This is a genomic window from Rhodopirellula halodulae, assembly GCF_020966775.1.
GTDB classification, from domain to species: Bacteria; Planctomycetota; Planctomycetia; order Pirellulales; family Pirellulaceae; genus Rhodopirellula; species Rhodopirellula halodulae.
The window spans coordinates 1-57671 of record NZ_JAJKFV010000033.1 but is presented as its reverse complement, the minus strand read 5'-3'; the positions used below and the strand labels follow the sequence as shown (position 1 = coordinate 57671).

Below are 57671 nucleotides of genomic sequence, written 5' to 3'. Positions count from 1 at the left end.
GAGGAGACATCATCCGTCGAGATCAAGCTGGCTCGGTTGACGGACGACGCTTCTTTCGTCCGTCGAGCCTATTTGGACGTGATCGGCGTGCCACCGACGGAGTCGCAGTACAACGCATTTGTCCAGGATGACTCGCCGAACAAACGCGATCGATTGGTGGACGATTTGCTGAACCACAGCGGCTTCGCTGATCACTGGGTCAGCTTCTGGCAGGACGTGTTGGCAGAAAATCCGAACTTGCTCAAGCCATCATTGAACAACACTGGCCCTTTTCGATTCTTCTTGCATGAATCGCTCTCGGACCACAAACCTTTGGACCGGATGGCGACCGAGTTGTTGATGCTTCGTGGCAGCCGGTACGAAGGTGGCAGTGCTGGGTTTGGGATGGCGGCCGACAATGACGCTCCGGAAGCGACGCGTTGCATCGTGGCGGCATCCGCATTCATGGGCATGAACTTGCAATGCGCTCGCTGTCACGATTCGCCGTATCATGAAACGACGCAGCAAGATCTGTATTCGTTGGCAGCGCTGCTGGCCCGCAAACCACTGAAGGTTCCCGCCAGCAGCAGCGTTCCGGCGGCGTTCTTCGAAGACCATCCGGGCCGTGCTTCGTTGATCCAGGTGACCTTGCCGCCTGGCAAGCCTGTTGCTCCAACGTGGCCGTTTGCAAACTTGGTGGCGGAAGACCGATTGGATCGCTGGATGCGCGACCCGGCTGATCCTCGCGAACGATTGGCGGCGGCGATCACGATTCCTGAAAACGCGCGATTCGCCGAAGTCATCGTCAATCGAGTTTGGCAACGTTTGGTCGGAGCAGGTTTCGTTGAGCCGCTCGGTGATTGGGAGAACTCGCAACCGAGTCACCCGGAGCTCCTGCAGTGGTTGGCGAGAGACTTTGTCGGCGGAGGTTATGACTTTCGTGATTTGATTGGCTCGATCATGAAGTCACAGACCTATCAACGCGAAGCTATCGGCAACAATGCGTCGGTGGGACCGGGCGAGCGGTTGTTTGCGGCTCCGGACCGACGGCGTTTGACGGCCGAACAAATTGTGGACTCGATGGTCGTTGGGTCGGGAAAGCCGATGCAGGTCGAAGCGTTGACGTTTGACCAAGAAGCTCGTCGTCCGCCCGCGACCATGATTCATTTGGCTCCGCCCGAACGTGCGTGGCAATTCACCACGTTGTCCAACGAACGCGACCGGCCGAGTTTGGCATTCCCACGAGCGGGAGCCGTGGTCACGGTGCTCGAAACGTTTGGTTGGACCGGATCTCGCCAGTCAGCGATTGATCGCCGCGATCATGATCCGAACGTGCTGCAACCGGGGGCGATTGGCAATTCAGTGTTTGGTTCCTGGATGGTTGCCGCGTCAAATGGCAGCGAGTTGGCTGATTTGGCCGTAAGTGCTAAAACGCCAAACGGCTTGGCCACATCGCTCTACACACGATTCCTTTCGCGTTCGCCGAATCCCGATGAGTTGCACGTCATCGCGGAAGTGTTAGCGGATGGGTTTGAAGACCGCGTCGTCCCGGAAGCTCATCGAATCTCTTTGGACGCACTGCCACCGCTCGAGCACGTGTCTTGGTCGAATCATTTGGCCGACCGCGCCAACAGTATCAAATTGGAACTGGAAGAACGTGCGGTGCACGGTGACCCTCCGGATGTCCGTCTCCGATCCTCCTGGCGACAAAACTATGAAGACGTTGTTTGGTCGTTGGTCAACTCCCCCGAATTTGTGTGGATCCCATGATGAAGCCAACTCGCAGGCACTGGATGCAAACCGCCGCGGCGGGAACCGCTCTGTCGTTGTCCGGCAACGTGCGTTTTCCAAACTCGCTGTTGGCAAACGAAAGTGAGTCGACGCCGTTTGGCAAAGCCGAACACGTCATCTCCATCTGGTTAGGTGGCGGAATGGGGCAGATCGACACGTTCGATCCGAAGCGTGTCGGCGATCCGAAAGCCAAGAAGCCTGGATCGTTGTACCGATCGATCGACACCGCCGTGCCGGGGGTCTCCGTTTGTGAGTACCTGCCCATGTTGGCAGAGCGGATGGACCGAGTCACGGCAGTACGAACGGTCCATCATGATGTGATCGATGAGCACGCGGCGGCGACCAATCGCATGCACACCGGGCGAATCGTGACGGGGACGGTCACCTATCCCTCGCTCGGCAGCACAGTTGCACACGAATTGGGTGCCGCGGATGACGGTGTTCCGCCTTACGTTTTGATCGGTTATCCAAACGTGACGCGCGGTCCTGGATTTTTGGGTGCATCGGCTGGATACCTGTATTTGACGGACACGTCCAAGGGGCCCGCTGGTTTGTCGCTTCCGTACGGTGTCGACAACGCACGGCAGGAGAAACGCAAGCGTTTGCTGTCGATGACTCGCCAGTCGGCATTGCAGCGATTTGACGGTGACCCATCGGTCGCGGATTACGATTCGGCGATTCAGCAGTCCTTGAAACTGAGCGGACCTGACTTTGGCAGCGTCTTCGAGCTGAATCGTGAACCGGATTCCCTGCGGAATCAGTATGGCAGCGAGTTCGGCCAGCGTTGCTTGCTTTCGCGGCGTCTGATTCAACGCGGTGTGCGGTTTGTCGAGGTTTCGCATAACCTGAACTTCATCAACGGAACGGGTTGGGACGTTCACAACGATGGAATCGAGAAGCAACACGAGCTGATCCAGGATCTCGACACATCCATGGCGACGTTGATGGATGATTTGGACCAACATGGTCTTCTCGATAAGACACTGATCATGGTCTCGTCCGAGTTTGGTCGACCACCGGGATTTGACTCAGGTGGTGGACGTGGGCACCAAGGCAAAACGTTCACGTGTGTGTTGGCCGGTGGTGGTTTGAATCACTCGGGGGCGTTTGGTGTGACCGATGAACTGTCGCAGAACATCGTCGAGTCACCTGTTGGCGTGCCCGATCTCTTTGCGACCGTGCATGCGTCGCTGGGGATTGATCCGAACAAGTTGCTCTACGACGGCGATCGGCCGATTCCCATCACGGACAACGGCAAACCGATTCGAGAATTGTTGGTCTGAAAGTAGCCTCGTTCACGTGGAATACGTCTCAAACTGGAATTGCACAACTTTAATGAAATCACGATGTCTTGCGACCGCAGCAGCTGTGGCGATTGGTCTGTTTCCTTGCCTCTCACTCGAAGCCGAAGATCCCCGAATTTTGGTTCCTTCGGAGGCTTTGCCGGTGGAGGTGCTGATTGGTCCCGATTCGCCAAGCTTTGACTCGCAGCCTGCACCCGGTCCGCTCAATACACCCTTCGCGGTGGAGTTTGATTCCCACAACCGAATGTGGATCGTTGAGTTTGATGGCGGTCGTGTCTTGCGTTGTGCTCCCGATAACCCGACGGAACCAAAGGTGATCGCGGGTCCCGAATCAGCAAGCGACGCCAATGCGTTGGGCTATGTCGACGGTCCGGCCAAACAGGCTCGATTCAACAAGCTGCATAACTTGGCGATCGATGACCATGACGTCCTGTATTTGTCGGATCACAGCAATCATTCGGTGCGTCGTTTGCAACAAAACGCCTCGGGAGAGTGGTTTGTGGACACGTTCGCGGGGACAGGCAAAGAAGGTCCGTCGAAGGAGCGAGTCGTTCGGCACGAGGCGACGTTTCATGAGCCAATCTGTGTCACGTTGACGCCGGACCGTCGTCGGTTGCTAGTCGCGGACATCGGCAATCAAGTGGTTCGTTCGATCTATCTCGAAACGGGGATTGTGGATGTTTTGGTGGGACGAGATGCCAAGTTGAAGGACCCGCGGGCGGTCGACCTGGATCCGCAAGGGCGGTTGCTGGTACTGGAACGAAATGGGAATCGTTTGCGAAGAATGGACGAGGATCATTCCGCGACGGTGCTGGCGGGCAACGGCAAGAAAGGCAGTGTTGACGGTGAGGGTCTGGCATCCTCGTTCAACGGCCCAAAACACATGGACGTTGCATCCGATGGGCGTGTTTTTATCGCCGACGATGTGAACCATTTAGTCCGTGTCTATGACCCGCAAAACGGCACCGTCGGCACATTGAATCTTGGTGAATACCAACTGCGCAGGCCTCATGGCGTTTGCATACACGACGATCAGCTTTACATTGCTGACAGTTTTCATCATCGCATCTTGAGAGTCCCCCTACCCACCAGGTAACTCGCCATGTCAGACACCCAATCACTTCCACGAATCGGATGGATTGGAACGGGAGTGATGGGATCCAGCATGTGCGGTCACTTGCTGAAAGGTGGTTACGCCGTCGCGGTCACCACGCGAACCAAAGAAAAGGCCAGCGATTTGTTGGCGGCGGGGGCAACGTGGTGTGCAACACCGAAAGAAGTCGCGGAACAGAGCGACGTGATCTTCACCATCGTTGGTTACCCGCGAGACGTCCGGCAGGTCATTCTGGATCCTGAATCGGGAGTGCTGGCGGGTGCGAAGCCCGGTAGCGTCGTGGTGGACATGACCACCAGCGAACCATCGCTGGCCGTCGAGATCGCGGAGCATGCCGCGCAGAAACAGGTGGCATCGTTGGATGCACCGGTTTCCGGCGGCGACACGGGAGCACGCAACGGGGCACTGTCCATCATGGTCGGCGGCGATGCGGATGCGTTGCAACGCGTTCGTCCGATGCTAGAGATCATGGGCAAAACGATTGTCCATCAAGGTGGACCGGGTGCCGGTCAGCACACCAAAATGGTCAATCAAATTTTGATCGCGACGAACATGATCGGCGTTTGCGAAGCTTTGATTTATGGGCATCGTGCCGGTTTGGATCTGCCAACGGTGTTGCAGTCGGTCGGTTCGGGCGCGGCGGGAAGTTGGTCGCTCAGCAACTTGGGACCGCGAATCATCGGCAATGATTTTGACCCGGGTTTCTACGTGGAACACTTCATCAAGGACATGGGCATCGCTTTGGCTGAGTCACGCCGAATGAAGTTGTCGATGCCTGGGTTGGCCTTGGCGGAACAGCTTTATCAAGCCGTCGCCGCACAAGGGCACGAACGCGATGGCACGCAGGCACTCGCATTGGCAATCGCGAATTTGTCCGGTTTGGATTGGAAGACGCGGACGTGAATTGAGCGAAGTGCGGCGTTGCTATTTGATTCAAAACTGAAAGTAGACGAACGGACGAAAGCCGCGAGGGGCGTACAGCAACAGCGCCCACAACAAGATCGACGTCGCAACCGGCGAGAACCAATTGTCTATCGGCAGTCGCATCCACCGTCTCAGTTGCGTTCGCCAAGCCAAGTGTTCGGCGAACATGCACGCGATCGCCAAGAGCGGAAGCGGAGGCAGCCAAAGCATCGAGCCCGGTTGTTGCCACATCAGTGAACCGTCAGCGGTCAAGGGAACGTCAACTCTTAGTCCGATCAGACGTTGATAGATTACCCAAGCGTCCGCGGCGGTTTCGGCTCGGAACAGCACCCAGCCAAACAGCACGATGCCCAACGTCATCAACCAATTGGTGAACCGGGGGAAACGGAATGTTCGAACGCGACTGGCAACCAATGCGAGTCCGTGCCAAATGCCCCATAGGACAAACGTCATGGCGGCGCCGTGCCAGAGTCCGCCGAGCGTCATCGTCAGCATCAAGTTCCGGGCGGTTTGCAATTGGGATCCACGTGAACCACCAAGCGGGATGAAAAGATAGTCGCGCAGCCAGGTGGACAATGTGATGTGCCATCGGTGCCAAAACTCACCGATGGAGACGGACCAATAGGGATGTCGAAAGTTGACCGGGAACCGGTACCCCAGCATTTTCGCGATTCCAATCGCCATGTCGCTGTAGCCGGAAAAGTCGTAGTAGATCTGACCGGCGTACCCGACCACAGCGAGCCAAACCGTCAGCGAGGAATACAACTCAGGCCCAGCGAAAACGCCGTCGACCAGCGCGGCCAAGTGGTCCGCGATCAGCACTTTCTTGACCGCGCCGCGAAGCAACTGTTGAAATCCGTTGTAGAAACGCAGCTTTCTCCATCGGGGCACGGTTGATAGTTGCGGCAGCAGATGCACCGCGCGAACGATGGGGCCGGCCACCAATTGCGGGAAGAATGCCACATACAAGGCGAAGTCAAGGAACCGCGACGTGGGTGTGAGCTTTCGCCGGTAAACGTCGATCGTGTAGCTGAGCGTTTGAAACGTGAAGAAGGAAATTCCCACTGGCAACACGATTGGAAGCGTGCTGGCGTTCAGGCCGACGGCTTCGACCAATGGCTTGGCGGTATCGAGAAAGAAGTTGAAATACTTGAAAAACCCCAGCATTCCTAAGTTGACGGCCAGACTCACCCAAAGCCAGCGTCTGCGAACCGTTGCTTCGTGCGAGCGATGGATCTGCTGAGCAACGGCGAAGTCAACGATCGTCGAAAGCAACAACAATCCGCAGAATCGAAAGTCCCAATACGCATAGAAGTAGTAGCTGGCGACCAGCAACCAAACGTTGCGTGCGTTGCGTTGGCGAAGGCACCAAGTCACGGCAACGACGACCGCAAGGAAGATCAAAAACTCCAACTGAGTAAAATTCACTCGGTGGCTCCCCGAGTATCACCTTTCCACGACTGGATCAATTGTTCCGCGATGACGCGGTAGCCATCTTCGTTCAGGTGGCCGTTGCCGATCTCACCGTTGTGGAAGCCGTGTGGAAAAACGCCGCGTTGAACCATCTCGCGAAACGCTTGGCGACAATCGATGACGTCGATTCCAAGGTCTTCGCAAGTCTCGCGAATCATCGTGAAGGAAGTTGCGTCGGGATCATGCCAACGCAGGCCGCCCGCGAACACGACGGGGGATCGAGGTGCGTAGACCAAAGTTACATCGCGATCGCTGGCCTCGCGGATTCGAGTCAAGGTCTCGACAAAGTTGCTTCGTTGTTCCAACGAATCGACAGCTTCGTTCATTTGGTGCGTTAGATCGGTATCCGAGTTAACCGGTCCGACTTGAAAACGAAGACTGCGGGGACCACCGTTTCGGTCATCGATCACCAAGTTTTTCGCGGCTTGCAGCAGGAAGTCGGGAAGCTTTCCGACTGGATCGTTTGTGATGACCGGTGCTGAATACTCAGTAGTGTCGGTTGGTGGCTGAACCAACAAGTCCACCGTTTCGCACAACAAGATCACGTGGTTGGTGACGCCCAGGTTGTCTTCCACCAAAGGCATCTGCGCGATCCAGGCATTCGCGTCATCGCCGCTTTTTCCGAGTGGCAAAACGTGAACCGTGCCCGACGCCCGTTGGTCCGCAAAACGTTCGATTTGGCGAAAAAGCTTGTTCGTGTCAGCAACGCTGACGCCTTCGGCTTGAGAGTCTCCCCAAAGAGCAACCGTTGCCGGCGATGTTTCAAGTTCGCGTTCAGTTGCCGAAGGACGGGTAGGCAAACTAGTCCGCCCCATCATGCCGTGAGGCCCGATCGCGGTGGTGGCGTATCCTTCGCTTCGCCAACGATAGCTGTCACCTGGCCGGAGAATGATTTGCTGTCTGGCGTCATCCCATTGACGAGGAACGTAGCTGCGGACAAACAGCGGCGACGTGATCGCAACGATCAACGTGCCAAAGATCATCCCCACCAGCCAACGGGCGATCATCCGCTTTCGGCCGACGTTGTTGGATTCGAACCAGCGGTGCTCGCTGATTTGCCTTGCAGGAAACTACGCACGGGTGACATGAACGCGAAGTAACAAAAGACAACGGGCAGAGCGACCCAGTGCAGCAACACAACACCAACGACAGCGAACAAGGCTTGACCAATTTGGTGTGGTGCTCGTCGGCCGCGAACCAGTTGAGCGAATACGTGTGGGTACTCGTAACGCGAAACCATCAGGAACGCGAGCACCAATGCCAAGATCGGAATCACGTAGTGCGATCCGTTTAGAGCGAACTGCGCCAGTTGATGAATCCATTCGGGATAGGTTTCTTCGACGGCAAAGTCAGCCAAGTCGGGGATTGCAATGGCGAATGCCGCGATGGTTCCGGCCGCGGCGGGTGAGGGCAAGCCTTCGAAGCCTTCGTGGTCGTCGTCTTCGGGCGTTTCGACATTGAAACGCGCCAACCGGATCAACACACACAACGCGAACAGCACGCCGATACCCCACGTCAATCGTTGTAGCAGCACGTCGCTGATCCGCCACACGATGACCGCCGGAGCAACACCAAAGGTCACCGCGTCGCACAAAGAATCCAATTCAGCACCAAAGCGGCTGGCTTGTCCCGTCAAACGTGCCGCCGATCCATCCAACGCATCGAACAGCATGCCGCCAAAGATCAGCAAACCGGCAGCGAACAATTTCGATTCGGGCGTCCAATCAAGCGAGGCGGTGCTGACGGCGATCGCGATCGCGGCCAAACCACACACACCGTTGCCCAGCGTCAAAATGGTTGGCAGCACGGCCAACGTCAGACGTCGCCGATGACCACGCTTTCGTTTTCGGCGGCGGCCCAGTCGCGATCGTTGCTGTTCCGATTCGAGATCCATCTCGAGGTCGTCCTCGAGCATCTCGTCGTCGACCAGGGGGTGTCGTGGTTTGAGTTCGCTCATTTTGTTCCAACAGGCAGACGACCGGCGAACACATCGCGACGGTGTGCAATGAAAGGCCGATCGAGGTTTCTGATCACGCGGCGGCGAAAGGCGGCGACCGCGATGATCAGTCGCCAGCCGATTCGTTTTCGCGCGAATCCATTCAAAACCGACGAACGGAAACCAAAAGTTTACCCGCGCCGCGAAGGTTTGCATCCCGGTGTGAAAGGATCTGTTGATTCATTTTCACTCCCGCGTTCAGTTGTGCTCGCAAGGAGATGCCTATTCTGACCGAGACACCTCGGCGCCGGAAATTCGTCTTGTGCGGATCTGTCCACCGATTCCGCATAACACGAACGATTCGCGGGGCTTCTGTGGTGTGCGGTGGTTCCAAAACGCCTGCTGTGATCGGATTTTTTGCCGTCCGGTTATGATTCCGCTCTCGCATGGTCCGGCTCAGACAACTTGGACCCCCACATTGGTGCGTGTGTATTGGGTCAGATCACCGGCGACCACCGCGGCGAACGCGATTTTCAGGGGGCCGGTCAAGCGAGATATCACGGGTTACACTGTGAAATTGCCGAGAACGCTCGCGCTCGAATTTGTTAACACGACGGACGGACGATGATCACACCCCGGTATCTTTTGCCATTCGATTCGCGAAGAGCCCTGCATCGTTTCACCGACGTTCTGGTCATCGGCGGTGGGTTGGCTGGTTTGCGTGCGGCTAACGCGGTCGAACCCAATTTGTCCGTGTTGGTGATCACCAAGGACGAATTGCGAGAGTCCAACAGCAACTACGCCCAGGGTGGCATCGCGGGGGTGCTGGATCCCGAGGACTGCTTCGATGACCACATTCGTGACACACTGATCGCTGGCGGCAATTTGTGCGATCGCGAGGTGGTGGAACGGGTGGTTCACGAAGGCCCGCGGCGGATCGAGGAATTGATCCACTGGGGAACCCAATTCGACAAAAGCGAAGGTGAGCTTGCGTTGGGACGCGAAGGTGGTCACAGCCACGAACGCATCGTTCATGCGATGGGCGATGCCACGGGACGAGAAGTCATGCGAGCCGTGATCGCTCGTTCGCGTGAGGCGTCTAACATCGACATTTGGGAAAACGCGTTCACGGTCGATCTGCTCAGTCAAGAAGGTCGCTGTCACGGCGCGATCGTCGTTTCCAGTGATGGACGTCCAACGATGGTTTGGGCGAAGGAAACGATTCTGTGTACTGGCGGCGTGGGGCAGGTCTATCGCGAATCGACCAACCCACCGGTCGCGACGGGGGACGGAACCTCACTGGCGTATCGGGCCGGCGTGCAACTACGCGACATGGAGTTCATCCAGTTCCATCCCACGGTGCTCTACATCGCAGGGTCGTCGCGATCGCTGATCACGGAGGCCGTTCGAGGCGATGGCGCTTACTTGCGAGACGCCACCGGGCATCGATTCATGCCAGACTACGATTCACGCGGTGAACTCGCGCCGCGGGACGTGGTCAGCCAATCGATCGTCAATCAGATGAACGAGACCGCGCATCCGTGCGTGTATTTGGACTTGTCACATTTGAATGCGGAACACGTTCGAGCCCGCTTCCCCGGCATCGCGGAAACGTGTCGCAAGTTTGACTTGGACATCGCGACGGATCGAATCCCCGTCCGACCGGGGGCTCACTACATGATCGGTGGTGTCAAAGTCGACATGCAAGGACGCACGAGCTTGCCCGGTTTGTGGGCGGCGGGTGAAGCGACCAGTTCAGGGTTGCATGGTGCGAACCGTTTGGCCAGCAACAGCTTGTTGGAAGGTTTGGTGTACGGGGCTCATGCTGGTGAAGCCGCCAGTCGTTCGGCAGCCGAGGGGCCGCACAAGATGGTGGCTCGTCGTATTCAACATGCTAGTCACGCACAATCTGAATCCATCGACATTGCCGATGTTCGCGTTTCGCTCAAAAGTTTGATGGGGCGTTTGGTCGGCGTGCAGCGCGACGCGGAAGGACTGCGGCAGGCGGACGCCCAGATCCGGTCTCTGGCAGCCTACGTGATGCGATATCAGTTCGACAAAGTCGAGGGCTGGGAGCTTCAGAACCTGTTGCTCACCGCGCACTGCATGGCATCCTCCGCGCTGGCTCGAACTGAATCGCGAGGCGTCCATTTACGGAGCGATTTCCCTGAGCCGGACGACGAAAATTGGCGTTGCCATCTGAGCGTGCAAATCGATGTCGACGGAGGCATGCCACAAAAAGGCGAGTTGATGACTTCGCCGGTGGTCACCCGCGAAACCTCCCCCGCAGACGCTTCGACTGAACTATAAAGGTCGTGTCTGGCTGCTCCGTATTCTCGCAACGATACTGTCGATGCGAGAGCGACATTGGTGGTGGTCATCGACAATGCCTTTCACCGTTCCGCGAGAACGGTCCCGCCCCTTCCTGCCCACCTGACTAACGATGCATACGTTCATGCACCCGTCTCGCATTGCGCGAGAAATGTGCTCTCGACGCACTCGCATTCAATTCGCGATTGCGATTGGTTGTTTGATCGCGATGAGCGGTCTGGCTCAAACGGTGAGGGCTCAATCCCATGCGATCAATCTCCCCGTCGACTCGGCGTCCCGTCATCACTTGACGATTCAGCAGGACGGTGGCGCGTTGGTTCTGGATTCAACCGGCAACGATCCTTATATCGTCTTTGACATCCCGGCCACTCCTGTCGTCGATCGTCATTGGATGCTGGCGATGGAAGTCTTCTGTCCAGAAGGCATTCAGAACATGCAACTCTTCATCGGCCAACCGTTCAGCGAGAAGCGACGATTGGACCTTCCGTATTTGCACCGCGCCGAAGGATGGACGGTCTACAGTTGTGATCTATCGGAAGGCGAATTATTTTTGAACGATGATGGACCGACCACATTGCGATTGGACTTTGGTCGCAAAGAGGATGTCCGGTTTCGTATTCGCAAGGTGACACTGCGTCCGGAGAATGACCGCGAATGGAAGCAACGTCAGCAGCGTGCCGCCCACGTGCAACAACTTCAGCAGTTGGACGAACGCATTGCGAATTACTATCACACCGATTTTCCGATCCGTTTGACCGAGGTTCGACACTCGCCCGAGCATGTGGTGGTTTCAGGAAAGGCTGTTGGCGAAGTTGCCACGGCGAATCTGAGTTTGATCGCTCGTGATTTGGACGAGATCTCGGCGTTGCCGGCAACCATTGACTCCAAAACGCATTTCCGATCGGTCCGACTGCGAAGTGATGGGACATTCGAGGTGAAGTTCCCCGCCGCACCCGGTTCCTGGTTGAAGCGAACCGGAATGCGTTGGCAAGTGGTTTCAATCAGCAGTGCACTTCGCGACGACGGCAGCCGCACCTGCACGCCGTATTCCGCGGTCCGCTATGTCGACGTCCTCGATCAAAGCGAAGCAAAGACACTGCCGCCAACGCCGACGCTGCATGCGGCGAAGGGAGTCACCTGCGTGTCGGAATTGAACTCGGAAATGATCCGTGAACTTGGGTTGCAGCACGCCACCGTCAATATTTTGCTGAACGGTTTAATCGAGTTGCATCCCAAACCGGGCTACGTTCCCGTCACCATTCGCGGCAAGCAGGTCTTTGTCCGCCAAGGTGCGGAACAGCACTTAGACAAGCGTGTCCGTATGGGACGCGAGGCCGGATTGGTGTTGGCAGGAATTTTGTTGATCGGGAATCAGACGAACAGGTCTGCACGTGACAGCCAGCGACCGACATTGCAGCATCCGAATGCGGATCCGGCCGGCGTCTATACGATGCCGAACTTGACCGATCCGGACTCCGCCAACTTGTACGCGATCACGTTGGATTATTTGGCTGAGCGATACAGCGAAGGTGATCTGCGAATCGACCACTGGATCGTTCACAACGAGATCGATGCGGGGTGGCAGTGGACCAACATGGGTGAAACACCGCACCACGTTTACTTGGACCACTACTTTCGCTCCATGCGGATGGTCGACATCGCGACACGTCGAATCAACCCTCACGCACGCACGTTCATCTCGTTGACTCACTACTGGAACCTGCCCAACCCGGCTCATTGGCGTTGGTACCGATCCAAAGAAATCATGGAATCGTTGGTCAAGCACGGCGAGGTCGAAGGTGACTTCCCATGGGGAATGGCTCACCATCCGTACCCGGAAAGCCTTTGGGAATCCGACACCTGGAACGACAACGTGAAGTTTGACTTGGACGCCAAAATGTTCACGCTGAAGAATTGGTCGGTCTTGGATGAATACATGAAGAGCGACCGCTTGCGTGACGCCGAGGGCAACGTGCGACCTGTGTTGCTAAGCGAACAAGGGTTTCATGCTCCCGAGGACGACGAGCAATCGCTGCAGCAACAAGTCGCGGCCGTGTTGTACACGTTCCAGCAGCTACGCCAGTTCGATAGCGTGTTGGCATTTGATTACCATCGATCAGTCGATCACAGCGGCGAAGGCGGGCTGCTTCTCGGGCTTCGTGGATTGAGCAGCAAGGAACATCCACGAGGCAAACCGAAACCGGCGTGGAATGCGTTTCGCGCGATCGGAACACCACAAGAATCCGAACTGCTTTCGCGGTACAAGGACGTCTGGAGTTCGTCGAGCGAATGAACGTGGAGAGAAGCCAGCCGGTGACGCCGGGGCAGGCGTCGGGCTGATCAAACACGTGGTTGGTTCAACAGCGGGAAGGGTGAACCGAGAGCGCGGAAAACGGGAGAACGGAAAAATCGTCCGCGAAAAGAACACGAGCGAGGAGTCTTGATGGGAACGACTCGTTGCTTTGAACCGTGGCTCGTGTTGCTTGGCCGAATCGCTTCAACAAATCGGGAGCGTTAGGCGGGACAATTGACCAAGTCGCATGGCCGAATGCATGGCTGGGCGAATATTACCTTGGGCAGTCGCTACTTTGGGCAATCGCTACTTGCTGTAACCCAGTTGTCGCATCACCAACAACATTTCATCGCAGGTGATGTACCGACGGTGATGCTGCATTTTGTACTGGTCGATTGCCGCAGCCAATTCGCGGCCGTCTTCGGACAGATCAGCGTGAGAGCTGCCGAATTGGCGGCGTTCACGTGCGAATCCGTCCGACGATTCGCGATTGCGACGACGGTCACTTTGAAACGATCGACTGGCGGCGGAGGTCACGGAACTTTCTTGCGCAGGAATGTTGGCGTCCCGAGATCTCCGAGGTGGAATCACGGTCACGGGCGGCGCGGAAGAACCGGTTGTCGTCGTTGTCATCGGCATGAATTTTGTTCCTCACGGGAGGTTCGAACGTGTCTTTCTCACGAGCGGAGAGACCCTTCACCACAACCCTAGGTCAAAATCTTTCCCTCGGTGGGCAAATAGCATTTTTCACCCCCATCTTGCGAGGAGGTTTGGAACGATGATTCGCGTTAGTCAAACCGATCCGTTGGAATTCGCGACTGGTTTCGCAAAGTTCTCGAAATCGTTACCGTTTTGTCTGCTGGCGACGTACGGGATAGCACGCATTGCAGGCACATCGCCCCGCGTTGACCGGCTTCCTGATTTCGAAAACTTTCTTTAGAGCGGACCTGACCTCCGAGATGCCCGACACAGCCCCCCTGACTCCGCCCGAAGGTGATTTACGTTATCGCAGAGTGATTTTGAAACTCAGCGGCGAAAGTTTGGCTGAATCAGGCAAAGGCATCAGCGGCAACGAATTGCTGGCGATTGCCAAACAGATCAAGGCGGCTCACGAATCCGGTTGCCAAATCGCGATTGTCAACGGCGGCGGAAACATTCTTCGCGGTGCGTCGTTCTCGGGTGCCAACGCGGCGGTTCAAGAAGCCACGGCGCACTACATGGGAATGCTGGCCACGGTCATCAATTCGCTGGCGTTGCAAGACGCGTTGGATTCGATCGGTTTGCAAACGCGGGTCATGAGCGCTTTGCCGGTGGACCGAGTCGCTGAGCAGTTCATTCGACGCCGTGCAATCCGTCATCTCGAAAAAGGCCGCGTGATCATCCTTTCCGGAGGAATCGGCAGCCCGTTCGTCACGACAGACACCGCTGCGGCTCAACGAGCGCTGGAGATCGAAGCCGACGTGATCCTCAAAGCAACGCGAGTGGACGGGGTCTACAGTGACGACCCTGAAAAGAATCCCCATGCGGTCTTGTACGAGCAACTCGGTTATAACGAAGTGATCCAAAAGAAGCTGCGTGTCATGGATGCCACGGCAATCGCTTTGTGCAACGAACATCGCAAGCCAATCTTGGTGTTTAATTTCAAACAGGACGGCAACATCGTGCGTGCCGTTCGCGGCGAATCCGTGGGCACTTGGATTGGTGACCCGCAAGATTCCCAAACCAACCAACGATGATTGCAATCCGCTTTTTCCCCACTCAATCCCCAGGATGACACGATGACGAGCGACGAGATTTTGATGGATGCCGAAGAACGCATGGAGAAAGCGGTTTCGGTGCTGCAACACAATTTGTCGGGGATTCGCACCGGACGAGCCAACCCAGGCTTGGTCGATTCGATCAAGGTCGAGGTTTATGGTTCGCTGACACCACTGAAGCAATTGGCCAGTATCGGAACGCCTGAGCCACAGCAAATCTTGATTCGTCCCTACGACGCATCGACAATCAAAGAGATCGAAAAGGCGATCGTCGCTGGCGATCTGGGACTGAACCCGCAAAACGATGGCCGCGTCATTCGTTTGAACGTTCCACCTTTGTCCGGCGAAGTCCGAAAGAAGATGGTCGCGCGGATCAAGGAATTGGCCGAAGAAGCCAAGGTCTCGATCCGCAACATTCGTCGCGATGCCAACAAAGCGGCGGACTCGGCGGAAAAGGACAAAGAGATGACCGAAGACGATCGCGACAAGACCAAAGAACAGGTGCAAGAATTGACCAAGAACGCTGAAAACAGCGTCAACGATTCTGCCAAAGCTCGTGAAGCGGAAGTGATGGAGGACTGATCGTCGATGACACAATCGGTGCAATGCCCGCGATGTATGGCGGCCGTCGCGGTGAGCGATGATGCCGGAGGCACTCGCGTTCTGTGCCCGAAGTGTGAAGAGACGTTTCTAGTTCCTGGAATCTCGGCCAGCTCCACCAACGACGATGACGATTGGTTGGAGCTGAGTGATCCACCACCGCGGCCGAAGCCGACGACCACCGTCGGCTCCTCGCCGGCCGCGACGCCCAAACCCGCCGCGTCGACTCCCGCGACCACCCCGAAACCAGCAGCGACCAGTCCTCCCGTTCAGGCCAAGTCGCAACCGGCGTCGGATGAGTCGGCGTCGGAAGATTCGTCGCTTGGTGGTTCGGCACTTGGTGATTTGGGGGCGTTGTTGAACAATTCGTCTGGCTCATCGTCCTCCTCCACTGCCGATGAAGACGACATGTTTGGTGGGTTGGACCTGCCGCCCATGGACGTCGGCGATGATGACGGATCGGACCCGTTCGAATTGCAAGATCTCTCCGACGCCATTCAGAATGCGTCCCATGGCAAACCTTCAGCAGCTGCCGCGGCGAGTTCATTGGATCCCTTTGACGATCCGGACGATCCGTTCAATTTGGATGCGATGGAGGAAACATCGGCGTTCCCCGATTCGCAGTCGTCGGCGTCCGGCGATCCAACGGTGGATCCATTGTTTGAAAAAGCCAACTCGTACGCGAACAAGGCGTCTGGGGCCGGATTGTCTGGAGCCCGCGCGTCTGCTTCCGATGAGCCGGTTGCTCACAACGTGGAGTACGAAACGAACTATCGCGTTCGTTGCCCGGTTTGTTCGACCGTGATCAACGTCACCGCGAACAAGGCAGGCAAGCAGGTTCGCTGTCACGATTGCCACAAGATGGTGAAGGTGCCACCGCCGCCAAAGAAGAAAAAGAAGGTCGTGATCGACATGGATCGCGCCGAGTCGTTTCAGTTCAACGAATCAGCCGTCACTCAAAAAGATCGTCCGGCCGACCCATTCCGGCGTTCCGCTGAAGAATTGCTGGCGGAAGCGGCAAAGGTCGAGGAAGAATCACCGGCGGCCGAGTACGACGTCCCTAAGATTACGGACTGGGCGAAAGGTGTCTTTGGCATCTTCTTTCAGTTCGGCGTGGTGGTTCACTGGTTGATCCTATCGGCCATCGCTTCCACGCTCGCCGGACTCGTGCTGGCGTCTGGTTACGCCGCGGGGTTGATGTTTCTGTTCCCGGCGGGTGTTTTTTACGGCGCAATGGTGTTGGCATGCGGCTTTGTGATTTTGCAGTCCGTCAGCAACGACGAGGAATCAGTATCGGATTGGCCGCTCACGTTGGAGCCCCTGGAATGGATGGCTCCGACCATCTTCTGTTTCGCGGCAGTCGGATTGACGGGTGGCCCGGCTTGGCTGCTTGGACACATGGCTTTTGGTGAAAACTTAGCGACGGTGTGTTTGATCATGCTGTCGATTTTCTTGCTGTTCCCGTTTGTTCTGCTGTCCATGTTGGATATGCAAAACATCTTCGTGCCGTTCTCACCCGAGGTTGGACGCAGCGTGACAAGGTGCGAAGAAGCTTGGGGTGGGTTTTACCTTTCCAGTGCGTTGGTCTTCTTCGGCGTGTTCATGGTCTTTGCCGCCGCCAGTTTGGTGCCACCGATCGGCGCCGCGGTGATTTGCATCTTCACGGCCACCGCCGCCACCTTCATCTACTTCGGGATGCTGGGACGTTTGGCAAAAGCAATCGGTCAATCGGTCAACGAAAAACCGCGTCCGAATGACATCGATGAAGTGCGAGAAGCGGAGCGGGCACGTCAATCAGGACAATGAAATGCGAATCGGCTGGACGCGAATTGGAGTGACGGTGACGTCGGTGAAACGATCGAATCGCCGGGGGCAGTTCACCGTGTCGTGGTCACGTTCGTTTGGTTCTGCGCTGGCGTTGTCGGTGTTCTGTGTTGGATGCGATACGTCAGAGCCGATCAAAGTTGACTTGGTTGAATCGGACATTCGCGCGATGGACGAAGCGGCGGGGATCCACGCCAACGGCGACCCTATCGAACTTGGATCGGTGTTTCAGGCCGACGCGGATCCGATTTCAGACACTGATCCAATCTCAATCGAGAACGACGCCCCGTAGTGCAGATGCTGATTGCAGACGCCAGCCTGCACGACGTACGCTACAGCCAAGGCAGGCTCAGCCCAGATTGAACTCTTGGCAAAGTTCGTCGATGACCTGAGGCGGCATCACGGAGACTTCGCCAATGGCTTTCGCATTGATGACAGCCTCCGCGGTGGACTCCAGGACTTCCAGCCGGTCGAACGCATCCAATACCGTTGATCCAGTCACCAAAACGCCATCGTTCTCCAGAATCGCCGCCGGGTTTCGCTCGGTCACGTGATCCGCAATCGTCCCATCGTTGCCATATTGAATTCCGTATGGGACGCGAGCGACATCTCGCAGGAAGACGTAGCTCTCGGGAATCGTTCGCACGTCCAGTGAAACATCCGTCACGCTGAACGCGGTGGCGTTGACTGGATGAGCAAACACGATCGCGTTGACGTGCGGGTGCATCTCGTAGATGGCTCGGTGAGCATTCGCCGCTCGACTGGCCAATTTGCCCGCTTCGCGACGTTCGCCGTCGACCAGCACGAAGTCTTCCGCGCGAAGCTGTTCGCGGTCACGTTGAGTTGGCGTGATCAAGAACGTGTTGTCGTTCACGCGAGCGGAGAAGCTGCCTTCTGTGCTGATCAACAATCGTTGTCGGCATCCCCGTCGAATGAACTCGCAAAGTTGCCTTCGCAACTCTTGCTCTCGCGTGCAAGCGACGCCGGGTTCATAGCTGGTGAAGTCAACACTCCTCGATGCCGCCTGCTGAAGCTGCTCGTCAGTGAGTGAAAGGACTCGGCCCAACTGCTTGGCTTTGATCAGCGTTTTGCCCGCGAATTCGAAGGCTTCAAATCGTTGGAACGCGCTGGCAAAATCCACTCCGGCCACCACGACGCCGTGATTTTCCAAGATCACGCTGTCGCAACCTTGGGCGAATTGATCCGCGATGCTTTTGCCCAAGGCTTGCGAACCAGGGCAGGCGTACGGTGCAAACCCGACTTTGCCACATACGCTGTGGGCTTGGTGAAACAGGCGGGTGTCGGGAACCTGTTGACAAATGCTGAATGCCACCAACGCAACCGGGTGAGCGTGCACGATTGCGTGCACGTCGTCGCGAGCCTCATAGATCGCTTTGTGGAATGGAAATTCCGAGGACGGCGGATGGGGGCCTTCGACGGTGCCGTCGGCTCGCACGCAAATGATGTCGTTGCGAGTCAGGTTGCCTTTGTCGACGCGGGCCGGCGTGATCCAGATGTTCCCCTCCGAATCGCGAATCGACAGATTGCCTCCTGAAGTGGTCGTCATGCGGTACCGATAGATTCGGTCCATCGTCTGCATGATTCTGTCTCGAGGATGCTGCACGTCACGCGAGTCGGTCATGATGATTCCAGATGGGAGTGCAATTGGCTTGAAAACAAACTGCTACAAAAATGGGCGAACCCTTCCGATGGATCGGTAGGTCCGCCCAATGCAGTGTGGCGTTGCGGTGTCGCCGAGACGGGGACTCGGTGAACTTACAAAGGCCGCACGACGGATTGGCTGCGGTAGTAGTCCATCAGAGTCTCGATCGACAAAACTCCGCCACCCATGCCGCTCTTGTTCACGCCGCCGTAAGGTACCCCATGAGCGAACACGTTGTGAGCGTTGATCCAACTGTTTCCAGCGACCATAGCTTCCGCGACTCGATTCGCTTTGGCTTCGTCAGGTGTCCAAACGCTGTTGGCCAACCCGTAGTCCGTGTCGTTGGCCATCGCGATGGCCTCTTCTTCGTTTGAGAATGTCGCCAAGTAAGCCACGGGGCCGAAAATCTCATCACGCGCGGCGATGTTGTCGAGCGTTCCCGCCAGCAAGGTTGGTTTGACATAGTTCCCATCCATGCCGTCGACCGTGGCGGCGCCACCACCACAAACACATTTGGCTCCGCCCGCGATTCCCTTCTCTTGATAGCCCAGAACACGTTCGCGTTGTTTCGGGTTCACGACGGGGCCCATTTGACTGGATGGGTCCAACGGGTGACCAATCTTGACCTCCTCCATCAAACGTTGGCATTCGGCGACAAATTCATCGTAGATGTTCTCGTGGATCAACCACCGCGTCGCGTCGCAGCAAACTTGGCCGGTGTGGAACGTGATTGCTCCTACGAGAGCCTTGGCGGTGGCCGCGACGTCCACATCGTCGAACACGACAGCAGCGCCTTTGCCGCCCAGTTCCAACTTCACCGGAACCAAGTTGCGACCGCATGCTTCGCCGACCAATTGTCCCACTTCGGGCGAACCGGTGAATGACATGCGTTTGATTTGCTTGTTGTTGGTCAGAGCGGCTCCCGCGGTTGCACCACGCCCGGTGACCACGTTGATCACGCCATCCGGCACGCCAACTTCTTTCGCGAGCTGTGCCAGATAAAGTGCCGACAACGACGTGTCTTCCGCGGGCTTGATCACTACCGTGTTGCCCGCTGCCAAAGCCGGCGAAATTCCCCATCCGATCAACAAGAACGGAAAGTTCCATGGGAAGATAAACGCACAAGCACCCCAAGGTTGCTTGACGGTCCAAGCTTCGTGACCAGGCACGTCGAGCTTGGTGCGTTTTTCGACTTTGGACGCCAACCCAACAAAGTAGCGAAGGGTATCCACGAAATTCTGAACGTCACCCGCCGCTTGGGCCTCAATCTTTCCCGCATCCAATGCCTCGATCTGGGCAATGATCGGTTTGTGTTGTTCGACCGCATCGGCCAACTTCAGCAAGATCGATCCACGTTCGTCTTGGGACAAAGCCGCCCAGGCGGGGAATGCATCACTCGCGACTTGAACGGCCTGATCGATCTCACTGGCATCCAAATCATGAATTTCAGCCAATTGATCGCCCGATCCGGGGTCGATGGTGGCCACCAAATTCCCGTTGGCGTTGGGAAGCGGTTTGCCTCCCACGAAACTCGGCAGTGGAGACTGATCCAAGAATGATTGGACTTCGGGGAGCAAAGATTGTTGGCTAGCGACGTTCATCGATTTTCTCATTCGTGATGGGGGTGAATTGTGATGGACAGTCTACAACAGATGTCTATGGAGTTCATCGTCCCGCATTTGCGGAGCTGGAGCCGTTCGCTTCCGAACGTGTGAGGGCGAACGCAGCTTATACCGGAAACACCGCTGCAATTCCCGGATGCGGGTGCCGAGGCAATGCCTGGGCCCAATGCGCGGATAAAAGGATGCCGATGCGTTTAGATCTCGACTTCGGCTGAATCCACCTGCAGTTCTCGGCTCATCCACAACGGAGTGGACGCGAACCAAATGATGGTTCCGATCAGTGCGAGTGTCTTCACCAAAGGCAGGTCGATCGCTCCCGCAAAGAAGAGCGAGCACGGAACCACGATCAAGCAAAAAGCGATCAACGAAATCATCTTGGCAATGTTTTTCATAAGTCTTCGTTTTCTTGAATCTTCTCTCTTGTGCACTCGTTCCTGTTCACACGGTGGACTGTTGCACGCCTGGACGCTGCAGGAATTTGCTGAGCACCAGGTACAAGATTCCGCACGCGAACCAACATGGTATGACCGCATAAGCGGCAAACAGTCCTTTGGCCATGATCCAGTACAACGCAACCGCCACCGGAAGCGTCCACGCAATCAAAACCGCCGCGTTGATGCGGATGCCTGTGCTGGACGCGTATTCCGGACGAAGGCCAAACTTGTGGATCAAGTAGAAGTCAACAAAAATGACGGCCCCCATGGTGCCCAAGATGGTTCCGTACATCCCCACGAAGTCCAGCAATTGGGCAGACAAGTTCGGGAATGCACCCGCGATGGTGGCCACCAGCCCAGCGACCAGTGTCATTGCGGTGCGGGAGCTATTTGGCACCATGCCTTGGAAAGCCAACCCAGCACGGTAGATCGTGGGGTTGGCGGTCGTCCATCCGGCGATGACAACGCAAATGATTCCCGTCCACCCGACCGCTTGATAAGCCAGCAAACCGGGGTTCGCGGTGACTTTCCCGTCATCACCAACCACCAAGGAGGGCTGAAGTTTGATCAAAGCTGCCAACAACAATGCTGCGGCGATCCATGCCATGTAGTGGCCCAAGAACATTCCAATTGCTGGTGCCCAGCCGGATGATTTGTGGCGAGCAAAACGGAAGATGGTCAAATCAGACATGCCAAAGTGCATCGCACCATTGCACAACCAAGCGAACACGACGATCTGCCAAAAGCTAAATGTCGCGGGGCCGTTCTTTTCCTGCACAAACGTGATCGCGTCCGACCAAAACGTGCCCTCCGAAAGAGCCGTCGTGCTGGTGGCACCCATTTGCGCGAGCGAAACAATTCCGCAGCACGCGAACACGGCGATCATCCAAGGTGCCGCAATATTCGCGAAACGCGCCACTCGTTCGTATCCGCCCGCCGCAACCGCTGTGATGACCGCACCGACAATCACAACCAACAGCGTGAACGAAGGATTGCTGAGACCGAAAACGTTTTCGGGTACCTCGAACCGAATGTCAAACGGCACGCCAACCGCGGACGCGGAGACGGTGACCATCGCCCCTGCTAGAAAGCAAAACAACAAACCGTTGACGAGGTTGTAAAGCTTCACAAGCGAATCGCCCGCAATGCGTTCCAATTGGTAGTACAGCGTCAATCGCTTGACCATCGCAATCGGCACGACCAGAAATCGCCAGGTCAACACAGCCAAGATGTTGCCCAGCAATAGTCCCAGCAACAAATCCGAAAGGCTGGCACCGGCCGCTAAAAACAGAGGGCCGATCATGAACTCGGTGCCCGCCGCGTGCTCGCCGGCGTACATTCCCCAAAACTTACCGTTTCCGAGTCGAGCTGATTCGGGAACCGGTTCGCGTTCAAATTCGCCACTTGCGTTGTTGCTGTCTTCGCTCATCAAAGTTCTCGTGTGTACCGCTTTCGGCTTCATCCCTCCGAAAGCACTCATCCGCCATCAGTGAAGTGTCTTTCAGAAAGTCATCCAACCAAGGTTGGGTTTCGATCGCGATGTGAGAGAACATCATTCTCGTACTGCCTGACCAATCCCAACCAATCCGCACCGGCTGGAACCCCGGCTTGTTGACAGTAGTGGTTCCAAATAGCACCCAGAGGCAACGTTTTTTGTTCTTCCAACAACGCCAATCGACCGGTGTAGTCGCCTTCGAGCTCCAGTTGTTGCAACTGTTGGGTCGGCTCGAGCAAGGCCGCGAGCAACGCCTTGAGCGTATTGCGAGTGCCGATGGCCCACGCTGCCACTCGGTTGATGCTGGCGTCAAAGAAGTCCAATCCAATGTGGACACGGTTTAGATAGTCGCCGCGAACCACTTCTTGCAAAATGGATTGAAGCTCATCGGTGTAGGTCACGACATGATCGCTGTCCCAACGAACGCCACGGCTAACGTGCAAAAGGAGCTCAGGGACGTACATCATGACGGACGAAATTTTGTCCGAGATCACTTCCGTCGGATGGAAGTGCCCCGCGTCCAAACACAACACTTTGTTCCGAGAGATCGCGTAGCCCATGTAAAACTCGTGAGAACCAACCACATAGCTTTCGCTGCCGATGCCGAAGAGTTTGCATTCGACCGCGTCCAAAGTGTGCTCGGCCGGCAGATCGGTTGAGAAAATCGAATCGAGCGCTGCCGCAAGTCTTTCTCGAGGAGCTTTGCGATCCGCCGGCGTGTCCTTGTAACCGTCGGGAACCCAAAAATTATTGATGCAGGGGGTGTCTTGCGCCTCACCCATGGCAGCGGCAATCTTTCGGCTTGCGATGCCATGGTCGATCCAAAACTGACGAATTCCCGCGTCCGGATGCGACAACGTGAAACCGTCGGTCGCGTGGGGGTGCGAAAAGTAGCTGGGGTTGAAATCCAATTGGATCTGTTGGCCCCGTGCCCAGTCGATCCAGCCTCGAAAATGTTCCACGCCAATCTCATCGCGATCCACTGGCGTTGGAAAGTCACCATAGAGAGCATGCAGGTTCAACCGGTGGCGACCGGGAATCAGCGAGTAAGCGAATTCGAGGTCGCTTTGCAACTCGTCTATGTTGCGAGCACGTCCTGGATAGTTGCCTGTCACCGCCAAGCCGTTGCCGAGCGCGCCGGTGTCGCCCTCGAATCCCATCACATCATCGCCTTGCCAGCAATGAACGGAGATTTGCACGTTCCGCATTTGCTTCAGCGCTGCGTCCACATCGACGCCAATCTCTTGATAGGCCTCTTTTGCTAACTCGTAAGCCTTGTCTATTTTGCCAGGGTCCATGGTGATCCCGATGTTTGATCGAAGGGCGTCTGCATTGTCCATTCAGGCCATTGTGGTGACTGAACGGACCGTAGCGTACCATGCAGGAAAACAATGAACCTTGACATTCTTGCCGGTTGCAGCACAATCATGCCATCCAGTGCGGTTGCTGCGAGCGACCGAAACACGGCGTTTTTTGGGACTCTGCGACCATGTCTGCCTCCATTCCAAAGCTCAAAAAGGAGGATTGGTTCCACAGCGATGGGTTTCCGATCGTGGTGGAACGACGTGATCCGCAGGAGCCGTTTGGGTTGCATTGCCACGAGTTCGCAGAGGTCGTCATCATCACCGGCGGCCAAGGCGTCCACATCACGGGCGAGGACAGTTACGAGTTGGTGACCGGCGACACATTCGTCATCGGAGGCGATCGGCCGCATGACTATCTCAATATGGATCGATTGAGCTTGATCAACATCCTCTTTGATCCGGAAGAACTGCCGTTGGGATTGGGCGACTTGCAATCTCTTTCCGGCTATCACGCGTTGTTCACCTTGGAGCCCGCGTGGCGAAAACGACACCAATTCACCAGCCGGTTGCAACTCAATCCCGCTGAGCTGATTGAAACGTTGAAGTACGTCGAGTCGTTGGATCAGGAACTTAAAAACCGAGCGGCAGGATTTCAAACGATGGCGACGGTCACGATGTTGCAACTGGTGACATTCCTATCACGATGTTACAGCCGCACACGCAACCCAGAGAGCAAGAAATTGCTTCGTATCGCGGAAGCGATCTCGCACATCCAGCGTCACTTCGCGACACCCATCACGCTGGATGATTTGGTGGAGATTTCTGGCATGTCGAGGCGGAACTTCATTCGCACCTTCGAAGGAACCATGCATACCTCGCCCATCAAGTATTTGATTCAGGTGAGGATCCAAGAGGCCAGCCGCTTGTTGCGAACGACGGAACGGTCGATCACGGACATCGCTTTCGACGTCGGTTTCTCGGACAGCAACTATTTCAGCCGGCAGTTCCGAGCACACCTCGATCTATCGCCACGTGAATACCGCAAGCAAATGCGGTGAGCTGATGAAAACTGATCGACAGCCAACCACATTCGCGTCCGTCTATTTCTCCGAGACGTCCTCACCCATGCCGGTCCGGAAACGGTACCAATAGGCTCCGTCATTCAGCGGACCTGCTGGGTGTCCTCCAATGGTGATCCAGCCTGGATCCGCCAGTGCGAAGTACGTGGTGTTGGATTTCAATTCCGGCAAATCCGAAAAACAAATCGAACGAGAACCTTCCGCAGGATCGCCCGGTGCAGGGTCAGCCTCCCAGATTGGATGTTCGACTTCGGACGCCTCATACAACCGCAGCGTTTTTCCCTTCGAATTGGCGAAGCGGATTGGTTCTGCAAAGTGAAACGTTAGGTCCGTTTGCACACTGACATTTGTGGCTGCCATCGCTGGTACGGCGCGGACATAGCCCGGCATGACCATTCTGGCTCGATGAAATCCCCAACCCTCTTGATAGGGTTTGAGTGGACTTCGCCATGACGTCGGCATCGCGGTGCGTTCTTTCGCGAATTTGAACCAGGTCGCACTCATCTCCCTCAAGACATCCGGCCTTTCGCGTGCCAAATCACGCGACTCGGCGGGGTCTTTGTGAATGTCGTACAGACGCCATGGTCCATCGCTGATGCTGGAGATTTTCCAGTGCCCTCGAGTCAGTCCTTTGCCCGTTTGATTGAATGCCCAGAACATCTCGTCATGGATTCCAAGCTCATCGATCTCGGGATCGCGAAGCAACGGCAAGATCGATTGCCCATAAAGAGGCTCTAAATCTCGATCACCGTCAACGGCCGGGTAATTCGCGTGCGCTAACTCCAGAAGCGTTGGATAGAGATCGGTGACGTGCAGCCGTTGGTGCCGAATTTGACCGGATTGGCTCGCCAGTGTTTGGGGCCAGTGAATGATCAACGGCACGGACACGCCACCCTCCTGAGCACAAGATTTGTACCAACGAAACGGAGTGTTCTTCAGATAGCCCCATCCGTTGGAAACAAACGCATTCGAGCCGGCTTGCCATGGGATTTGTTGGTTGTACGTGCGAATGTCACCGTTGTTGTACGCGCCTCCGTTGTCCGCCATAAAAATCACCATGGTGTTTTCACGGAGTCCTTCATCACTCAGATGCTGCAACAGTCGACCGACGTTCCAATCCAGCCGATCCAGCATGCCTGCGTAGGCGGCCATGCGTCGAGCTTCTTGCTTCTGGATCTTCGCGGGCAGTTCCTCCCACCGCCGTACCTCTCCATCCGGTTCGGTCATTACGTAGCGATCGTCGATCATGCCCATCGTCTTCAATCGCTGGTATCGATTTTGACGAAGCGTCTGCCAACCGGCCTGATATCGCTGGTAATACTTTTCAACGTTGGCTCGCGGCGCATGCAATGGCGTGTGAGGAGCGTTGAACGCCAGGAACGCGAAGAACGGCTTGTTCGCTTGCTTAGCTCGATCGATGTCTTGGATCGTGCGGTTGGTGAATGCATCGCTGCTGTACCAACCCTGCTCGACAGGCCGAGGTTTTTCACGGTCCGTTTGAATCGCGTGGCGACTGCCTTCTTTGCCAGTCCAGCTATCGATGGCTCCGCCGAGGAATCCGTAGAAAGATTCAAATCCGGCGTCCAGCGGATTTTTGGGCTGGTGCCATTTCCCCGAAAGAGAAGTTGAGTACCCGGCGTCTTTCAACAAACTAGCCACCGGAATGGAGCGGCGATACTCGTCGGACTGACAATGCGTGTGCCCAGTCATCAGACTCGTTCGCGTGACCGTGCACATTGGATTGACGTGGAACTCGCTGAAGCGAATGCCTTCTGCCGCCAATCGGTCAAGGTTGGGCGTGTCGATTTCACCGCCGTAGCAACCCAGATCGCTGTAACCAACATCGTCCGCGACAATCAATAGAACATTGGGCCGTTCCGCGGCTCGGATGAGGCATGGCGAAACGAGCAGCGTCAGCAGACATACACTTGCGAGAAAAATTGAACGCATCATCAATTGCTGCCAACCGCCTTGCCAATCGACCATGTTGAATCCTTGAGGAACTGACCTTGCAGTTCCCACCAACGATTCGCCATTTGCTTGACGCGATCGGGATGCTGGTCAGCCAAGTCGTGCTGTTCCGCGCGGTCGTGACTCAAGTCGTACAATTTCCAATGGGCATCGCCTTTGGACTCGTTGGCGGCGGTTTCGGATCTTTGCCAGGGAAACGGACGTGCGATGTTGGAGTGAATGATTTTCCAATCTCCCTGACGGAGAGCCCAGTTGCCTTCATGATAGAACCACAGCTCGTCGTGAATGACGGCCTGCTCGTTTTCGAAGGTTGGCACCAAGCTTCGACCGCTCATCGGGGGTGCATCGCCGAACTTCGGTTGGACTTCGGCGATCTCCAGAACCGTCGGAGTGATGTCGATCGCGTGGCCGACGTTGGTTCTGCGTTCATCGGAAGAACCGATCCCCTTCGGCCAATGAACGATGAACGGCGTGGAAGTGCCACCCTCGTGGACCCACGTTTTGTGGCGGCGAAACGGTGTGTTGGCAGCGCTGCTGAATCCGGGCCCCAAACACAGATACGTTTCGGCTGATCCGGGGGAGGCTGTGGGATCGTGCCCTTCACCTCGGACCATGATTTCCGCACTGGCGCCGTTGTCAGACAAAAAGCAAATCCAAGTGTTTTCGAACTCACCCATCTCTTCCAGTTGATCGATCACTCGCCCGATCTCTCGATCCATTCGGTCGACCATCGCGGTGTGGATGGCCATCTTGGTCGCTTGAAAACGCTGTTGCTGTTCCGTCAGCGTGTCCCAGGCCACAGGGCGGTTGATCTCACCGGCACCGAGCTGTTTGATTTGATCAGGGAAGTCATAGGGCGGCCCCACCTCGGTTTCGATTGGTGACAGTTCGCCCACACCGAGGCCAAGCGTTGCCTGACGTTGTTTACGTTGCTCTCTCAGTGCGTCCCATCCCGCGAGGTATCGGTCTCGGTAACGTTCGATGTCTTCCGGCAACGCATGAAGAGGAAAGTGCGGTGCGTGAAAGGCGAGGTAGTGAAAGAACGGCTGCTCCGGATAGAGTTCCCCGTGTTCTTGCAGACATTCAATCGCGTGTTGCGCGGTCGCGGTGGTGCGATAGAACTTCGGATCACGGTTCTTTTTTCGGATGGAATCGAAGAATCCCGGACTGCGAGTGGCTTCATCGGATCGATCGAATCCATGTTCGATTGGCTTCCCATCAATGTGCCATTTACCGGAGTGATAGGTTCGATAACCGGCCGGTCTCAAACGTTCCGCAAGCGTGAGCGCCCAATCGGGTCGCTTTCCACCACCGCCGTACTGACGTGTCGTCCCCGGCATCCCGTCGCGTCGAACTTGTTGTGGGTAGTACCCCGTCATCAAGGCCGCACGTGTGGGCCAGCAGCGAGCGGTGTTGTAGAACTGGGTGTACTTCAAGCCGCCGGCCGCCAACGCGTCCAAGTTGGGCGTGTTGATCTCGCCGCCGTAGCAACCAAGATCGGAATAGCCCAAGTCATCCGCCAGGATCACGAGGAAGTTCGTTTGCTCCGCTGCTTGCGTGGATACACCCGTCAGGCAAAACCATGCAAACGCGAAAGCGAATGCGGTGCGTGTCCGTCGACGATCGTTCATGTCAAAAGCCTTCCGATCTCGTTTTCAATTTTGTTGTGCAATGAGAGGGTGTCGCAGCGATCAGCCTACTTTCCGAACGACCATTCATGGATCACCTGGTCATTCTCATCCTGCAAACGCATGCTGCGAATTTGAATGATGCCTGGACCATTGGACGGATCCAAACGAACGCCTTGAACCGTTCCGGACGGAGACAATTCGATCGAATAGGTATGAAACACGCCGTCATGGTTCACGTCGAAGCCTTCGCTGCGTTCGGCTGAATACGGAAGTTGAGTTTCCTTCCAAAACACTTGTCCTCGACCGGACGAGTTGGACTTCATCTCAACGACAAACGTCATTGGTCGCCCAGGAATCGTCTCGGGAAACGCGTGGCTGAAGTGCGGATCGCCGCCTGAGCTTTCAACTTTCAAAAAGTTCTTGGCAAGAGTCAAATCACAGGTGCCTGCCGGAAGCCAACCCGCGACCGGTTTTCGGCGCACCTTGGATTTGGGCCTCTTCGGTGCATTGGCACCGCCTTTGAGAGTCGCCTTGCCTTCGGCTGCGATGTCGTACTTGGCGGGATCAAAGTTCGGATTAGCGAGCGGGCGGACGGCATGGGTCGCTACCAAGTGCTGTTCAATCAAGTTATCCAGTTGCTTCACGCGTTGCGGATGCTCGGCGGCCAAGTTGTGCTCTTCGCTGATGTCGTCTTTGAGGTGAAAGAGCTTGTATCGATGGCCGCCATCCTCACCGCCATGGAAGATACGAATCAGCTTCCAATCACCATGGTGAACACTCACAGAAGGCGGCAACCAATCCGGAACACCGGGGGCGTGTGGGAAGTACGTAAAAATAGGCTCCCGCTGAAAGTCATCGCCATTTAGCGCAGGTACGATGCTAACACCATCGAACGATTGTCCGGGTTGAGGATCAATGGAAAGCATTTCCAGCAACGTCGGGTAATAGTCGACGCTTTGAACGATAGCGTCGCTCGTGCTGCCCGCGCGGACGACTCCTGGTTGCACGACAATCGCGGGGCCTCGCACGCCGCCTTCATACATCGAAGCCTTGCCGCCACGCAGCGGGGCGTTGCTGGTGGGTGTTGTCCCGTCAACTTGGTTGTACATGTTGCCGCCGTTGTCCGACGCGAAAATGATGATTGTTTCATCGGCGATTCCCAATCGATCCAGTGTGTCTAGCAGGGTTCCAATCGCGTCGTCCATGCTTTCGATCATCGCGGCGTAGGTGGGACTGCGCTGAGCATCCTCGGGATCGACTTTTTCGCGATACTTGTCGATCAGCTTGGCTTTTGCATCGAACGGAGCGTGGACGCTGAACATCCAGTAGTTCAGAAAGAACGGCTGTTCGGAATGCTGTTCCAGGAACCGCACGGCTTCCTTTGCCATGCGGTCTTCCAAATGCTCGTCGGGAATCATCGGGTCATGGTCAAAATCCTTGAACTTCCACGGAGCGACGTAGCTACCCGCGGGGCCGGGACCGGGATGGTGCGGCACATCAACATCAAAACCATGTTCGAGGGGTGAGTAGGGTTCGGCACCCAAGTGCCACTTTCCAAAGTGCCCCGTGGCGTATCCGTTGTCCCGGAACATTTCGGCAAGCGTGTAGTACTTTGTGTCGAGCCGGGAAACAGAACTGGGGACAGTTGAGAACTTGTTCGGCGGTCCCGTTTTTGGGGCTTCCGGTTTCAAAATCACTCGCGGGAGATGGCAAGTTGGGGATGTGATGCCGTGACGTGCCGGGCTGAGTCCCGTCAACACACTCGCACGCGTTGGTGAACAGAGTGGACTCGACGAATAGGCCCGTGTGAACGTCATGCCACGTTCGGCCAAACGCTCCAAGTTCGGGGTTTGATAGAGCTTCGTCGTGCCGAACAGCGTGGTGTCACTCCAACCTAGATCGTCAGCCAGAATGAACAACACATTGGGACGCTTGCTTGGCGTGGGGGACACCTTGGCGACTGGTTCGTGCGTAAGCGATTTCATGCGCAGGTTTCTCCAGTGCACTTCGCCTGTTGCGCCTTTGTGCATTTGCAGCCCAAAGAATCCTTTCGAGTAGGTTCCGTCATCCACCCAGTGTGCGGCCGGCACACCATTGACCCATGTTTTCACCACCTTGCCACGGGCGGAAATCGTCAAGCGATTCCACTCGTTTGGGCGAAAGGCGGCCCGCGCATCGGCATGTTCTTTCAGCCACAATGGATAAAAGAAACCGTTGCAGCTTTGGCCGTAGATTCCGCCGGACCAATGCCGGTCCTTTGCAACGCCTTCCATCTCAGCTTGCGGGCCGAATACCGTTTCCGTCCCGTCCGAATTCGCTTTGGTTTGAGCTCGGAACATGACGCCGCTGTTGCATTGTTCCTCCCACTTCATTTCGCAACTGAACACAAAGTCGCCAAAGTCACGTTCGGTCGACAAATAGGTGCTGTTGGAACCAGGAACCACTTTGCCAACGATGGTGTCGTCTTGGACCTCGAACGTGCACGTTCCTCCGCGAACGGTCCAGCCTTGCAAGTCCTTTCCGTTGAACAAGGAAGTGAAACCTTCCGAAAGATTGGGCTCCGCATCGGTGTTCAGCAGCATCTCCTCCGGCAAAGGAGCGTTGACCTGCTTTTTGTATTTGGCATGCCAAGCGGATTGCTGCGGATCGAGCTCAGCGGCAGACAGCCCGTGGCTCGCGAAGAGACAGACCGCGATCGCGAAAATGATGTGGGTTTGGAGGGGCATCATGATAGGTGGGAAAGTGGGGTGGGAGTTGCCTTCATTCGGCGAGTTGGTAAACCGAAATGGTCTCGATCTTCATCTCACCGGGATTGGCATACTGATCGTAAGTCGCGAAGGGATCAAATCGAAGCTTGTTGATCGTCAATCCATCCGGAATTGCGAAAAGATAGGCATTCGTCTTCTCGGATTTGCGAAGCAAGCGTTTCGTTTGATGCTGAGCGTTGAATCCGCGTCCGGGTTGTGACCAATAGAATTGGCTGGTCGAATTTTGAATCGGTGTGGCTCGCATTTCGATGACCAGTTTGCCCGAGCGTGGTTGTCGAAACTTGACCGCCATTTGAGAATCATCTCCGGTTGCCACCACGAAGGCGGAGTCGCCTCGCCTTTGAATTTCCAGGCTTTTTCGTTCGCTCCATTTCGCCAAATCATCTGGATCGCGGAAATCCCACGATTCAAGCTTCTTCGCTCCCGTTAGATCGATTTCATTGGGATTGATCGATGTATCTCTAGGAGCTGAGCTTGTCAGCGGAGTCTCAACCGCAGTGATCGCGCTCTTCGCCGAAAACTGATAGTCACCTGATGGAACCGAAAGCACCGCCACGCGATCTTCTGTCCGAAGGACTCGAACGTGTCTGGACAAACTCAACGATTCGCCACTTTCCGTGATGCTGTCCGAATCATCGGTCGGAAGGTAGACGTTTGCGGTTGTGTTGGCGGGGATTGAAACATTCAGTTCGAACTTCCCGTCGGATAGTTTCCACTCGCTGCGAATCGTGCCTCGGATGGAATCGTAAGACGCTCGAACCCAGTCAATCGGTTCGTGCATCGCGTTGCTTCCGGGGGAAGGTACAATAGGGCGAATGACGATGCGTTTGAAACCTGGGCCATCGGATTGAATTCCCGCCAGCGTCGCGAACATCCACTCACACACCGCACCAAACGCGTAGTGTGAGAAGGAATTCATTGCAGCGTTGTGTCGACCGAAAGCGTCTTCTTTCGTGTAGCTGTCCCAACGTTCCCAAATCGTGGTCGCGCCATTAGCGATCTCGTAACCCCAAGATGGAAATTCGCGAGACTGCAGCAGGAACGTTGCCAGATCGTGTTGGCCGGAATTCGAGAGCACCGGCAACAGCGGTCGGGTACCGAGGAACCCCGTCGCCATGTGATTGCCGTTTTCCTGCAACCGTTTCGCGAGGTACTCGCCCGTGTCTTTTCGCTGACTTTCCGGTACCAAGTCAGCGAACAACGCCAGGGCCTGCGCGGTTTGCGTGCGAACGTTGATGCTTCCGTCTTTGTTCAGATACTTCTTTTGAAACGCCGACTCAATTGCATCGCGTTGGTCACGGTACGTCTTGGCTTCTTTGGTGCGACCGGTTGCTTCTGCCATCTCAGCCATCATTCGTGAAGAGATCGCGTAGTACACCGTGTCGATATACGCAAGCGGCGTTTCCTCGCCCTGCGACAGCCAATCGCCCCACGCGTTTCCGTGTGACACACCCAAATCATCGACGCTGGTGCGTTTTCGCCACTGCATGAAACGCGTCATCGGTTCCCAGCATTCATTGATGACTCGGGTGTCGCCGTAGAATTGCCAGATCGTCCACGGACAGATCACGCCGGCATCCGCCCACGCGGTCCCAAAGTCCCAACCATGTTGGAACGGATACGGTGCATAACCGGGGAAGGCTCCACTCTCACGCTGCGATTCCATCAGTTCACGTAGCCACTTCGTGTAGAAAGCACCGATGTCGGCGTTGTAGGCCGCTGTGCCAACGTACGCCTGCGCATCGCCCGTCCAACCCATTCGTTCATCTCGTTGCGGGCAGTCGGTGGGCAAATCCAGGAAGTTGGCTCGTTGAGTCCACACCACATTTCGAAAGAGTTGATTGACCATCGGATCGCTGCACTGGAATGTGCTGGCCATCGGCGTGTCGCTGTGCAGCACCAATCCCGTCACCATGTCCAATGGTGGTGTTGGATGGGCTTCGTCATCGTCGGAGTCGCGACTCACCTCGACGTATTGAAAACCGTGAAAGGTAAACCGCGGTTCGTAGACTTCACCTTCTGGATCGCCCTTGCAGATGTAGTGGTCGGTGGCTCTTGCCTTCCGAAGGTTCTCTGTCATCAAACGACCGTCGGGATGCAGCATCTCGCCATAACGCAGGCGGATCTTTTCACCGGCCTTTCCTTTCACCTTCAAGCGAATGGTCCCGGCGAAGTTTTGACCGAGGTTGAACACGAAGGTGTTGCGCGACAGGTCAGAAACGGATTGCGAGGGGATCTCTTCCGTGACCCGCACGGGGACACCGGGAAAGGCTTCCAGCTTTGGACGCACAAAACCAAAATCGCGCGCCTCGCCGACCTTCTTCACACCAGCGCCGGGTTCGGTGGGATTGCGAAACTCGTAGAAGGTCGCTTCCACGCGTCCATTCTGCTCCGCCAAAATCGCAGTGTCCCAATTGGAATCGTCAAAGTCCGGTGAAGACCAACCACTCATTTCGCGGCGAGCGTCGTAGAACTCACCCATCAACAAGTCCGCTTCGCGAATCGGGCCTTCGCCGGTGACCTTCCAAGTCGCATCGCTAGCAACGGTTTGTGTCGTGCCGTCTTCGAACTCGATTTCGAGTTGTGACATGAACGCGGGCGTCTTTCCATAAGTGGAACGTCCGTTTTTTTCCGTTCCGATACCTGTTAACAATCCAAATCCGACGTATCCGCTGTACCAACCATCGGCAACCCAAGCCCCAATCGCGTTGTCGCCTTCGCGAACCAAATCCGTGACGTCGTAAGTGTTGTAGTAGGCTCTTTGCCGATAGTCCGTCCAACCGGGAGCGAACAATGCGTCACCGATCCGTTGACCATTCAAATGCAACTCGTAGATCCCGAGTGCCGTCGCGTAGACGGTTGCTCGTTTGATGGGTCGGTCAGTCGCAAACTCCTTGCGGTACTGGCGGGCCGGTGGCAAATGCAACGTCGACGTGTCGGTGTGAATTGGTGACTCGTCGCGAAAGCTGATGTAGTCGGCTGACCAATCGTCTTTGTTCAGCAATCCCATGGACCACGATGCGGGATCGCTCCACGTGCTGTTGCCATCGTTGTCCCAGACCTGAACTTTCCAATGACAGGCTTGGCGGCTGGCCAACGCTTCGCCGGCGTATTCCACAAACAGCGTTTGATCTGATTGAACTTTGCCAGAATCCCAACGGTCGCCGACGTTGGCATCCAATTGTTCCGGCGTGGAAGCCACCAACACCCGATACGCAGATTGAAATTCGGCGTTTCGATCGGAGGCGACCTGCCAACTCAACCGAGGTTTCGCGACGTCGATCCCGATCGGATTGTTCAAGTACTCGCACCGCAGTCGCTGTGGTTCGAGTGCGGCGAGCGGCTGTGCCGACGAAAAGAAAATCGCTGCGAGAAACAGATACGGAAGCAGTGTCTTCAATGGACCGACCGGAGGGGAGGAAGCTTGGCGGGACATCGCTTCGTGGCCTCAATGGTGGCGAAACGGCCAGGACTAGCGTGAATCGTGCCAGCCGCCGTTTCGCCGTTGCAGGACAGCGAAGGGACGCGAAAACTCTCGTCCGGGTTACTAGCGGCGACCGAACAGCCGTAATCTAAACCGCTCTCTTCTTCGAAACCTTTGCGATCGTGCAAAGAAACAGCACAAACGTGCCAAGTCTATGGAGCAGGCATTTCGCATTGCTACCGATCGGTCGGACCTAGTCCTTGGGATTCTCGAACAGCGCCGTGAACTCCTCTCGCAGTTGATCCTCGGAGGCGGCAAGATCCTTGGTTTCGCCAGGATCCGATCCCAAGTCGTACAACTCGATGGGGCCGTCAACGTCGTACCGAACAGCCTTCCACTTCCCACGACGTGCCGCTTGGTAGACCTCGCCCACCACCCCCGAGTTTGGATCGCCTGCCTGCTTTCCGAATTCCCAGTACAGGGTCCGATCGGGCAGCGGCTGTGGTTGATCAGACAGCCGCGGCATCACGGACACGCCATTGGTTTGAACCCGTGGGACGGTCTCCAAAGGAACTCCGGCGATCTCCGCGAATGTTGGCAGCACGTCGGCAAATGCCCAGGGCGTGTCATCAACTCGCGGCATTGAGATCGCCGCTGGCCAATGAACGATCATTGGAACGTGGATGCCACCATCGTAAAGGTCTCGCTTCATACCTTTGTATGGCTTGGACGCACGAAAGAACGTCGGGTCGCCGCCGCCTTCATCGTGCGGTCCGTTGTCCGAGGTGAAGACGATCAGCGTGTTTTCGGCCTCATCGATGGACTCGAGCGTTTCCACGATTCGGCCGACATAGGCGTCAAGTGCCGTCACCATTCCCGCCATGGTAGCTCGTGGACGTTCGACGGGAGTGGGATAGTACCAAGCGTATTTGTCCGACGGCGTTCCGCCCGACATGCCGTCGTAACGCGTTTCGGAAAATGCCTTCTTGTAAGGTTCAACGAATTCCGAAGGTGCCGCCAGTTCCGCGTGAGGAGACGAATACGCCAACAAGACGAAGAAAGGATTCGAGTGGTCTTGCTGGATGTATTGGATGGCCTCGTTGGTGAACAACTCTTGCGCGTAGGCACCCTGCTTGCCGCCCTCATTGGCTTCGATGCGAATCTTCTTTCCGTCTCGCCACAAGAGGTGCGGGTATTGGCGGTGGCCTTCCAGAATGGAATACATGCCGAACCAAGTATCGAAGCCCATGGCCAATGGATCGGTCACTCCCATCTGCGAACCGATGGAATATTTGCCGAACAACGCCGTGTCGTAGTCAGCGTGTTTCAAAACGTGGGCGATTGTGACGTCGATGTCTCGCAACTGGACCTTGTTGGAGTTGTCATGCATCAACCTGCTGTCGCGTCCCGTGAACAGCGACACGCGCGAGGGTGAACACACCGTGTTTCCCGCGTACGCTTGCGTGAACCGAATACCGTTCGCGGCAAGTCGATCCAGGTTCGGTGTCTTGATCGGAGTATCCCCGTAACAGCCGATCTGATTGAATCCGAGATCATCCGCCATGATGAAAATGATGTTCGGCCTTTCGGCGAACGTTGGATTCATTGCAAAGGTGAAAAAGATCAAAGCGGGTATCATCAAAGCAGACACGCCGATACTAGCTCGTTGTTTCATCGTGGTAATTCGTCTCGTGTTTGTAGAGCAGTCTTCGTTTTTCACGCAGCTTTGCTGTTCAGCAACTGGAGCTCGACAACGATTGGAGAGATTCGATCCGGCTCGGCGGTGTGTTCTGAATCAGTTGCGTTTCCTTGTCATCCAATGACTTCATCACGAATGGATGTGGCGAAGTCTGCGGCTTGTCGACGTCGCTGGCGAAGATCGTCAAAGCTCCCTGTAAGCTCAAATGGCAAGAAGCCAGAGTAGCCAACCTTGTTGATGATTGCCTTGATACGAGGCAAATCCACGGGACCCAAATTCCCGTCGATCCAGGTGCCTTTCTTCAGTTGCCATGTGACCGAGTGAGGCAGCAATTTTTCAATTTCATCGTAGACCGGTTCGTCTCGAAGACTGCCCGTGTCCAAAACGACCTTCAGCCACGGATCATCCACCGCGTCGAGAAGCTCGATTGTCTGTTCGGCTGTCTTTAGAAAGTCATGATGGGGCTGGACGCCAAGAATCACACCATGGTCAGCCGCCACTTTTGCGCAGTCTTGAAGCGTGGTCACCATTCGGTCGAAGATAGCGCGTCGATTCTGAGACTTTGCCAACCGTCGCCCCGAGAAGATCCGCAGCACATCGCCGCCGAGTTTGGCCGTCACCGGGATCCAGTTCTTCACCAACTGGACCTCGTGTTGAAACTGCTCCGCATCGGCCACTGAAAAGTTATTTTTTACACCCGTGCCGCTGACGGTGACACCATTCTCGAAGGCATACCTCTTGAACTCGAACAGCAACCTGTCATCGGGGACTTCCGGATATTGTTGGAAGTAGTATCCCGTCATGTCCACGCCATCGATCTGATGGTCGCGGCAGAAATCGATCACATCGTTGCGCGTCATTTCACCATCGATCAGCGCCGTGTTGAAAGTGAACGCGTTGAGACCCAACTTCAATCGAATGTTTGGTTCGTCATTCGCATGCTCTTCAGCTTTCACGTTGGTGTTTTCGAATGACCGCATCCAAAGAGGAGCGAGCGTCATCGCCGCAGAGGTGCGCAGAAGATATCTTCGTTTCATGGTCGTTCGTCCTGCGAGTGTCTTCGAGCCGAACTGTGATGCTGCAAGGCCAAGATGCTGCAAAATAAACTCGTTGTCGTTCGATGAATTCAAGCTGCATCTTTTTCGCGATCGTCAGTCAAACCATTTCAGAATCGCATCGGCAACAACCTGGTGACCCAGTCGATTGGGATGGTTTGGCTGCGATAAATACGTCGAAACTTCCGCTCCGTCAGAAACCAGGCGTTGGAACGCGGCGTAGGAATCAACGACTGGTAGATTGAACTCCGATCCCAATTTGCGAACCGACTCCGCATGAGCAGCCAAAGGCGACTGTGGGTTCGTGATGTCCTCGTTGGAATCCGGTGTTGGGGTGAGCAACACGACGGGAATCTTCTTTTCGCGTGCCTGCTGAATCATGGATCGCCAGTGCTTGCTCGCTTCCTCAACGCCAATGCGGCGGTCGTTCAAGCAATAGTCGATGAAGATCACGTCAGGCTTCAGCACCAGCACGTCATCCGCGAAACGTTTCGCCCCACTCGCTGAATTCTCGCCGCCAATCGCGGTGATGCTGACATCAATCACCGCATTTGGGTAACGCTTGCACATCTCCTGGTGAAAGAGCATCGGATACGAGTCAAAACGTCGAACGACCGGAGTTCGAAAGTAGCCGGCAGGGACCGAATGCCCATGGAACACGAACCGAACCAGTCGATTCTTTGGCCAAGTAAGACGAAGTTCTTGTTTGAGATCGTGAAATGGATCGACATCCACGATTGCACGGTTCGCATTGACCTCTGCATTCTCTTGAGCGTGCCCCGAGGCGTCAGCGAACATTGCAAAAAGTAAAACTGGGATCAGGGCGTGAACGAAAACTTGCATTCCAATGTCAAAAGATTGAATGGGGAGCGGGCAGGCGAACTTTTTCCTAGACAACTGAGATCTCGACACGGATCTCGTCGAGGTCTTCGCCAGAATACTCCGCGATGATCGGCAACGCCTCCATGCCAGGCACCATGTTGAAGATTCGCCGTGGCGATTTCCCGTCGATTGCATTCGCTTCCAGTCTCAGCGGAACATTCGCGGAGCAAACAACTCGGCCTTCGGGTTTCTCAATTTCAATTTGCGTCTTCGATACGAAGCGAACTGTTTCGCCACTCGGCGAGATGATCGGAACGACGAGCGAAAAAACTCCCTGGTCCTGACCGGAAGTCAGCGGCGAAGCGGAAATCTGCACGCGATCGTCCTGGAGGCAATAGTTCAACTGGAACTGATCACGCGAAGCTTCGTCGCGTTGTCGGTCCTCGTCCTGTAGCTGGGTTGCAACTTCGAATCGAATTTCCTTGCCGGTCTCATGCGAAGTGACCGTTGCTTCTAAATCGTAAAGGTTGGTGTACCAGTGCTCGTCCAGCCGACGCTCAATTCGAGTTGTCAGAGGGAAATCTTGACCGGGCTGAGGTTGTTGATTCAGAGGCTCGACCAGCAGATACCTTGCCATGCTGGAGGCCAAGACCGTGCCAACGCGAGTGTGATACAGCAATGCCAATGAACCGCCAGTCGGCTGCTGAATATGATCCGTGGATTTGGTCTTGTAGATCGAATCATAGGCGGAGACCGTTGCACGCCATGGTCCCTTCGAAGCCAACCAAACATCCAGTTCGGGAAAGTGTTTCACCCCAGTCGACGACAACCGAGGAAGCGGCTGAAGCTCGCGTTTCGTTTCAGTTGGCTGCGTCTTGTCCAAAAGTAACGCCATCGCTTTGGCGTGAGCAAACGTGTGATGGACGCAGGGAGCAACTTGATGGGAGACGTAATGCGGTCCACCGTGGAGAAGTCCGTCGGATGTGCATCGTTTCAATAGCTCCGCGTTTCGGAGTGCTGCCGTTTCGAAAGCCGGATTGCGGTCAGCCATCAAAGCGTAGGCGGGTTGGCATCCGTCCGTTGTCCGACTGCCCCAATACGACCATTTCGCGGAACGTGTCCCCCAACTGTTATCCCAAGCACCGTCGGGCAGCATGAACTGAAGATGTCCTTCCAACGACTTTGTTAGAAACTCCAGCAATGACACGTCGTTCACGTCCAGGGCGTATAGCACCAACCCATTCAGTGATTCTTCAACGTTGTAACCCAAATCGACCGCCGGCAAGCCACGACCACTGCGGTTGTCGTTGGGTTTCCCCTCGCCCCAAAGCAGTCGGTTCGGTTCGGTAAAGAACTCTTTCACGCTGGCCGCCAACTGCTCACTTCGACGAGTGTATTTCGGGTCATTCAGTAGGCGGCCGAACAGGTGAAAGCCGTAAACAGCAGTCATCCCATAGTTTAGGTTCGTAAAATCAATTTGACGGAAGTCGCTGTAAAGATATCCGCCGGCGGCTCGGTCCAGTCGTTCAAGCCAAGTGTTCCGACGCGATTCATCGAGCATCTCACCGTGATAGTGAAGGGCTTCGGCTCGGGCGATCGCACCAAAAATACTGGTCCCTCGCCAGGATCGCGGATTGGTGCCGGTTGTCCAACTGCCGTCTTCGCGACTGACATTGTTTTCGGCCCAGTCGAACGCCGCGACGGCAGCGTCCAAGTATTTCGGTTGCTTCGTTGTGTTTGCCACTTTCAGAAATGGATACAACGCATCGCTGCACCGACCATGCAGATGCGCGCACGCGTCACAACGCAACGCCCCATCCAAGGTGATATCGCCGGTCGCACGAATCTGTCGACGCAGCATGCCATCGCACCACTCGGATAGCAGGTCCTTCGCGAGTGTATGCAATTCCTTCGTGATGATTTTTTTGGGCTCTTCAACCGGTCCGGCCGCACCGACTTGGCGGGTGCCGTACAGGCCGCCAAGGGTACCGAGCGAAATCAAACGAGCAAATTCGCGTCGAAGCATCGAAAAAGTCTTCAATCAAACTGGGAGAGTGACAACAGCGTTGGTCAGTGACCCTAGCGGTGCCTGATGGTTCGTCAGGGGTACTCTATGGTCGATGAGACCCACGTAGTCCTCCCGCCGACAAGGCGATCCCTTGCGTTGTTTTCTTCAAATCATGCAGGATTCGCGAAAATCGCTCGTTCTTCTCCTGAATTCACCGCAAAAATTCGTCTGTGAATCTGAATAGATTCACGGAGAATGAGTGCGCGTATGTTCAAACCGAACGCTGCTTCGGAGCGTTGATCATTCGGTGAATGGTCATCCAGCAGTCCAACGCAGACGAGAACAGATGGACGCAGTGCCGATCGTTCTTTTAATTGAGTCCTGCCAACCTTCCCGCCTAAAACTGATTTTCAACCATGCCGACAACTAGGCGTTCAGCCGCTTCTTGGAGTCGCCACGAAATGCGTCGGCGGCATCCTTCTTCTGCCATATTTTCGCTGCTGAGTTTATTCGCTCTCGTGGCCGCACCAGCAGCGCGATGCGTGTCCGCAGAAACCAACTCGGTGTCGGACGAGCAACCGGCAAACAAGGATGCCGCGGAGTCGACGGTTTCCTTCAGTCGAGACATTCGGCCGCTGCTTTCAAACCGCTGCTTCGCGTGTCACGGCCCGGACGCCGAATCTCGCGAAGCAGGATTGCGACTGGATCAAGCCGACGGGGATGAGGGGGCGATCGGATACGCGATCGAACCAGGCTCTGTGGAGGAAAGCGAAGTTTGGCATCGCATCACGACCGACGACGATTCCATGTTGATGCCGCCGCCGGAATCGCACTTGAAACCATTCGATGAAAATGAACGGTCATTGATTCGCCGATGGATTGAAGAAGGCGCTGTGTACGAGGACTTCTGGGCTTTCCAACCTGCGAAACGACCAGAACTGCCAATCACTCGAAATCCTGATTGGAGTCCTTACGAGCTGGATCGATTTGTGCTTCGCAAACTCGAGAAGCAACAAACGCGGCCCGCCGCCGAAGCAGATCCCAGAACTCTGTTGAGGCGCGTGACATTCGATTTGACGGGCTTGCCACCGACGCGAGACGAGATTCGGCGATTCGAGTTGGCGTACGGAGAATCGCCCGAGTTGGCCTGGGAAGAGTTGGTTGACGAACTGCTCTCGCGTCCGCAGTACGGTGAGCACATCGCTCGTCACTGGTTGGATCTTGTTCGTTTCGCGGACACCAACGGCATGCACAAGGATTTCTACCGTAATCACGTCGCCTACCGTGATTGGGTGATCCAGTCGTTCAATCAGAACTTGCCCTACGACGAATTCGTTCGCGATCAAATCGCTGGTGATTTGCACCCGGAACCGACTCGCGATCAGTGGGTGGCGTCCGGTTTCAACCGTTTGCATTTGATCATCGACCGAGGAACGGCATTGCCCGAAGAGAGTCATGTGAAAAATGTGTTGGATCGCGTCACCGCCGTTGGCACGGCGTTCATGGGGCTGACGGTGCAGTGCGCTCAATGCCACGATCACAAATTCGATCCGATCTCGCAGAAGGAATTCTTCTCGCTCTACGCGTTTTTCAACAACATCGACGCGGAACCAGAAACAAACCCGCGCGAAGTCGTCGATGGCTATCAGGAACCTTTCGTTCGTTTCCCGACGCGGGAACAAACGGCGGAACTCGATCGTTTGGACTCGGAACTATCGAAACTCGCGGCGCAGATCAATCCGCTCAGCAAGCAAGTGCAGGAGTTGTCGAAGCAGCTCAAGGACATTCAGGCTGAAGAAGCGGAAGAGAAACAAAAAAACGCTGCTGAATCCGAAGCGGCCGAACCAGAGGACTCCAACGTCGACAACATCGACGCGGACACAAACGCCGAGCAAACGGAGGAGGTACGAGGGGAGCTAGCGGAGCTCACCGAGTTTGCCGCCAACGAATTTGCTCGACAGCAGGAAGCCGACGCGGAAAGAATTCGTGAAAGAGACGCTCGCAAGCATTCCCTGCAGAATGAGATCGCCAAGGCAAAGAAACCTCTGGAAGAACTGCAAAAAGAACGCGAGAAGATCCAACGTCAACGAAACATGACCGAACGCCGCGTCGACAAAGTCATGGTGATGAAGGAACGGGACGAGGTTCGAAAGACATACGTTTTAATCCGCGGCCAATACGACGCGCCCGGTGAAGAAGTCCAACGCGGCGTTCCCAGTTTCCTGCCACCACTCGAGGTCGAAGGCGAAGTCCCTTCTCGGATGGATCTGGCAAACTGGTTGGTGGATCCCTCGAACCCATTGACCGCCCGAGTGGCGGTGAACCGTTTTTGGCAATTGTTGTTCGGCGTTGGATTGGTGAAAACTTCGGAAGACTTTGGCAATCAAGGCGAAGTTCCAAGTCATCCCGAGTTGCTCGATGAGCTAACGGTTTCCTTTGTTGAATCAGGATGGGACGTCAAAGCCTTGCTCAAGCGGATCGTCATGAGCAAAACCTATCGCCAATCCTCCAACGCGACGCCGGAAGCCTTCAACGCGGACGCTGAGAATCGGTTGTTGAGTCGAGGCCCGCGTTACCGTCTCGATGCCGAGATGATTCGCGATCAAATTTTGTTTCAGAGCGGTTTGCTGTCCACTCGCATGTACGGCCCAAGCGTGAAGCCACCACAACCGGATGGTTTGTGGCGAGCGGTCTCCATGACTGGTGAACGCTTTCGTGCGGACGAAGGCGAATCTCGCTATCGAAGAAGCGTTTACACGTTTTGGAAACGAGCGATGCCGCCGCCTCAGATGACAATCCTCAACGCCCCCAATCGAGACGCCTGCATCGCACGACGCGAACGCACCAACACGCCGACTCAGGCTTTGCTGTTGTTAAACGAAGGCGAATACATCCGGGCGGCGAGAAAGCTTGCACAAAATGTGTTGGGCCAGCCCGCCGAATCTCGAATCATGTTCGCTTACGAAACCGTCACGGCCAAGTTGCCTGATGTAGAGGAAGTGGAAGTGTTGCAAACTCTGCTGGACGATTTGCGAAATCAATACGCGACGGCACCTGAATTGGCCGAGCAACTGTGCGAGGACATGGCGACGAAGGAGCCTCGTGACAACGCGGAACTTGCTGCTTGGACGGTCTTGTGCAGCACGCTTTACAACCTGGACATCACCAAGACGAAGGATTGAACAACATGCTTCACAACGATCTCTCGATCATTGAAAATCGCCGTCGATTCTTGGCCAATGCCGGGATGGGATTGGGAACCTCCGCGCTCACTTCGTTGGTTTTGGGCACCAGGTCGGCTTCGGCAAATTCGGCCAGCGAAAAGGCGGCCAGCGACGCCACGTTACCGCCGGGTTGCCATTTTGCACCCAAGGCCAAACGCGTCATCTTTTTATTCATGGCGGGGGCGCCCAGCCAAATCGATTTGTTCGACTACAAGCCTGAATTGGCGAAGCAGTTCAACCAGCCTTTGCCACCATCGGTCAGCCAAGGACAACGCGTGACCGCCATGACGCGTGGGCAGGAACAACTGGTGGTCCCCAGCGGCTTTGGTTTTTCGCAACAAGGTGACAGCGGCATTTGGATGAGCGATCTGCTGCCGCATTTGTCGACTCAAGTGGACAAGCTTTGTTTTGTTGATTCCATGCACACGGAATCGATTAACCATGATCCAGGCAAGACCGCTTTCTGCACCGGAACGGAACTGCCTGGCAAGCCAAGCATGGGAGCCTGGCTAAGCTACGGACTGGGGACGCTCAACAAAGACTTGCCCGATTACATTGTGATGCCGTCGGCTTATTGGAGTGGAAAGGTCAACGTCCAAGCGTTGTATTCGCGGCTTTGGGGCAGTGGGTTTCTGCCGTCCAAGCACCAAGGGACCAGCTTTCAAACGTCTGGCGATCCAGTGTTGTTTCTTTCCAATCCGAAAGGCATTGATGCGGGCATTCGACGACGAATGTTGGACTCACTGGGTGACTTGAACCGCAAGCACTTCGGTGAAATTGGTGATCCCGAAATCGAAACCACCATCGCGCAACAAGAGATGGCGTTTCGAATGCAAACGTCCGTCCCAGATCTGACCGACATCGCGGACGAATCCGCTGAGACTCTCGCGATGTATGGTCCCGAAGTGAACAATCCCGGATCGTATGCACGCAACTGCTTGTTGGCCCGGCGAATGGCGGAACGGGATGTTCGCTTCATCCAGCTCTTCCACCGAGGCTGGGACCACCACTCGAAGCTGCCCGACAACTTGCCCGGCCAATGCCAAGATGTCGACCAGCCCACCGCAGCATTGTTGAAGGACTTGGAACAACGCGGGTTGTTGGACGACACCCTGGTGGTGTTCGCTGGTGAGTTTGGACGAACCGTTTACGGCCAAGGCAAATTGAACATGAAAACATACGGCCGCGATCACCATCCGCGATGTTTCACCGCTTTGCTGGCCGGAGGCGGAATTCGCGGTGGAATGCGTTACGGAGCGACCGACGAATTTAGCTATAACGTGGTCGCCGATCCGGTGCATGTGCGAGACCTGCACGCGACCATGCTTTCCCTGCTGGGAATTGACCACAATCGACTGACATTTCCGTTTCAAGGATTGGAGCAGAAACTGACGGGAGTCGAGCCAGCGAAAGTGATTGAAGGAATCATCTCCTAAACCTTCTCAGTACGTCCGTCGCCGCTGTTCAAGCCGGCCGAAACGCTGGCAAATTCAGCAGGAATACGATTTTCCGTGAAATTCAACACGAATCCATAGATTTCTCCGCAAGAGAGTGCGTTTCTTTCGGGAATGACTGCATTGGCCAGTTTCCACCGCGAATTTTCGCGGTCTGGCGTTTTGCTTTCGTATCGCACTCTTGAGAAATTTCTATGCATCGTGATTTCAAACACTCGCGCCCGGCAACTGCCTCGGGCTTCACCTTGGTCGAGTTGTTGGTCGTGATCGCCATCATCGGCGTCTTGGTTGGTCTTTTGCTTCCTGCTGTTCAAGCCGCTCGCGAAGCTGCCCGTCGGATGAGCTGCAGCAACAATTTCAAGCAGCTTGGGCTTGCTCTGCACAACTATCACTCGGCCTACAACGAGCTTCCGATGCACGGCGGCGGGACGCACCCGACGGTCGCCACGCATCCTTGGGTCAACACGACCACGGGAAACAACATGCGTCTGAGCATGCTTGTTGGGCTGATGCCATTTGTCGAGCAACAAGGCTTGTGGGAGATGATCGCCAACCCGAATGATTTTGATCAGGACGGCACGATCGACTTTCCCGCGATGGGGCCGACGCCGGAAAACATTGACTATGTGCCATGGGCAACCGACATTCCGACGCTTCGTTGCCCGAGTGATCCTGGGAAGGGGTTGCCTTCCTTAGGACGTACCAATTACGCCGCAAACCTGGGTGATTCGACGGACTACATGCGTGACGGTTACGTCTATGTTCGCAACGACTCGTCCGTGTTGCCGTATGCGGCCACCAATGCAACAGCACAGCGCACCAACGCCGCGCATCGCGGATTTTTCATTGTCCACAAATCAAGTCAGTTCCGTGATGTTTTGGACGGACTGTCCAACACCATCGCCATGGGCGAACTGACAACCGATCTGGGTGACAAAGACGCACGAACCAGCTTGACTTCTGGCGGCACCTACAGCACCAACAACAACCACTGGACGATTGTTGTGACGCCCAATTGGTGTGAGCAGCATTTGGATCCCGAGCGTCCTCAGTTTTGGCGTCCAGAGGCACCCATTGTTGGCGCGACCTCCGGACGTGGTTTCCGCTGGGCAAGCTTCAACCCAACTTTCACCATGATCCACACCGTTCGTCCACCGAACTCCGAGATTTGTTCGGCGGGCGCGGTCGACCGGAACAACTTGACGTCGGTATCCAGCCGTCACCAAGGTGGCGCTCATGTGCTGATGGGTGACGGTGCCGTGAAGTTCATCACGGATTCAATCGAAGCTGGAAACCAATCCAATCGAATGGTTTATCAGTGGGGAACGGCCGCGTTCAACAATTCGCCCGGTTCAGCGAGCCCCTACGGTCTGTGGGGAGCACTTGGAACGCGTGGTGCACGAGAAGTCATCGACGGCGAGTTCTAGTCGGCACTGCCAGGATTCTGAAACAGAACGCCCAATTCGCAAATGCGGATTGGGCGTTCTTCAATGAGTTACCGCCGATTTTTGCATGCAAGAAAACAAAACGCAGCTACTTAAACGCAGGGACAGGTGACGCTCCGTTCCCGCCACCATTCGTTTCAGTCGATCATTCCTTCGGCGGCTTCATACCGTTCTTCTCCGTGCCAGCATTCGCCGCTTCTTCTTCGGCAACCATGGCTTTGTAATCTTCAATGCTTTGTTCGTCTGCACTGTCCTTGACGTTGACCGGCTGTGAGCCCCCGCAGCCAACGCATGACATCAGAATGAAAAGGGATGCGGTCTTTTGAAAGGAAAGTTTCATTAAGATTCTCAAAGGTAAAAAGTTAGTTGACCAAAGGATATTTGGATCTGTATCGTTAGAAGGCACGGTCTGATCCCATCGTTTCTCTTCGATTCGTATGGTCTCATTCGACTCGTACGACGAAAGATCCTTGAAGTTCGTTCTCAAGTCGAATGCGACCGTCTTGGATCTCCGTGGACACCTTTGATCCGTTGACGGTGACTTCGCTTGTGTCGGTTTGCATGGGAAGCTCTAGCAACGCGCTGACGCCTTCGGGCAACTGACCAGAAAGCTGAAACGCGTCTTCGCTGGTCCAAGCAATTTCGATTGGACCTCGAGCCGAGGGCACGCGTCCGCGAGCGTATTTCAAATCGGCACAACAAGGTCGAATGCGGATCTGATTCCAACCTGCGGTGATTGGCTGAACGCCCAATACGTGCCGAGGGAGCAAGTTCGCGGGAGCCGCACCCCAGGCGTGGTTCCAATCTTGATTCGGTTTGTACTTCAAATCCCATGCTTCCCATGTGATGGTGGTTCCACTGTCCAACATATGTTTCCAACTGCGATCACCGTCAGCAAGGATCAACTCGAGCGCCTTCGAACCGCCACCATTCTCAAACAACGCATCCATGAAGTATTGAGCGGCATAGACGCTGCAATCCATTTGCTTTGATTTCAGCCAATCAAGGACACTGGCTTGGTGGGCGGGTGGTACCAAACCAAAGGCCATCGGAAAAAAGTTTGCATGGATGCTGCTGTGGTCGGTGCCGATCCCGTCACGGTAAATCCCAGTTTCCGCGTTAAACAACTTCGTATGAAATGATTCTCTCGCGAGCCTTGCTCGATTCGAAAACGCGGTCGCATCTTCTGCCTTGCCGACGGCTTGGGCGAGTTCGGACATTTGCTCGAGTGCCCGAATATGGAACGCGTTGACCACCGTATTGATCTCGGTGAACACAAAGCCATCGCGTTCTTTCTGCGGCCAATCCACGATGTCGTGCCGGTTGCGATCCATCTCGTCGCTGCGGACCAGCCCGTCATCGCCGCTGCGATCAAGAAGTGTTTTCGTTTTCAACGATTCGTAGCGATGCCGCAGCCATTCGGTGTCGCCCGACCGCATCCATTCGGCGCGAGCCATGAAAACCATGTGTGGAGCCCACTCGGTCGGCCAAGTCCCGTTCTCCATCAACCAGTCAAAAGTTCTGGCGGCCATCGTGACGTTGTCATCTGTGGCGTAGTGGCTGAGCTGGTTCAAATAGGCATCGGCTTCGTAGGGAATCCGCTCTCGATCGCCGTCCACATAGATGCCGGCAAACGTCGTGGCGCGGATGCTGTATTTGCACAATTCCCAAATGCGATTGAGTGTCTCGTTGGAGCATTCAAACGAACTCGCGTCCTCGTTCCAAGTCTTTGAAAAAGCAGCTCGACGTCGGATGAGCGAATAGTCGAATGAATCGTCGAGACCCTCCAATTCGAGCCATCGAAACGGGATCATCGGTTTCCACTTGCTCGGCAGTAACACCGCAGGCGGATTCGCGTACATCAAACCCGCTTGCTCCACCGTTCGATCATCCAATGGTGGCGGCACGATCCAATTACCGCGTTGTTGTCCCTTTCGAATCGTAGTCATCCCGTAGCGAACCGTTCCGGGTGGTGTTGAATCAATTCGATTGTCCTTCAGCTTCTCACCAAAGTGCACCTTCGCTGTGCCTCGGCCATCCGGGACCGGCATCACAATGTTCCCAAACGCGACTTTTCCAAAATCGAGCTGAACGACCCGTTCGCTAATTCGCTTGATCGCAATTGGCTCCTGTTCGATAACCGCAACATGTTCACGTGCCGGTACAACAGGCAGCTCTTTGATGAACAAATTCCGAAAGCGATAGGTCTGTTCGGATTCACCGTGGTGTTGAATGCCAATGAAACCGCTGGCATCCTCGGAATCTCGAAAACGAACGGTTTGGACGCCGTTAAGCTCAATCGCGATCAAATCGTTCATGCAAGTGATGACATAGCGATTCCAACCATGACGGTTCAGCGCGTCCCGCACTTGTGGCTGAGCAAAGAACTGCTTGGACTCGTCTTCGTGCTGCAGGAATTGCTTGGTGGATCGCCCTTCGGTGCTGGGCCAAATCCATTTGCGTCTTCCTTCATCGAACAAGCCACCAGACCATCGACGTGACGAACCATCGCACTCCGCCTGATAGCCAAAGACGGTTGGCTTTGAGTCCTCGTTCACATGACACCGAAACATGACACCGGAGTTTGATTCGCCCTCCGGCAAATGAATGTCGATGCTAAGCCGAAAATTCGTAAACGCCCTTTCGGTGACCAAGAAAAATTTCTTGTCAGCGGTCAGATGGATCTCGCCATCCACCACCTTGGCCTCGCCATGCGGGTAAGGGTTGTGCCAACCAGACAGATCCTTGCCATTGAAGAGCGGGCTGTAGCCACGACTGTGAAAACCTGCTGTTTCGTCCCCTTCCAACTGAGGTTTTGCCAGTGTTTCAGGTGGTGCGGCAGAAGCAAAGGCTCCTGACCAAAGGAGCAGAAAGGATATTCCAACGACAAATCGGTGATACACGGTGCGAAACTCAGGGAGTGATGAACGATTGGAAGTGATTGAGCGCCGGCTGCTAATTGGTGGGAATGTTGCCCCGATGCGGCGATTGCCTTGTTATCATCCGGGGCAACCGCCGCTTCTTTTGATGCGTGATGTGACGAATGAGCCTAGTGATAGGTCCTCACTCGTTCTTTCCAATGTCGCCCGCTTCGCTGGATTGCTTGGCTTCGGCGGCGATCATCTCGTTGTATTCATCAATCGCGGATTGTTCCAAATCGGCCAGGTCGTTCGTCGGTTCGGATGACGTGCACGCGGTTGCGAGACAGAGTGGCAGGGTGAGGAGTGCCACGCGAATGAAGTTGTTCATGTTTGGTGCTCGTGTGTAGAGGAAATAGAAAATGGTGTCGCAAGTAGCGACAAAAGCCCCGATGCAAATTGCACCGAGGCTTTCGTTTCGTGACGTCGATTCAGATCAGAACTCGGTATCGATCACTTCCTTGTTGGCTCGAGTTCCCAGTGCACCCCACAATCCGTACGGGCTCTGTGCACCAGCGACGGTGGCAGGCGACCCGTGATACGAGATCATCGCAGCGTTGCTGTTGCCCGCTTCGATGCTGTCGGTGATGAACTTGACCGCCCCATCACCCATCAAGACGTGAGCACCGCCCTGGTGACGACTCGACACCGTGACGTTCGAGTCATTGCTGGTGAAGCCGCCCGTGCAGACCCCTGAGTTGGGAGGCAAAATCGTGTGAACTTGCGTGTGCATGTGAACCGCATCGTGCCAGCGATAGCCACGCGAGTTCGCGATGTTGACGGATGCAGCGGCGCCAGCGTTCCAGAACTGAGGACGTTCCGGATCATGGAACTGATCCATGTAACGCGGGTTGCGACGACATTCCGCACGACCATGTCCACTGCGGTCATTGTAAGCATTGTCAGTCGGGAACGAGGTGCGAACATCACGATCACCAAGGTCGGTGGCGAGCTCGCCGCACATGACGGTGTTGCTGAGTCCGTCCAGCACGTCGCGGAACTTCATCAAACGAGTCATCACGAACATACCGCGATGCACTTTGCGTGAACGCTGCGAAAGAGTGCTGTTGTTTTCAGTGTAGGGAACCGTCGCGCCACGCGATACTAACGTGACGTTAATCGGCCCTTCTCGCGACATTACCGAGGAGTCACCCGTGCAGGCTCCGTAGTTCGTGCGTCCCAAGGAAGGCAAACCTTGTCCAGGGTCACTTGGGCAACGGAAAGTGGGAATGGTTGTGCCCCATGGACCGTAATCGATCCGGGCCACTCCAGGTCCCATTGCTTGCCATGGTGTGGCTCGCGTCGACCCATCGGCATTGAACGACAACGGGTTGCTGATTTGCTCCCACAAAGCTTGCTGCTCGATGTAAGGCAACACGCTGATCAAAAAAGACCCACGGCGATTGATGCTATCGGTCTTGTTGTCACCAGCATAAATTTGCTGACCATTGACCCGGTCAGTACCGGTGCCGTGAATCGGCATTCCGTTGTACGCCGAATGATAGTTGTGAATCCCAAGCCCGATTTGCTTGAAGTTGTTGCTGCAGCTCATGCGGCGAGCGGCTTCTCGAGCGGCTTGAACAGCAGGCAACAACAAACCAACCAGAACACCAATGATCGCAATGACCACCAGCAACTCGACGAGCGTGAATCCTAAACGCTGACGCTTCATCACCCAAAACTCCGTATCAGAACAGTAGAGAAGAAGAGCAACCCAAGAGATGGCGGTGTCTCCACCCTGCATGAAGTCCATACAGTTGCTCGTACGGAGTCATTCCCGACGCTGCGGAGATCTTTCGCGAACTTTCGCTCGCTTATTTGGAATAAAACTTCAATTTCTCACGATGTTCACCCTACAGGGCTTTTCGATTGCGATGCATGAGCACGGCGGCAATCAAACATCGCTGCTGACTGCCGATTCGTTGTGCGACCTCGGCTTCCACGATCGGTTCGAAGGTTGAGAAACGCTTGCTCGACTATGCTGATATCAAACGCAAAGACGATGCGAACCATTCGCAGAAGCGTGCAGCTAGGCAATGATTTGCGTCAAGTTTCGTTGCAAAACCGGAGTCATTTTCTGCAACCGGTCTCAGAATCGAAATTGTGTCTAGAATTTTCGCAAAACGAGGTTCGGCAATCAGGAAGGAAGGCAACTGGAACGGTGGTTCTGGTCATCGCTGGACCGAAATTTGGAATGGTTTCTTGGACCCACAATCAACAAACCCCGCTGAAGCGAACTCGCAAGAGGAATTCGTGCGGTTGCTCTCAGCTCATTCCAGCAAGATCATGTCTTTCATTCGTATCCTGACGATGAACCGGCAAGACGACGCGGAAGAAATCTTTCAACTGACTTGCATGGTCTTGTGGCAAAAGTTCTCGCAGTACGATCCATCAGGAAACTTTTCAGCATGGGCGTCTCGCATGGCCTATTTTGAAACGCTGAAGTATCGCGAGTCGAAACGTCGCATCAAGCTGCTGGGTGACGACGCGTTGGAGCTACTGGCAGAAGCCGCGATGCCAATCACCGCCGAGCTGACGGATCGCAGATCGGCGTTGTCCGATTGCATTCGCAAACTGTCCCATCCTGACCGTGATTTGATTCGCCTGCGGTACTTCGAGGGTTTAAGCGTGGCGGAAATTTCTGAGCAAGCCGGTCGGTCCACGCATGCGATTTACCGCGAACTCAGCAAGATCCACGGGGCTCTTTCTAGGTGCGTGGACCGGTCCGTGGAAGGAGGCTGGGCATGAATGATCCGAATGCAGAATTCATTGAACTTCGCTCCTTGATTTTGAAGTCGCAGAGTGAAGAACTATCCGAAGCGGAGGCGATGGAGCTGAACCGTTTGATCAACTTGCCTGGCGGGGCGGAAGAAGCCGCCAAGTTAGTCGATCAACTGTGCGCCCTTTCTGACGCGACGATTGGTAATTCGCTATCGATGCATGATGAGTGCTCAATGCCACTCACAAACGTGCCCGCGAAAGCCGCTCGCCCCGAACGCAACTACAGCACCTTTCCAGAAACGAGGAACGAGCGTTCGCATTCGGGATACAACCGGCGGAACGATGAGAACACTCAATCGAAGAACTGGACACGAGCATATTGGTTGGTCGGGCTGGCCGCGAGCCATTTGGTGATTGGATCATTCGCTTGGTCTTTGGCCAAACCTGATCGCAACCAGCCCGCGATTGCGGCCGTGACGCTCGAGTCCAAACCGCCACAGATTGTCTCCATGACAGCATGCGTTTGGGGGCAAGGCAGCATTGCGACGCCGACACTCGGGCAATCGATCAATCAAGGCGAGATTTTGAACTTGGTCGAAGGTGTCGCCGAACTGAAAGTCGGAGACGGCACCTCGCACGAGGCTTTGGTACGAATTGAGGGGCCCGCGAGCATCTTCATTCGAGAAGATGGGCAGCTCGGGCTGGCGAGCGGAACACTGACTGCAAAATCGCTCGGTTTCGGTAGCGAGCAAGTGTCCGTGATCACGCCGATCGGCCTCGTTCTGGTCGACGGGCAAAGTTCAATCGGGTTGGTCTCGCAAAACGACGTCCACGAGGTTCACCTATTTTCGGGACGTTGTTTGGTGTTGCCTTCGCAAGCATTCGGGACATCGGACATTCGTTTAGAAGAAGGCGATGCTGTTCGTCTATCAACGGCAAAGGGCATCGATTCAGGCGTCGTGCTATTTGAGGCATCGATGGCCAGTTTTGCATCCGCTCGATCCAACGCGTTTGACCCTCTGCACTTGGACGATCGCTACGTGGACGCGATTTTGGATTCCGAGCCCGACATCTACTGGCGTTTCGAAGGTTTGGAAGGTGACTTCCCGCAACAGGTCAAGAATCAAGGACGCCTTCCCGGTCACAACGCGTCCGTGGTTGGCAATCCCGGCTGGCGGCAATATCAAGGCAATCGCGTTGCCGAATTAGGCCTCACTGATTCCGCCTCCGCCTTCACATCTGACGCGCTTTGGCCTCCGGAACCACTAGACGACTACACCATCGAAGCCTGGGTGAAACCTCAGTTGTATCACCACGGCGAAATGATTTGCCTCGTCGATCCAATCGAACGACGGGAGGGGCGTCATGATCAAGCGCTGCTACTCGAAGCGTTCGCTCGCGAATGGTTCTACGCCCTGAAGGTTTTGGGCCCCAATCGCATGCGTTTCAGCCATCGATCTCCACCCTCGGGTCTGGTACTGGATGGAGAGAATTTGGTGTCGGAAGAGCAGTACCAAGTACGAGTCTGGCAGCATGTGATCGCACAGAAGTCCGCGAAGGAACTCTCATTGTGGATCGACGGAAATCTAGCCGCCCAACAAGAAGCTGACGAACCGCTCCCGGCCAACATGCAAATTTTGATCGGCCAGCTCTATCCAACCAAGAATTACCGACCCTACGTCGGACAGATCGACGAGATTGCGTTCTACAGCCGAGCGTTGCCGAAGCAAGAAATTCGCAAACACATTCGTGCCTCCGGACGAGCCCTCGACTTCGAGTGAACTTTGGCCCGGCAACTTGCACCAATGTGCTTCAAATGCAAGATCGCACGTTGACTCATCTTAGCGATCAAAATCGGCATCTTCTTGTCAGCACCGAATGTGGCGACGATTCTTAGTCTGAGTGTTCAACATGCATTCGATAGATGACAACCTCGCCAAACGATTCGCTTTCATCTCCTTTGCTGATGTTTGACTGGGTATAGCATCCTGCTTTGAAATAGCATCCCGATCGCGAGACCGCCCAGCTCATTATTTGCTTCCCGTTGTACCAAACATCAACCGTGCCCCTGCCAGTTTGGATTCGAACATCAAACGGTGTCCCGAGTTGGTAATGCTGGTTGAGCATCACGTCACCGAACGAATTGCGTTCCACAAACAGCTTGGCACCTTCTAAACGGATCATGATCAGATCATCGTCGGCATCGTGAATTTGCCCACATACAACCTGTGGTTTAACTTCAGGTGTCGCGGTAATCGCGACTCGCATGTCCATCGTATGAATCACTTCCCCATGCGTTTTCCACGAAGCACGTTTGGTTCCGTCTTCGACCATTTCACGAAGTTCACAACGCGGGTACTTGGATCCTTTGGTCGTCACTCCTCCGCAATGTGCTCGGAAGACGACGCCGTTGGCTTGGCTGTTCGCTCGAAAGTATCGATCATCGACAAATGAAGCGAGATTCGGTTGCCTGATCTCATCCGGCTTTCCGGCTTGATTGGAGTCGATGGGCAGGGTCAAACGCCAATTCGACAGGTCCAAAATCCGGGCCGGTGGATCGCCTGTCTGTGCTGGGGCCGAGATACAAAGCGCGATCGAGAAAAGAAAGACGACGAAAATTCTCATGGACAATCGAGCAACTTGCATTTGAGCTGAAGGTTTTGGATCCGCCCAGCGACGATTCTATCGTCTCATCCGAGAACCGCCTACATTCCACAAGCATGTAACCACCGCGACTTGCCCCAACCATCACCGTTCGATTGTTTGGCGAGACTTAATCGCGGCATGTACAAGGACGCGATCCCACCAACAAACGGAGTGGGCTATTGGCTACCAGACGCATCCGAGGTCTGCGGAGCCTGTTGGTCGCCATCCTGTAGTGAGCGATCGAGAACAGACGTCTTGAACTCACTGATCCTGACCCGCTGGAACTTCGCATACTCCTTGATCGCACTCGTATGAACCATTCCATGCCGAACTTCATGTGCAGAACTTTGGTCGTTCACCAAAGAGAAGAAGTTTTCGTCTAACTCGCGAAGAAAGAGAACGTAATCGCATTCGGGTAGGAACCTTGGCGAAGACCGACTCTCGACGTCATACTCACACGCCACCATGATGAATCGCGGCGAAACGACATGAAACGAAGGCCCTGCCAGCGTGCAAGTGTTATCGGACCGTTTCCAAACGTCATTGATCCGGAAAACGGCGACTGAAGTTGGGCCCTGATAGTCGGCGTCCGGCGACTCCAAACTTCCGTCCGCATCAGAGGGAAGCAATCGCGTCACGGATCTCGTTGACGCGACGACGCCCCAATCGGATTCACGGGCCAAGTCCGATACGCCGACCGGCAATTCCCAGGCGACAACGTCTGATGTCAGAAAGACAAGTGATGCAATCACGGCCAAACGTGGTGTGACCAAAGAATTGCTTCCCAGGGTTGATTGAAAAGATTTCATAGGCTGCAATCAATCCTTCAATAAGAAACAAGCCGCGTTTGCTTCAGACCAAATGGAACGGCTTCGTCGTCGGGACGCAACTCATCCGAAATGTTCAGCCATTTTTGCAGTGTCGAGCAGTCCCAATTTCGCGTAGAGCCCGGTGTAGTCGACAATGTTATGGGCTCGATAGATCAGGCCATCGCGCATCACACCGAAACTCGCAACTTCGAACGCAACGTCGGTGCCGCTATCTCGATGCTTGCCCTCGAATTCCAACGTGGCAGCAAACTGGTTGTGGCGAAGAAGCAGCGATTGCAAACGCGCCGTTCGATGAAGCATCCGTCCGCAAATCGCCCGGTGAGTCGCAATCAGCTCGTCAATGCCCTCGACCACGTCTGGGCCAAGTCCACTCACGATACATTCTGGGTGAAAATGTTCTTCCACCAGCGCATTGTCATTTCGCTCCCACCCGAGCTTGAGCCAACGACGCAGGAGTGCAGCGAACACCTCTTCGTGTTTGCTGTATTCTGGATAGGGTTCCGAGTACTCTTCTGAATTGAACATAAAACAGAGCAAGCTAACAAACGTTAATGACATCCAAAAGTCATAGGATACCCGATGGCGGTTGCTCGACGCTCACCGAGCGTGACGAATGACCAAAAAGCCGAATCAAGAGAATGAGAGTAGGTAAATCAAGGGTTTCAGTGGTGACAGATCACGTGTTCTCGAGTGATCAACGACGTCCCTTCTTTGGGGAGATCTCGATGCGTACCCGTGAGTAGGGCTTGCCCGAAAGGCGGGGCGGAATGCGGCAACGTATGGCCGTGCAAAGAGAAGTCGGCTGAGGGGCCCGTGGTGAGACTGCTGAAGGCTCCGTAGCGATCCGGCGAATTCAATGGCAATGCGAAGGCCTGAAGGGAACGAGCAAGCACGCATCGACTTCATCTCGCAGAGGAACCGTTGCCGTATGGCAACCTCTTAGCGGCGAAGCTGTCGGTCCAATGGCTTGGATCAACGCGGCGACGCTTTGCTTTGAAACTCGTGCCCAACCGCCAGTGCGGTCCCGCATGCTAGATGGTGTGGGAGGGGGCCCGGGCAACCGGGCCCCTATCCCGATCGGCATGGTTATCGGGATTTCTATCGTCGATCCAATCGAGCAGTTCAAAACCGTCGAGTGACGCTCACGAGCGCACCGACAGGTGAGGAAGCGAAGGGAACGATGTCGATGGAGAACGTCAAAGGATTGTATCAGACGTAGTCGACATCGTTCGCATCGTTTCCGGGAGGCTACGCAGCGGTGAAACGTTGGAGTCGCGGTGAGGCGATCGGTTGGCAACCAGAACGCAGTCGTTCGTCAGAAAGGTTGACGACCGTTCGAGTGACCGCGACGGATGTTGCAGGATCGAGCGATGGAGTGTCCCGAGCAACCGACCGCAGTTTTATCCGCCATCGTGTTCATCGTCGAAGGGTTTGACGTTCAAAGTGTTGAACGCTTTCATTGTGTCGACGTCGCATCGTCGAGAAGACGATCACGAGCACCGAGGATAGCGTTGTATGTAGCTAAGATCTGCGTAACCACGTCCAGCATTCGTTGTCGCGATAACGGTAGCGATATGCGGGCGGTGGCGAGCGATGTGACTGGAACGCCGAGTTGGTCTCCACCACCGCTCCGTGTGCATGCAATGGTTATGCATTTCCGCGGCAGTCGAGCGCGGACACGAGCATGGACTGGAGAAGGTGTTCGATTGTCAGTCGAACAATTCAATTCGATGAAAGTCGGTGATGTCACGAGCACTCGAGCGCCAGGCGGTTCGACGTCGAGGACTATTGGACGCGGTGTCGAATGTTGTTCGAGCACGGTTCGTTCGCAATCGCGGGCATGAACTTCACGCGGCATTTCCGAGCACGAGATCGTTGCGGTATCTTGCGTCGGTTGTGTCGGCAGTGAGCACAGAGCGTGAGAATGGATCTGGGCTTTGGTCTCACGCATAACGGCAGCGATCACCCGGCCGCCGCAAGCAATTCACCACTTGTGAAAACACTACTCGGCGGCTCGGTGTGCATCGAATTGTTCGCCGCTAAATGTAGTCGAAGTACCGAATCCACCAGGAGTCAATTCCCGTCACGCCCGTAATCGATCCGGTGTAATCGGCGTCAAGATAGTTGTACGG

40 protein-coding genes (1 of these 40 running past the window's edge) are annotated in these 57671 nt (G+C 55.4%); 16 read left to right on the top strand and 24 right to left on the bottom strand.

Annotation, left to right across the window (positions count from 1 at the left end):
- The 4 genes in view from LOC70_RS23760 to LOC70_RS23745 are tightly spaced (at most 52 nt apart) and all read left to right on the top strand, a layout consistent with a single transcriptional unit that may run on beyond the window.
- Window positions 1-1749: the end of a DUF1553 domain-containing protein gene (locus LOC70_RS23760; protein WP_230256554.1), read on the top strand. 2112 nt of this gene lie to the left of the window's left edge; the window shows 1749 of its 3861 coding nt (coding positions 2113-3861); the start codon falls outside the window, past its left edge; the stop codon is at window positions 1747-1749.
- Window positions 1749-3053 (top strand): DUF1501 domain-containing protein, encoded by a 1305-nt coding sequence (locus LOC70_RS23755; RefSeq protein ID WP_230256637.1) that lies wholly within the window; start codon window positions 1749-1751, stop codon window positions 3051-3053. Before LOC70_RS23760 ends, LOC70_RS23755 begins: the two co-directional genes overlap by 1 nt.
- 52 nt (window positions 3054-3105) lie before the next feature.
- On the top strand, window positions 3106-4170 hold the full coding sequence (locus LOC70_RS23750; RefSeq protein ID WP_230256553.1) for a hypothetical protein: 1065 nt from the start codon (window positions 3106-3108) through the stop codon (window positions 4168-4170).
- Window positions 4171-4176: 6 nt separating this feature from the next.
- Complete coding sequence (locus LOC70_RS23745) at window positions 4177-5091, top strand: NAD(P)-dependent oxidoreductase (RefSeq protein ID WP_230256552.1); 915 nt, start codon at window positions 4177-4179, stop codon at window positions 5089-5091.
- Window positions 5092-5121: 30 nt separating this feature from the next.
- Here LOC70_RS23745 and LOC70_RS23740 read toward each other — a convergent pair whose 3' ends face one another.
- From LOC70_RS23740 to pssA, 3 genes are read right to left on the bottom strand one after another with little or no spacing between them, the layout of a single operon-like run.
- Complete coding sequence (locus LOC70_RS23740) at window positions 5122-6540, bottom strand: MBOAT family O-acyltransferase (RefSeq protein WP_230256551.1); 1419 nt, start codon at window positions 6538-6540, stop codon at window positions 5122-5124.
- Window positions 6537-7592, bottom strand: a complete 1056-nt coding sequence (locus LOC70_RS23735) for a hypothetical protein (RefSeq protein WP_230256550.1) — start codon at window positions 7590-7592, stop codon at window positions 6537-6539. The genes LOC70_RS23740 and LOC70_RS23735 overlap by 4 nt, the downstream gene beginning before the upstream one ends.
- Complete coding sequence (gene pssA / locus LOC70_RS23730) at window positions 7589-8542, bottom strand: CDP-diacylglycerol--serine O-phosphatidyltransferase (RefSeq protein ID WP_230256549.1); 954 nt, start codon at window positions 8540-8542, stop codon at window positions 7589-7591. The genes LOC70_RS23735 and pssA overlap by 4 nt, the downstream gene beginning before the upstream one ends.
- A 603-nt stretch (window positions 8543-9145) precedes the next feature.
- Here pssA and nadB point away from each other — a divergent pair.
- Both nadB and LOC70_RS23720 read left to right on the top strand, forming a co-directional pair.
- The gene (gene nadB, locus LOC70_RS23725) at window positions 9146-10831 is read left to right on the top strand and encodes an L-aspartate oxidase (RefSeq protein ID WP_230256548.1); all 1686 of its coding nucleotides are present in this window, start codon (window positions 9146-9148) and stop codon (window positions 10829-10831) included.
- A gap of 172 nt (window positions 10832-11003) precedes the next feature.
- Window positions 11004-13145, top strand: a complete 2142-nt coding sequence (locus LOC70_RS23720; RefSeq protein ID WP_230256547.1) for a DUF5722 domain-containing protein — start codon at window positions 11004-11006, stop codon at window positions 13143-13145.
- A gap of 306 nt (window positions 13146-13451) precedes the next feature.
- Here LOC70_RS23720 and LOC70_RS23715 read toward each other — a convergent pair whose 3' ends face one another.
- The gene (locus LOC70_RS23715; protein WP_230256546.1) at window positions 13452-13778 is read right to left on the bottom strand and encodes a hypothetical protein; all 327 of its coding nucleotides are present in this window, start codon (window positions 13776-13778) and stop codon (window positions 13452-13454) included.
- Window positions 13779-14104: 326 nt separating this feature from the next.
- Here LOC70_RS23715 and pyrH point away from each other — a divergent pair, with 326 nt between their 5' ends.
- The 4 genes from pyrH to LOC70_RS23695 all read left to right on the top strand — a co-directional run bounded on the left by pyrH (window position 14105) and on the right by LOC70_RS23695 (window position 17618).
- Complete coding sequence (pyrH, locus tag LOC70_RS23710; protein WP_230256545.1) at window positions 14105-14881, top strand: UMP kinase; 777 nt, start codon at window positions 14105-14107, stop codon at window positions 14879-14881.
- Window positions 14882-14923: 42 nt separating this feature from the next.
- Window positions 14924-15484, top strand: coding sequence for a ribosome recycling factor (gene frr, locus LOC70_RS23705; protein WP_230256544.1), 561 nt, complete (start codon window positions 14924-14926; stop codon window positions 15482-15484).
- Window positions 15485-15490: 6 nt separating this feature from the next.
- Complete coding sequence (locus LOC70_RS23700; protein WP_230256543.1) at window positions 15491-17308, top strand: hypothetical protein; 1818 nt, start codon at window positions 15491-15493, stop codon at window positions 17306-17308.
- Window positions 17309-17384: 76 nt separating this feature from the next.
- The gene (locus LOC70_RS23695) at window positions 17385-17618 is read left to right on the top strand and encodes a hypothetical protein (protein WP_230256542.1); all 234 of its coding nucleotides are present in this window, start codon (window positions 17385-17387) and stop codon (window positions 17616-17618) included.
- A gap of 57 nt (window positions 17619-17675) precedes the next feature.
- Here the strand turns inward: LOC70_RS23695 and LOC70_RS23690 are convergent, their stop codons facing one another.
- From LOC70_RS23690 to LOC70_RS23670, 5 genes are all read right to left on the bottom strand, one after another.
- Window positions 17676-18968 carry a class II aldolase/adducin family protein gene (locus tag LOC70_RS23690; RefSeq protein ID WP_230256541.1) on the bottom strand — a complete coding sequence of 431 codons (1293 nt, stop codon included), beginning with the start codon at window positions 18966-18968 and terminating at the stop codon, window positions 17676-17678.
- A 134-nt stretch (window positions 18969-19102) separates the two neighbouring features.
- Complete coding sequence (locus LOC70_RS23685; RefSeq protein ID WP_230256540.1) at window positions 19103-20590, bottom strand: aldehyde dehydrogenase family protein; 1488 nt, start codon at window positions 20588-20590, stop codon at window positions 19103-19105.
- Between the two features lie 215 nt (window positions 20591-20805).
- Window positions 20806-21003 carry a hypothetical protein gene (locus LOC70_RS23680; RefSeq protein ID WP_230256539.1) on the bottom strand — a complete coding sequence of 66 codons (198 nt, stop codon included), beginning with the start codon at window positions 21001-21003 and terminating at the stop codon, window positions 20806-20808.
- A 46-nt stretch (window positions 21004-21049) separates the two neighbouring features.
- Window positions 21050-22474: a purine-cytosine permease family protein gene (locus LOC70_RS23675; protein ID WP_230256538.1), complete on the bottom strand. Its 1425-nt coding sequence runs from the start codon at window positions 22472-22474 to the stop codon at window positions 21050-21052.
- Window positions 22475-22554: 80 nt separating this feature from the next.
- A complete protein-coding gene (locus tag LOC70_RS23670; protein WP_230256537.1) occupies window positions 22555-23880 on the bottom strand; it encodes an L-rhamnose isomerase in 1326 nt (441 codons plus the stop codon).
- 149 nt (window positions 23881-24029) lie between these two features.
- Between LOC70_RS23670 and LOC70_RS23665 the strand changes: the two genes are divergently transcribed.
- Entirely contained in the window at window positions 24030-24902 is an 873-nt protein-coding gene (locus LOC70_RS23665) for a helix-turn-helix domain-containing protein (protein WP_230256536.1), read from the top strand.
- A gap of 42 nt (window positions 24903-24944) precedes the next feature.
- Here the strand turns inward: LOC70_RS23665 and LOC70_RS23660 are convergent, their stop codons facing one another.
- The 8 genes from LOC70_RS23660 to LOC70_RS23625 form a co-directional block, all read right to left on the bottom strand.
- Window positions 24945-26909, bottom strand: a complete 1965-nt coding sequence (locus LOC70_RS23660) for a sulfatase-like hydrolase/transferase (RefSeq protein WP_230256535.1) — start codon at window positions 26907-26909, stop codon at window positions 24945-24947.
- A complete protein-coding gene (locus tag LOC70_RS23655) occupies window positions 26876-28525 on the bottom strand; it encodes an arylsulfatase (protein ID WP_230256534.1) in 1650 nt (549 codons plus the stop codon). Before LOC70_RS23655 ends, LOC70_RS23660 begins: the two co-directional genes overlap by 34 nt.
- A 65-nt stretch (window positions 28526-28590) precedes the next feature.
- Window positions 28591-31251, bottom strand: coding sequence for a sulfatase-like hydrolase/transferase (locus LOC70_RS23650; protein WP_390889112.1), 2661 nt, complete (start codon window positions 31249-31251; stop codon window positions 28591-28593).
- A gap of 34 nt (window positions 31252-31285) precedes the next feature.
- Window positions 31286-34729 (bottom strand): family 78 glycoside hydrolase catalytic domain, encoded by a 3444-nt coding sequence (locus tag LOC70_RS23645; protein ID WP_449314303.1) that lies wholly within the window; start codon window positions 34727-34729, stop codon window positions 31286-31288.
- Window positions 34730-34970: 241 nt separating this feature from the next.
- Window positions 34971-36356 carry a sulfatase-like hydrolase/transferase gene (locus LOC70_RS23640; RefSeq protein WP_230256635.1) on the bottom strand — a complete coding sequence of 462 codons (1386 nt, stop codon included), beginning with the start codon at window positions 36354-36356 and terminating at the stop codon, window positions 34971-34973.
- A 173-nt stretch (window positions 36357-36529) separates the two neighbouring features.
- Window positions 36530-37453, bottom strand: coding sequence for a sugar phosphate isomerase/epimerase family protein (locus LOC70_RS23635; RefSeq protein WP_230256532.1), 924 nt, complete (start codon window positions 37451-37453; stop codon window positions 36530-36532).
- 114 nt (window positions 37454-37567) lie between these two features.
- Entirely contained in the window at window positions 37568-38269 is a 702-nt protein-coding gene (locus LOC70_RS23630) for an SGNH/GDSL hydrolase family protein (RefSeq protein WP_230256531.1), read from the bottom strand.
- 91 nt (window positions 38270-38360) lie between these two features.
- Window positions 38361-40319: a hypothetical protein gene (locus LOC70_RS23625; RefSeq protein ID WP_230256530.1), complete on the bottom strand. Its 1959-nt coding sequence runs from the start codon at window positions 40317-40319 to the stop codon at window positions 38361-38363.
- A gap of 398 nt (window positions 40320-40717) precedes the next feature.
- On the opposite strand from LOC70_RS23625, the gene LOC70_RS23620 reads away from it, so the two are divergent.
- The 3 genes from LOC70_RS23620 to LOC70_RS23610 all read left to right on the top strand — a co-directional run bounded on the left by LOC70_RS23620 (window position 40718) and on the right by LOC70_RS23610 (window position 46406).
- Complete coding sequence (locus LOC70_RS23620; protein ID WP_390889110.1) at window positions 40718-43483, top strand: DUF1553 domain-containing protein; 2766 nt, start codon at window positions 40718-40720, stop codon at window positions 43481-43483.
- Between the two features lie 5 nt (window positions 43484-43488).
- Complete coding sequence (locus tag LOC70_RS23615) at window positions 43489-44961, top strand: DUF1501 domain-containing protein (RefSeq protein ID WP_230256528.1); 1473 nt, start codon at window positions 43489-43491, stop codon at window positions 44959-44961.
- A gap of 212 nt (window positions 44962-45173) precedes the next feature.
- Window positions 45174-46406: a DUF1559 domain-containing protein gene (locus LOC70_RS23610; RefSeq protein ID WP_230256527.1), complete on the top strand. Its 1233-nt coding sequence runs from the start codon at window positions 45174-45176 to the stop codon at window positions 46404-46406.
- A gap of 163 nt (window positions 46407-46569) precedes the next feature.
- Here the strand turns inward: LOC70_RS23610 and LOC70_RS23605 are convergent, their stop codons facing one another.
- The 4 genes from LOC70_RS23605 to LOC70_RS23590 all read right to left on the bottom strand — a co-directional run bounded on the left by LOC70_RS23605 (window position 46570) and on the right by LOC70_RS23590 (window position 51014).
- Window positions 46570-46830: a hypothetical protein gene (locus LOC70_RS23605; RefSeq protein WP_230256526.1), complete on the bottom strand. Its 261-nt coding sequence runs from the start codon at window positions 46828-46830 to the stop codon at window positions 46570-46572.
- 37 nt (window positions 46831-46867) lie between these two features.
- Window positions 46868-49327, bottom strand: coding sequence for a family 78 glycoside hydrolase catalytic domain (locus tag LOC70_RS23600; RefSeq protein WP_230256525.1), 2460 nt, complete (start codon window positions 49325-49327; stop codon window positions 46868-46870).
- 160 nt (window positions 49328-49487) lie between these two features.
- A complete protein-coding gene (locus LOC70_RS23595) occupies window positions 49488-49673 on the bottom strand; it encodes a hypothetical protein (protein ID WP_230256524.1) in 186 nt (61 codons plus the stop codon).
- Window positions 49674-49778: 105 nt separating this feature from the next.
- A complete protein-coding gene (locus LOC70_RS23590) occupies window positions 49779-51014 on the bottom strand; it encodes a DUF1559 domain-containing protein (protein ID WP_230256634.1) in 1236 nt (411 codons plus the stop codon).
- Window positions 51015-51544: 530 nt separating this feature from the next.
- Here LOC70_RS23590 and LOC70_RS23585 point away from each other — a divergent pair.
- Entirely contained in the window at window positions 51545-52090 is a 546-nt protein-coding gene (locus LOC70_RS23585) for a sigma-70 family RNA polymerase sigma factor (protein ID WP_230256523.1), read from the top strand.
- Window positions 52087-53844: a LamG domain-containing protein gene (locus LOC70_RS23580; RefSeq protein ID WP_230256522.1), complete on the top strand. Its 1758-nt coding sequence runs from the start codon at window positions 52087-52089 to the stop codon at window positions 53842-53844. The genes LOC70_RS23585 and LOC70_RS23580 overlap by 4 nt, the downstream gene beginning before the upstream one ends.
- A 112-nt stretch (window positions 53845-53956) precedes the next feature.
- On the opposite strand, the gene LOC70_RS23575 is transcribed toward LOC70_RS23580, so the two are convergent.
- The 3 genes from LOC70_RS23575 to LOC70_RS24655 all read right to left on the bottom strand — a co-directional run bounded on the left by LOC70_RS23575 (window position 53957) and on the right by LOC70_RS24655 (window position 56064).
- On the bottom strand, window positions 53957-54688 hold the full coding sequence (locus LOC70_RS23575) for a polysaccharide lyase family 7 protein (protein WP_230256521.1): 732 nt from the start codon (window positions 54686-54688) through the stop codon (window positions 53957-53959).
- Between the two features lie 197 nt (window positions 54689-54885).
- On the bottom strand, window positions 54886-55518 hold the full coding sequence (locus LOC70_RS23570) for a hypothetical protein (protein WP_230256520.1): 633 nt from the start codon (window positions 55516-55518) through the stop codon (window positions 54886-54888).
- Between the two features lie 81 nt (window positions 55519-55599).
- Entirely contained in the window at window positions 55600-56064 is a 465-nt protein-coding gene (locus LOC70_RS24655; RefSeq protein ID WP_390889109.1) for a nuclear transport factor 2 family protein, read from the bottom strand.
- Window positions 56065-57671: the final 1607 nt, after the last annotated feature.

What these genes read in the sequence shown, in the direction of transcription:
- LOC70_RS23755 (WP_230256637.1), top strand. Translation starts at nt 1,749, where the DNA reads ATGAAGCCAACTCGCAGGCACTGGATGCAAACCGCCGCGGCGGGAACC.
- LOC70_RS23750 (WP_230256553.1), top strand. Translation starts at nt 3,106, where the DNA reads ATGAAATCACGATGTCTTGCGACCGCAGCAGCTGTGGCGATTGGTCTG.
- LOC70_RS23745 (WP_230256552.1), top strand. Translation starts at nt 4,177, where the DNA reads ATGTCAGACACCCAATCACTTCCACGAATCGGATGGATTGGAACGGGA.
- LOC70_RS23735 (WP_230256550.1), bottom strand. Translation starts at nt 7,592, where the DNA reads ATGATCGCCCGTTGGCTGGTGGGGATGATCTTTGGCACGTTGATCGTT.
- pssA (WP_230256549.1), bottom strand. Translation starts at nt 8,542, where the DNA reads ATGAGCGAACTCAAACCACGACACCCCCTGGTCGACGACGAGATGCTC.
- nadB (WP_230256548.1), top strand. Translation starts at nt 9,146, where the DNA reads ATGATCACACCCCGGTATCTTTTGCCATTCGATTCGCGAAGAGCCCTG.
- LOC70_RS23720 (WP_230256547.1), top strand. Translation starts at nt 11,004, where the DNA reads ATGTGCTCTCGACGCACTCGCATTCAATTCGCGATTGCGATTGGTTGT.
- LOC70_RS23715 (WP_230256546.1), bottom strand. Translation starts at nt 13,778, where the DNA reads ATGACAACGACGACAACCGGTTCTTCCGCGCCGCCCGTGACCGTGATT.
- pyrH (WP_230256545.1), top strand. Translation starts at nt 14,105, where the DNA reads ATGCCCGACACAGCCCCCCTGACTCCGCCCGAAGGTGATTTACGTTAT.
- frr (WP_230256544.1), top strand. Translation starts at nt 14,924, where the DNA reads ATGACGAGCGACGAGATTTTGATGGATGCCGAAGAACGCATGGAGAAA.
- LOC70_RS23700 (WP_230256543.1), top strand. Translation starts at nt 15,491, where the DNA reads ATGACACAATCGGTGCAATGCCCGCGATGTATGGCGGCCGTCGCGGTG.
- LOC70_RS23690 (WP_230256541.1), bottom strand. Translation starts at nt 18,968, where the DNA reads ATGACCGACTCGCGTGACGTGCAGCATCCTCGAGACAGAATCATGCAG.
- LOC70_RS23685 (WP_230256540.1), bottom strand. Translation starts at nt 20,590, where the DNA reads ATGAACGTCGCTAGCCAACAATCTTTGCTCCCCGAAGTCCAATCATTC.
- LOC70_RS23680 (WP_230256539.1), bottom strand. Translation starts at nt 21,003, where the DNA reads ATGAAAAACATTGCCAAGATGATTTCGTTGATCGCTTTTTGCTTGATC.
- LOC70_RS23675 (WP_230256538.1), bottom strand. Translation starts at nt 22,474, where the DNA reads ATGAGCGAAGACAGCAACAACGCAAGTGGCGAATTTGAACGCGAACCG.
- LOC70_RS23670 (WP_230256537.1), bottom strand. Translation starts at nt 23,880, where the DNA reads ATGGACAATGCAGACGCCCTTCGATCAAACATCGGGATCACCATGGAC.
- LOC70_RS23665 (WP_230256536.1), top strand. Translation starts at nt 24,030, where the DNA reads ATGTCTGCCTCCATTCCAAAGCTCAAAAAGGAGGATTGGTTCCACAGC.
- LOC70_RS23660 (WP_230256535.1), bottom strand. Translation starts at nt 26,909, where the DNA reads ATGGTCGATTGGCAAGGCGGTTGGCAGCAATTGATGATGCGTTCAATT.
- LOC70_RS23655 (WP_230256534.1), bottom strand. Translation starts at nt 28,525, where the DNA reads ATGAACGATCGTCGACGGACACGCACCGCATTCGCTTTCGCGTTTGCA.
- LOC70_RS23650 (WP_390889112.1), bottom strand. Translation starts at nt 31,251, where the DNA reads ATGCCCCTCCAAACCCACATCATTTTCGCGATCGCGGTCTGTCTCTTC.
- LOC70_RS23645 (WP_449314303.1), bottom strand. Translation starts at nt 34,729, where the DNA reads ATGTCCCGCCAAGCTTCCTCCCCTCCGGTCGGTCCATTGAAGACACTG.
- LOC70_RS23640 (WP_230256635.1), bottom strand. Translation starts at nt 36,356, where the DNA reads ATGATACCCGCTTTGATCTTTTTCACCTTTGCAATGAATCCAACGTTC.
- LOC70_RS23635 (WP_230256532.1), bottom strand. Translation starts at nt 37,453, where the DNA reads ATGAAACGAAGATATCTTCTGCGCACCTCTGCGGCGATGACGCTCGCT.
- LOC70_RS23630 (WP_230256531.1), bottom strand. Translation starts at nt 38,269, where the DNA reads ATGTTCGCTGACGCCTCGGGGCACGCTCAAGAGAATGCAGAGGTCAAT.
- LOC70_RS23625 (WP_230256530.1), bottom strand. Translation starts at nt 40,319, where the DNA reads ATGCTTCGACGCGAATTTGCTCGTTTGATTTCGCTCGGTACCCTTGGC.
- LOC70_RS23620 (WP_390889110.1), top strand. Translation starts at nt 40,718, where the DNA reads ATGCCGACAACTAGGCGTTCAGCCGCTTCTTGGAGTCGCCACGAAATG.
- LOC70_RS23615 (WP_230256528.1), top strand. Translation starts at nt 43,489, where the DNA reads ATGCTTCACAACGATCTCTCGATCATTGAAAATCGCCGTCGATTCTTG.
- LOC70_RS23610 (WP_230256527.1), top strand. Translation starts at nt 45,174, where the DNA reads ATGCATCGTGATTTCAAACACTCGCGCCCGGCAACTGCCTCGGGCTTC.
- LOC70_RS23595 (WP_230256524.1), bottom strand. Translation starts at nt 49,673, where the DNA reads ATGAACAACTTCATTCGCGTGGCACTCCTCACCCTGCCACTCTGTCTC.
- LOC70_RS23590 (WP_230256634.1), bottom strand. Translation starts at nt 51,014, where the DNA reads ATGAAGCGTCAGCGTTTAGGATTCACGCTCGTCGAGTTGCTGGTGGTC.
- LOC70_RS23580 (WP_230256522.1), top strand. Translation starts at nt 52,087, where the DNA reads ATGAATGATCCGAATGCAGAATTCATTGAACTTCGCTCCTTGATTTTG.
- LOC70_RS23575 (WP_230256521.1), bottom strand. Translation starts at nt 54,688, where the DNA reads ATGAGAATTTTCGTCGTCTTTCTTTTCTCGATCGCGCTTTGTATCTCG.
- LOC70_RS23570 (WP_230256520.1), bottom strand. Translation starts at nt 55,518, where the DNA reads ATGAAATCTTTTCAATCAACCCTGGGAAGCAATTCTTTGGTCACACCA.
- LOC70_RS24655 (WP_390889109.1), bottom strand. Translation starts at nt 56,064, where the DNA reads ATGTTCAATTCAGAAGAGTACTCGGAACCCTATCCAGAATACAGCAAA.